General features: G+C 69.4%; 53 protein-coding genes and 3 tRNA genes (1 of these 56 running past the window's edge). 16 read left to right on the plus strand and 40 right to left on the minus strand.

From position 1 onward, the window contains the following. The 6 genes from M1L60_RS44050 to M1L60_RS44075 all read right to left on the minus strand — a co-directional run. A partial coding sequence (locus tag M1L60_RS44050) for a serine/threonine-protein kinase (protein WP_253243586.1) occupies positions 1–871 on the minus strand: 871 nt, incomplete at its 3' end. Positions 872–875: 4 nt separating this feature from the next. Further along, positions 876–2,372 (minus strand): penicillin-binding transpeptidase domain-containing protein, encoded by a 1,497-nt coding sequence (locus tag M1L60_RS44055; RefSeq protein WP_253243587.1) that lies wholly within the window; start codon positions 2,370–2,372, stop codon positions 876–878. After that, positions 2,369–3,826: an FtsW/RodA/SpoVE family cell cycle protein gene (locus M1L60_RS44060; RefSeq protein WP_253243630.1), complete on the minus strand. Its 1,458-nt coding sequence runs from the start codon at positions 3,824–3,826 to the stop codon at positions 2,369–2,371. Before M1L60_RS44060 ends, M1L60_RS44055 begins: the two co-directional genes overlap by 4 nt. Positions 3,827–3,905: 79 nt before the next feature. Continuing rightward, positions 3,906–5,342: a protein phosphatase 2C domain-containing protein gene (locus M1L60_RS44065; protein WP_253243588.1), complete on the minus strand. Its 1,437-nt coding sequence runs from the start codon at positions 5,340–5,342 to the stop codon at positions 3,906–3,908. Then, positions 5,339–5,821 carry an FHA domain-containing protein FhaB/FipA gene (locus M1L60_RS44070; RefSeq protein WP_253243589.1) on the minus strand — a complete coding sequence of 161 codons (483 nt, stop codon included), beginning with the start codon at positions 5,819–5,821 and terminating at the stop codon, positions 5,339–5,341. Before M1L60_RS44070 ends, M1L60_RS44065 begins: the two co-directional genes overlap by 4 nt. A gap of 5 nt (positions 5,822–5,826) precedes the next feature. Then, a complete protein-coding gene (locus tag M1L60_RS44075) occupies positions 5,827–6,600 on the minus strand; it encodes an FHA domain-containing protein (protein WP_253243631.1) in 774 nt (257 codons plus the stop codon). Here M1L60_RS44075 and M1L60_RS48155 point away from each other — a divergent pair. The 4 genes from M1L60_RS48155 (at position 6,523) to M1L60_RS44095 (ending at position 8,831) form a co-directional block, all read left to right on the plus strand. Next, positions 6,523–6,690, plus strand: coding sequence for a hypothetical protein (locus M1L60_RS48155; protein ID WP_253243640.1), 168 nt, complete (start codon positions 6,523–6,525; stop codon positions 6,688–6,690). The two genes, M1L60_RS44075 and M1L60_RS48155, sit on opposite strands and share 78 nt — an antisense overlap. Before the next feature lie 141 nt (positions 6,691–6,831). After that, positions 6,832–6,914: transfer RNA gene (locus M1L60_RS44085), tRNA-Leu, on the plus strand. A 390-nt stretch (positions 6,915–7,304) separates the two neighbouring features. Continuing rightward, positions 7,305–8,126, plus strand: a complete 822-nt coding sequence (locus M1L60_RS44090) for a WecB/TagA/CpsF family glycosyltransferase (RefSeq protein WP_253243632.1) — start codon at positions 7,305–7,307, stop codon at positions 8,124–8,126. Positions 8,127–8,231: 105 nt separating this feature from the next. Beyond that, on the plus strand, positions 8,232–8,831 hold the full coding sequence (locus tag M1L60_RS44095; RefSeq protein WP_253243590.1) for a hypothetical protein: 600 nt from the start codon (positions 8,232–8,234) through the stop codon (positions 8,829–8,831). A 2-nt stretch (positions 8,832–8,833) separates the two neighbouring features. Here M1L60_RS44095 and M1L60_RS44100 read toward each other — a convergent pair whose 3' ends face one another. The 3 genes from M1L60_RS44100 to M1L60_RS44110 form a co-directional block, all read right to left on the minus strand. Continuing rightward, on the minus strand, positions 8,834–9,283 hold the full coding sequence (locus tag M1L60_RS44100) for a hypothetical protein (RefSeq protein ID WP_253243591.1): 450 nt from the start codon (positions 9,281–9,283) through the stop codon (positions 8,834–8,836). A gap of 154 nt (positions 9,284–9,437) precedes the next feature. Next, the gene (locus M1L60_RS44105) at positions 9,438–9,656 is read right to left on the minus strand and encodes a DUF397 domain-containing protein (protein ID WP_438862219.1); all 219 of its coding nucleotides are present in this window, start codon (positions 9,654–9,656) and stop codon (positions 9,438–9,440) included. After that, positions 9,626–10,507: a helix-turn-helix domain-containing protein gene (locus M1L60_RS44110; protein WP_253243633.1), complete on the minus strand. Its 882-nt coding sequence runs from the start codon at positions 10,505–10,507 to the stop codon at positions 9,626–9,628. The genes M1L60_RS44105 and M1L60_RS44110 overlap by 31 nt, the downstream gene beginning before the upstream one ends. Positions 10,508–10,896: 389 nt before the next feature. On the opposite strand from M1L60_RS44110, the gene M1L60_RS44115 reads away from it, so the two are divergent. Next, positions 10,897–11,196: a hypothetical protein gene (locus tag M1L60_RS44115; RefSeq protein ID WP_253243593.1), complete on the plus strand. Its 300-nt coding sequence runs from the start codon at positions 10,897–10,899 to the stop codon at positions 11,194–11,196. 4 nt (positions 11,197–11,200) lie between these two features. Here M1L60_RS44115 and M1L60_RS44120 read toward each other — a convergent pair whose 3' ends face one another. Beyond that, the gene (locus tag M1L60_RS44120) at positions 11,201–12,235 is read right to left on the minus strand and encodes a PASTA domain-containing protein (protein ID WP_253243594.1); all 1,035 of its coding nucleotides are present in this window, start codon (positions 12,233–12,235) and stop codon (positions 11,201–11,203) included. 166 nt (positions 12,236–12,401) lie between these two features. On the opposite strand from M1L60_RS44120, the gene M1L60_RS44125 reads away from it, so the two are divergent. Continuing rightward, positions 12,402–13,928 (plus strand): Hansenula MRAKII killer toxin-resistant protein 1, encoded by a 1,527-nt coding sequence (locus M1L60_RS44125; RefSeq protein WP_253243595.1) that lies wholly within the window; start codon positions 12,402–12,404, stop codon positions 13,926–13,928. 245 nt (positions 13,929–14,173) lie between these two features. Here the strand turns inward: M1L60_RS44125 and M1L60_RS44130 are convergent, their stop codons facing one another. Together M1L60_RS44130 and M1L60_RS44135 are read right to left on the minus strand one after the other, a co-directional pair. Continuing rightward, a complete protein-coding gene (locus tag M1L60_RS44130; RefSeq protein ID WP_253243596.1) occupies positions 14,174–15,640 on the minus strand; it encodes a glutamate-cysteine ligase family protein in 1,467 nt (488 codons plus the stop codon). Between the two features lie 134 nt (positions 15,641–15,774). Then, positions 15,775–16,353, minus strand: coding sequence for a YceI family protein (locus M1L60_RS44135; RefSeq protein ID WP_253243597.1), 579 nt, complete (start codon positions 16,351–16,353; stop codon positions 15,775–15,777). 95 nt (positions 16,354–16,448) lie between these two features. Between M1L60_RS44135 and M1L60_RS44140 the strand changes: the two genes are divergently transcribed. Continuing rightward, positions 16,449–16,937 carry a MarR family winged helix-turn-helix transcriptional regulator gene (locus M1L60_RS44140; protein WP_253243598.1) on the plus strand — a complete coding sequence of 163 codons (489 nt, stop codon included), beginning with the start codon at positions 16,449–16,451 and terminating at the stop codon, positions 16,935–16,937. 301 nt (positions 16,938–17,238) lie between these two features. Here M1L60_RS44140 and M1L60_RS44145 read toward each other — a convergent pair whose 3' ends face one another. From M1L60_RS44145 to M1L60_RS44200, 12 genes are all read right to left on the minus strand, one after another. Continuing rightward, positions 17,239–19,680, minus strand: coding sequence for an ATP-binding protein (locus tag M1L60_RS44145; RefSeq protein ID WP_253243599.1), 2,442 nt, complete (start codon positions 19,678–19,680; stop codon positions 17,239–17,241). Positions 19,681–19,779: 99 nt separating this feature from the next. Then, positions 19,780–20,937, minus strand: coding sequence for an acyl-CoA dehydrogenase family protein (locus M1L60_RS44150; RefSeq protein ID WP_253243600.1), 1,158 nt, complete (start codon positions 20,935–20,937; stop codon positions 19,780–19,782). An 18-nt stretch (positions 20,938–20,955) separates the two neighbouring features. Next, the gene (locus M1L60_RS44155; protein ID WP_253243634.1) at positions 20,956–22,443 is read right to left on the minus strand and encodes an acyl-CoA carboxylase subunit beta; all 1,488 of its coding nucleotides are present in this window, start codon (positions 22,441–22,443) and stop codon (positions 20,956–20,958) included. A gap of 270 nt (positions 22,444–22,713) precedes the next feature. Then, on the minus strand, positions 22,714–24,048 hold the full coding sequence (locus tag M1L60_RS44160) for a chaplin family protein (protein WP_253243601.1): 1,335 nt from the start codon (positions 24,046–24,048) through the stop codon (positions 22,714–22,716). A gap of 287 nt (positions 24,049–24,335) precedes the next feature. Then, on the minus strand, positions 24,336–25,349 hold the full coding sequence (locus M1L60_RS44165; protein WP_253243602.1) for a hypothetical protein: 1,014 nt from the start codon (positions 25,347–25,349) through the stop codon (positions 24,336–24,338). A gap of 148 nt (positions 25,350–25,497) precedes the next feature. Continuing rightward, entirely contained in the window at positions 25,498–26,376 is an 879-nt protein-coding gene (locus M1L60_RS44170) for a hydroxymethylglutaryl-CoA lyase (protein WP_253243603.1), read from the minus strand. A gap of 7 nt (positions 26,377–26,383) precedes the next feature. Continuing rightward, complete coding sequence (locus tag M1L60_RS44175; RefSeq protein WP_253243604.1) at positions 26,384–27,712, minus strand: acetyl-CoA carboxylase biotin carboxylase subunit; 1,329 nt, start codon at positions 27,710–27,712, stop codon at positions 26,384–26,386. Between the two features lie 406 nt (positions 27,713–28,118). Then, positions 28,119–28,724 (minus strand): TetR/AcrR family transcriptional regulator, encoded by a 606-nt coding sequence (locus tag M1L60_RS44180; RefSeq protein WP_253243605.1) that lies wholly within the window; start codon positions 28,722–28,724, stop codon positions 28,119–28,121. 44 nt (positions 28,725–28,768) lie between these two features. Next, positions 28,769–31,549: a tetratricopeptide repeat protein gene (locus M1L60_RS44185; protein WP_253243606.1), complete on the minus strand. Its 2,781-nt coding sequence runs from the start codon at positions 31,547–31,549 to the stop codon at positions 28,769–28,771. Then, positions 31,546–33,273 carry an HSP90 family protein gene (locus M1L60_RS44190; protein ID WP_253243607.1) on the minus strand — a complete coding sequence of 576 codons (1,728 nt, stop codon included), beginning with the start codon at positions 33,271–33,273 and terminating at the stop codon, positions 31,546–31,548. Before M1L60_RS44190 ends, M1L60_RS44185 begins: the two co-directional genes overlap by 4 nt. 88 nt (positions 33,274–33,361) lie before the next feature. Continuing rightward, on the minus strand, positions 33,362–34,261 hold the full coding sequence (locus M1L60_RS44195) for a sulfurtransferase (protein ID WP_253243608.1): 900 nt from the start codon (positions 34,259–34,261) through the stop codon (positions 33,362–33,364). A gap of 18 nt (positions 34,262–34,279) precedes the next feature. After that, a complete protein-coding gene (locus M1L60_RS44200; protein WP_253243609.1) occupies positions 34,280–35,047 on the minus strand; it encodes an SGNH/GDSL hydrolase family protein in 768 nt (255 codons plus the stop codon). A gap of 213 nt (positions 35,048–35,260) precedes the next feature. On the opposite strand from M1L60_RS44200, the gene M1L60_RS44205 reads away from it, so the two are divergent. The 3 genes from M1L60_RS44205 to M1L60_RS44215 are packed head-to-tail and all read left to right on the plus strand — an operon-like array spanning position 35,261 to position 36,749. Next, a complete protein-coding gene (locus M1L60_RS44205) occupies positions 35,261–35,653 on the plus strand; it encodes a CBS domain-containing protein (protein ID WP_253243610.1) in 393 nt (130 codons plus the stop codon). Between the two features lie 23 nt (positions 35,654–35,676). After that, positions 35,677–36,105 carry a SufE family protein gene (locus M1L60_RS44210; protein ID WP_253243611.1) on the plus strand — a complete coding sequence of 143 codons (429 nt, stop codon included), beginning with the start codon at positions 35,677–35,679 and terminating at the stop codon, positions 36,103–36,105. A gap of 2 nt (positions 36,106–36,107) precedes the next feature. Beyond that, positions 36,108–36,749, plus strand: coding sequence for a DsbA family oxidoreductase (locus M1L60_RS44215; RefSeq protein ID WP_253243612.1), 642 nt, complete (start codon positions 36,108–36,110; stop codon positions 36,747–36,749). A 16-nt stretch (positions 36,750–36,765) separates the two neighbouring features. Here M1L60_RS44215 and M1L60_RS44220 read toward each other — a convergent pair whose 3' ends face one another. Continuing rightward, a complete protein-coding gene (locus tag M1L60_RS44220) occupies positions 36,766–37,317 on the minus strand; it encodes a YbaK/EbsC family protein (protein ID WP_253243635.1) in 552 nt (183 codons plus the stop codon). Between the two features lie 67 nt (positions 37,318–37,384). On the opposite strand from M1L60_RS44220, the gene M1L60_RS44225 reads away from it, so the two are divergent. Then, positions 37,385–37,858 carry a hypothetical protein gene (locus M1L60_RS44225; protein ID WP_253243613.1) on the plus strand — a complete coding sequence of 158 codons (474 nt, stop codon included), beginning with the start codon at positions 37,385–37,387 and terminating at the stop codon, positions 37,856–37,858. Here M1L60_RS44225 and M1L60_RS44230 read toward each other — a convergent pair. From M1L60_RS44230 to gyrB, 10 genes are all read right to left on the minus strand, one after another. Continuing rightward, a complete protein-coding gene (locus M1L60_RS44230; protein ID WP_308208632.1) occupies positions 37,836–38,234 on the minus strand; it encodes an NUDIX domain-containing protein in 399 nt (132 codons plus the stop codon). The two genes, M1L60_RS44225 and M1L60_RS44230, sit on opposite strands and share 23 nt — an antisense overlap. Positions 38,235–38,363: 129 nt before the next feature. Next, positions 38,364–39,656, minus strand: coding sequence for a class I SAM-dependent methyltransferase (locus tag M1L60_RS44235; RefSeq protein WP_253243614.1), 1,293 nt, complete (start codon positions 39,654–39,656; stop codon positions 38,364–38,366). A 109-nt stretch (positions 39,657–39,765) separates the two neighbouring features. Next, entirely contained in the window at positions 39,766–40,299 is a 534-nt protein-coding gene (locus M1L60_RS44240) for a helix-turn-helix domain-containing protein (RefSeq protein WP_253243615.1), read from the minus strand. Positions 40,300–40,357: 58 nt separating this feature from the next. Further along, positions 40,358–41,083 carry a DUF6461 domain-containing protein gene (locus tag M1L60_RS44245; protein WP_308208633.1) on the minus strand — a complete coding sequence of 242 codons (726 nt, stop codon included), beginning with the start codon at positions 41,081–41,083 and terminating at the stop codon, positions 40,358–40,360. An 89-nt stretch (positions 41,084–41,172) separates the two neighbouring features. Continuing rightward, positions 41,173–41,245 (minus strand) — tRNA-Ala (locus tag M1L60_RS44250). A gap of 15 nt (positions 41,246–41,260) precedes the next feature. After that, positions 41,261–41,389, minus strand: coding sequence for a DLW-39 family protein (locus M1L60_RS44255; RefSeq protein WP_253243616.1), 129 nt, complete (start codon positions 41,387–41,389; stop codon positions 41,261–41,263). 158 nt (positions 41,390–41,547) lie between these two features. Beyond that, a tRNA-Ile gene (locus M1L60_RS44260) sits at positions 41,548–41,621 on the minus strand. An 80-nt stretch (positions 41,622–41,701) separates the two neighbouring features. Continuing rightward, on the minus strand, positions 41,702–42,559 hold the full coding sequence (locus M1L60_RS44265; protein ID WP_253243617.1) for a DUF3566 domain-containing protein: 858 nt from the start codon (positions 42,557–42,559) through the stop codon (positions 41,702–41,704). Between the two features lie 3 nt (positions 42,560–42,562). Then, positions 42,563–45,070, minus strand: a complete 2,508-nt coding sequence (gene gyrA, locus M1L60_RS44270) for a DNA gyrase subunit A (RefSeq protein ID WP_253243618.1) — start codon at positions 45,068–45,070, stop codon at positions 42,563–42,565. A gap of 116 nt (positions 45,071–45,186) precedes the next feature. Further along, on the minus strand, positions 45,187–47,139 hold the full coding sequence (gene gyrB / locus M1L60_RS44275) for a DNA topoisomerase (ATP-hydrolyzing) subunit B (RefSeq protein ID WP_253243619.1): 1,953 nt from the start codon (positions 47,137–47,139) through the stop codon (positions 45,187–45,189). Between the two features lie 552 nt (positions 47,140–47,691). Here gyrB and M1L60_RS44280 point away from each other — a divergent pair. Further along, positions 47,692–48,255, plus strand: coding sequence for a hypothetical protein (locus M1L60_RS44280; protein WP_253243620.1), 564 nt, complete (start codon positions 47,692–47,694; stop codon positions 48,253–48,255). A gap of 150 nt (positions 48,256–48,405) precedes the next feature. Here M1L60_RS44280 and M1L60_RS44285 read toward each other — a convergent pair whose 3' ends face one another. The 5 genes from M1L60_RS44285 to dnaA form a co-directional block, all read right to left on the minus strand. After that, positions 48,406–48,882: a DciA family protein gene (locus tag M1L60_RS44285; protein ID WP_253243638.1), complete on the minus strand. Its 477-nt coding sequence runs from the start codon at positions 48,880–48,882 to the stop codon at positions 48,406–48,408. 541 nt (positions 48,883–49,423) lie between these two features. Continuing rightward, entirely contained in the window at positions 49,424–50,554 is a 1,131-nt protein-coding gene (gene recF, locus M1L60_RS44290) for a DNA replication/repair protein RecF (RefSeq protein ID WP_253243621.1), read from the minus strand. A gap of 7 nt (positions 50,555–50,561) precedes the next feature. Next, the gene (gene gnd, locus M1L60_RS44295; protein WP_253243622.1) at positions 50,562–51,434 is read right to left on the minus strand and encodes a phosphogluconate dehydrogenase (NAD(+)-dependent, decarboxylating); all 873 of its coding nucleotides are present in this window, start codon (positions 51,432–51,434) and stop codon (positions 50,562–50,564) included. A 39-nt stretch (positions 51,435–51,473) separates the two neighbouring features. Further along, entirely contained in the window at positions 51,474–52,607 is a 1,134-nt protein-coding gene (gene dnaN, locus M1L60_RS44300; protein ID WP_253243623.1) for a DNA polymerase III subunit beta, read from the minus strand. A gap of 1,498 nt (positions 52,608–54,105) precedes the next feature. Then, positions 54,106–55,845 (minus strand): chromosomal replication initiator protein DnaA, encoded by a 1,740-nt coding sequence (gene dnaA, locus M1L60_RS44305; RefSeq protein WP_253243624.1) that lies wholly within the window; start codon positions 55,843–55,845, stop codon positions 54,106–54,108. 593 nt (positions 55,846–56,438) lie between these two features. Here dnaA and rpmH point away from each other — a divergent pair. The 4 genes in view from rpmH to yidC are tightly spaced (at most 35 nt apart) and all read left to right on the plus strand, a layout consistent with a single transcriptional unit that may run on beyond the window. Further along, on the plus strand, positions 56,439–56,576 hold the full coding sequence (gene rpmH, locus M1L60_RS44310; protein WP_221380940.1) for a 50S ribosomal protein L34: 138 nt from the start codon (positions 56,439–56,441) through the stop codon (positions 56,574–56,576). Between the two features lie 35 nt (positions 56,577–56,611). After that, on the plus strand, positions 56,612–56,968 hold the full coding sequence (gene rnpA / locus M1L60_RS44315) for a ribonuclease P protein component (protein WP_253243625.1): 357 nt from the start codon (positions 56,612–56,614) through the stop codon (positions 56,966–56,968). After that, positions 56,965–57,222, plus strand: a complete 258-nt coding sequence (yidD, locus tag M1L60_RS44320) for a membrane protein insertion efficiency factor YidD (RefSeq protein ID WP_215795203.1) — start codon at positions 56,965–56,967, stop codon at positions 57,220–57,222. The genes rnpA and yidD overlap by 4 nt, the downstream gene beginning before the upstream one ends. 1 nt (position 57,223) lies before the next feature. Then, positions 57,224–57,671, plus strand: the 5' portion of a protein-coding gene (gene yidC / locus M1L60_RS44325) for a membrane protein insertase YidC (RefSeq protein ID WP_253243626.1). The gene runs 587 nt beyond the window's last position; only the first 448 of its 1,035 coding nucleotides appear in the window; the start codon lies at positions 57,224–57,226; its stop codon lies off the right edge, out of view.

The raw sequence follows: 57,671 nt of genomic DNA on the forward strand, positions 1-57,671 counted from the left end.
TGACCGGGCCGGCCCCGCGCGCCGGCTGGGCCGCCGGCTGCGCTGCCGGTGCGGCCAGCGAGGCGGCGGCCTGGCGGGCCACCGCGGCCAGGGCCGAGGCCGAGGGCCAGCGGGCGTTGGGGTCCTTGGCCAGGGCGCGGTCGACGATCACGCGCACCTGGGGCGGGATGTCGCCGGGCAGCGCGCGCGGGGTCTCCCGCACGTGCTTCATGGCGATTTCCATCGGGGTGGCGCCGTCGAACGGCCGGTGCCCGGAGAGGCACTGGTAGGCGACGACACCGAGGGCGTACACATCGGAAGCGGGCGTCGCGACCGCGCCCGAGGCCTGCTCGGGCGAGATGTACGACGCCGTGCCGAGCACCGAGCCGGCCACGGTGAGCTGCCCCACCAGGGCCGAGCGGGCGATGCCGAAGTCGGTCAGCACCAGCGTGCCGTTGGGGCGGACGAGCAGGTTGCCCGGCTTCACGTCGCGGTGCACGATGCCATTGGCGTGGGCCGCCTGCAGGGCGTCGGCGGCCTGGGCGATCAGGGCCATCGTGCGGGCCGGGGTCAGCCGGCCGACCCGGCTCAGCGTGCGGGACAGGGCGTCGCCCTCGACATACTCCATGACCAGGAACGCGAGCTGCTGGTCACTGCCGTAGTCGTAGACGTCGACCACCCCGGGGTGGTTGATCGTGGCCATGGTGCGGGCCTCGCCCCGGAACCGCTCGGCGAAGCCCGGCTCGTCGAGCAGCGCGGGCAGCAGGATCTTGACAGCGACCGTCCGGCCCAGCACCTCGTCGGTGCCGCGCCAGACATCACCCATCCCACCGCCGGCGATCCGCTCGTCGAGGCGGTACCGGCCGCCGAGAGTCACCCCAGGGCTGATCATGCTCTCAGTCCCCTCCCTGACCCGCCGCGGCCTTCATGATGAGCCCGGCGATCCGGGCTGCCTCGGCACTCGCGTGGCCACCGGGCACGTTCTCCAGCATGACGCACACGGCCGAGACCGCCTCGCCCTTGTCGTTGAAGGCGAAGCCGACGAACCAGCCGTGCGGGTCGGCGCCCTCGGCGTTCTGGGCGGTGCCGGTCTTGCCGCCGACCTCCATGCCGCTGATCCGGGCCCGCTTGCCGGTGCCGTTCTCGACGACGCTGACCATCATGTCCTTGAGGTCGCCGGCGACCTGGCTGTTGATCGGCGTCCGGAGCGTCTTCTCCTTAGCCGTGTAGATGGTCCGCAGATCCGGGCTGGTGAGCTTCTGCACCAGGTAGGGCCGCATCTGCTTGCCGTCGTTGGCGACCGTGGCCGCGATCAGAGCGCCCTGCAGCGGGGTCATCCGCACGTCGCGCTGGCCGAGCGACGACTGGGCCAGCGCGCCCTTGTCGACGCCGCCGTCCGGGTTGGCGATCTTGCCGGTGTCGCTCATCGCGACCGGCAGGCCGCCGCCCTCGAGGTTGCCGACGGTCAGCTTGTCGTCCTCGAAGCCGAACGCCTTGGCCGCGGCGAGCACCTTGTCGCGGCCCAGCGTCACGCCGAGCCGGGCGAAGCCGGTGTTGCAGCTCGTGGTCAGCGCGGCCTTCAGATCAATCTGGCTACCAGGGCAAACTTCGTCCTCGGAGTTTCGGATGACCGCGCCGCTCTCGCGGTATTCGCGCCCGGCCTGGATCTCGGTCTCAGTTGTGTAACCGTTTTGCAGGGCGGCCGCCGAGATGATCACCTTGAAGACCGAGCCGGGCGGCTTGGTCTCGGCCGTCGACCGGTTCAGCAGCGGCTGATCGGGGTCCTTGTTGAGCTTGCTGTACGCCGCCGACGCCGCCTTCTCATCATGCGTGACCAGCGTGTTCGGGTCGAAGCTGGGCATCGACACCATGGCCTGGACGGCACCGGTACGCGGGTCGATCGCGACCGCCGCGCCCTTGTCGACCCCGCGCTCGTTGTCGACGAGCTCTTTCCAGGCCTTCTCCTGCGCCTTGGTGTTGATCGTCAACAGCACGTTGCCGCCACCGGTGTTGTTGCCGGTGAACATGTCCTTGACCCGGTCGGCGAAGAGCTTGTCGCTCTCACCCGAGAGGAAATCGTTCTCGGCGTTCTCGATACCGGTCGCGGCCAGGCCGACGGGGCGGTAACCGAGGACCGGCGCGTAGACCTCTTTGCGCGGGTAGACGCGCAGGTACTTGAGGGCGTCGTCGGTGACCTTGTTGGTCGCCACCCCGGTGCCACCGGCCTCGATGATGCCGCGGGGCCGTTCGTACTGGGCGACCACCACCCGGCGGTTGTAGTCGTTCGTGCGGTAGTCGTCGGCCTTGTAGGCCTGAACCCAGTTGAGGTTCGCGAAGAGCAGGCCGAACAGGACGAGGATGACCACGCCGGCCCGTCGAAGGGGTGCGTTCACGGCTTGATCACCTCCGTCATGGCGCCGTGCAGTTGGGTTGGTGCCTTCTTCGGCCCGCCCGAGCGGTCCGTGCCGCCACCACTGGCGGCCGGCCCGCGCGCCGCGTTCGAGATGCGCAGCAACATGGCGATCAGCAGCCAGTTGGCCATCAACGACGAACCGCCGGACGACAGGAACGGTGTCGTCTGGCCGGTCAGCGGGATCAGGCCGGTGATGCCACCCAGGATGACGAAGATCTGCAAACCCAGGGTGAACGACAGGCCACCGGCCACCAGCTTGCCGAACGAGTCGCGGACGGCCAGCGCCGAACGCAGGCCGCGCTCGACGACGAGCAGATAGAGCACCAGGAGGGCGGAGAGACCGAAGAGACCGATCTCTTCACCCATGCCGGCGAAGATGAAGTCGTTCTGCACCTCGGGCACGAACCGCGGCGAGCCCGCGCCCGGACCGCTGCCGAACAACCCGCCCGTGCCCAGCGAGAGCAGACCCTGAACCAGCTGATAGCTGCCGCCCAGCCGTTCGTAGTTCTCGTTGTCGAACGGGTTGAGCCAGACCTGGGCACGGTCGTAGAAGTTGGCGAACGGGCCGCCGACCGAGGCGCCGAGCAGGTAGGCGACGTAGACGCCGCCGAAGAACAGGAGCAGACCGATGATCAGCCAACTGGCCCGTTCGGTCGCGACGTACAGCGTCACGATGAACAGACCGAAGTACAGCAGCGCGGTGCCCAGGTCTCGCTCGAACACCAGCACCAGCAGGCTGAGCAGCCAGACGGTGACGACCGGCCCGAGGTCGCGCCCGCGCGGGAAGTCGATGCCGAGGAACCGTCGGCTGGCCAGCGACAACACTTCGCGTTTGCGGACCAGGTAGTACGCGAAAAACGAGACCAGTGCGATCTTGGCGAACTCACCGGGCTGGATCGAGAACGACCCGAGCCGGATCCACAGCTTCGCGCCGTTGACCTCGGAGATGCTGGCCGGCAGCACGGCCGGGATCATGACCAGCACGATGCCGGTCAGGCCGAGCGTGTACGCGTACCGGGAAACGATCTTGTGGTCGCGGACCACCAGCAGCAGCACGGCCGCCAGGATCAGCGAGATCAGCGTCCACGCCAGCTGGCGGCCGCCGATACCGGCGAAGATGCCGGGCACGGGCAGCTTCTCGCTGAGCGCGTCACCGATGTCGAGGCGGCGCAGGAAGCCCACGCCCAGCCCGTTGATCAGTGCGACGGCCGGAATGATCACCGGATCCGCGTACGGGGCGGTGTAGCGCACCACCACGTGCAGACCGAGGAACAGGATGCTCAGCAGCGCGGCCGGCACCCAGAACGTCGGAGTGATCTCGCCGATGCGGCTCGCCTCGACGGTGGCGCCGTACGCCGCCACCAGCACCATGGCGAACGCGAGTAGACCCAGCTCGGCATTGCGCTGGGTCTTCATTCCCGGGATACGCGCCATCTCGCCCGTGGAAGCGGGCGAGGAGGCGGGCACGGCGGGCGCGGTCAAGAAGAATCCCCAGACATGGTCGAGCCGAAGGTCAGTTGACGGTCCGGCACCCGGCCGGATCGGCAGCGGGCGCGGTCTCTGACACCTGAGCGGACGGCGTACTGGTGGCGGGCGCGGACGACGGCGGGGCCGTGACCGAGCTGCCGTTGACGGGGGCACCTGTCGCGTTGCCGGGACGGGCGCTCCCGCCGGTCGAAGGCGTGACCGGCGGAGCCGACGTGACCGCCGGCTCGGTGGTGGGCACGATGCAGAGCGGCTTGAGGTTCGGGTTGGTCGGAACGTCGTCGGTGAGCTCGGCGATCATGCGCTGGGCGTCCGGCCGGTCGTTCGCGTGGATGCCCTCCTTGACCCGCTCCTGAGCGACCACGGTGAGGTCGTCGAGGCGGGACGGGCTGGTCTCGTTGACGCTCGACAGGTCGAGGCCGGCGATCTCGCCCGGCACCCCGCGGAAGATCGCGAGCTGGCCGGCTTCGGTCGCGCCGACGTAGTACTGCTTCTGGGTGTATTGGTAACCCAGCCACAGACCGCCACCCAGTACGCCGAGCAGCACCAGCACGAGCAGCGTGGCCCGCACCGGGTGGCCCTTGGGCTCCGGCTCGGAGTAATTGACGTTCTCGGGCTGCGGCTGGGCCGGGCGCGGCGCCTGCAGCGCGGCGGCCCGGGCGGCCGAGGTGGAACTGTCGGCAACCGTGTTGTTGCCCCGGTCGAGCGAGGCCGCGCCGCCCACGATCGGGGCCTGCTCGACGATGTCGCCGTCGGTCGCGTCGGCGATGATCACCGTGATGTTGTCGGGGCCGCCGCCGCGCAGCGCCAGCTGCACCAGCCGCTCGACACAGGCCTGCAGGTCGACGATCTCGCGCATCGTCTGCCCGATGGTCTCGGCGCTGACCACGCCCGAGAGGCCGTCGCTGCAGATCAGGTAGCGGTCGCCCTTGAGCACCTGGCGGACCGAGTATTCCGGGTCGATGTCGCGGCCGTCGAGCGCGCGCGTCAGCAACGACCGTTGCGGATGACTGCTCGCCTCCTCCGGGCTGACCCGGCCCTCGTCGACCAGCATCTGGACGTACGTGTCGTCCTTGGTGATCTGGGCGAACTCGCCGTTGCGGAGTAGGTAGGCCCGGCTGTCACCGATGTGCACCATGCCGAACTTGCTGCCCGAGAAGAGCACCGCGGTCAGCGTGGTGCCCATGCCCTCGAGCTGCGGATTCGCATCCACGGTGTCACGAAGGTGCTGGTTGGCCGTGCCCACCGCGTGACGCAGCGCGTCGACCATGGCGTCCCCGGGGACGTCCTCGTCGAGCGGCGCCATCGCGGCGATGACGATGTTGGACGCGACGTCACCAGCGGCCATACCGCCCATGCCGTCGGCGACGGCAAGAAGCCGCGGCCCGGCATACACGGAGTCCTGGTTGAGGTCTCGGATCAGACCGCGGTCGCTCTGAGCGGCATAGCGCAGGGTCAGGGTCATGGCCGTAACTCAAGTGAGGTGCGTCCGATGCGGATCGGCACGCCAAGGGGGACGGGAGTGGGTCCGGAGACCTTACCGCGGTCGAGGTACGTGCCGTTCGTCGAGCCGACATCCTCGACGAACCACTGGCCCTCACGCGGAACGAGCCGTGCGTGCCGCGCCGAGGCGAAGTCGTCGGTGATGACGAGAGTCGAATCCTCGGCCCGACCAATGGTGATCGGAGCTTCACCCAACGTGATCCGGGTGCCGGCCAGGTTGCCGGCGGTGACCACTAGTTGCCGGGCCGCCTTACCGCGTTTCGCCTTCGCCGGCCGGCCCTCGGGAACCGCGCCACCCACCCCCCGAGGGCTGGCGACGATGCTCTTGGACCGGACCCCGGCGAAGAGATCCCGGCGGATCACCCCGACGACCGTGAACACGAAAATCCACAGCAGGATGAGAAAGCCGAACCGGGCGACGGTGAGGACGAATTCGGGCAAGGTGCCTAGCCGTCCACTCGGAACGTCAACGTGGTGGTGCCCAGCTGGATCATGTCGCCCGGGTTGAGCGCCACGGCCGAGACGCGCTGGCCGTTCACCATCGTGCCGTTGGTCGAACCCAGGTCGGTCAGCACGACCTGGTTGCCGTCGTAGTCGAGCCGGGCGTGCCGGCGCGAGATGCCGACGTCGGGCAGCCGCAGGTTGGCCTGGTCACCACGGCCGATCACGGTCGAGCCCATCTGCAACGGGTAGGTGCGACCGTCGCCCGAGATGAGGCCCACGCCGCCGCGCCCGTTCGGAGCACCGCCGCCGCCGTGCGGCGGGTAGCCGCCGTGCTGCTGCTGTTGCTGCTCGTAGGGCGGGTACTGCGGGCCGGCGTCGTACGCCGGCTGCTGCACCGGGGCGACCTCGCCACCGGTGTAGACCTCGGCGGTGACCCGGAACATGCCCGTGTCGAGCCCGTCGCCCCGCTCGATCTCGACGATCACGTCGCCGTAGACCGTCCAGGCCTGCTCGCCGATGAACTCGGCCTGTGACTGGGCGAGCTCCTGGGCCAGCGCGGCGGCGTAGGGCGCCAGCCGGCTGTGGTCGTAGGGCGAAAGGTCGATCACGTAGCGATTCGGCACCAGCGTGCGGCCACCGGCGAGGATGGCCTTGTGCGCCTCCGCCTCCCGCTGCATGGCATTCAGAATCTCCACCGGGTGCACGACACCCTTGAACACCTTCGCGAAGGCCCCTTCGACAAGGCCTTCCAATCGCTTCTCAAAGCGCTGCAGCACGCTCACCGGCTCCTCCTCGGCTTCCGAGGACATGATGGTATCCGGCCGCCGCTTGCGCACCTGTTGCGCAAGGTCGACCGGCACTTCTGACCCTCGTATGACACCCGTAGACGCCGTGCTAGTCTTCCCTGGCGTCAAGGGCGATATCAACTCGCTTGGTGACGTGCGACAGCGTAGTCTGTCGCAGCCAGTAACAAAAAGTCAGGTGTTCGGCCTGACTCATAAAGCCACGGGGATGTGGCGGAATGGCAGACGCGCACGGTTCAGGTCCGTGTGTCCGAAAGGACGTGGGGGTTCAACTCCCCCCATCCCCACGAGTCGCAGGCGCCCTGTGTTCGCTGAGAAGCGCGAACCAGGGCGCCTCGTCATATCTGCTCAGGGGGCCGAGCCCCCTGAAACCCCACGGTGCGGTTGATGGCTGAGCGGGATATCTCACTCTGGTTGTTCGGGGCCGGCTTCGCCGGGGATTGGTCGGCTTGAAAGCGGACTTTCCTCACATTTGGGGTCTTCGTTGTTGCTCTGCGTGGTTGGTCACGTTCTGGTTCCAACCTGGGGTGGGCGTGTCCAGAGGTAGCCAGAGGTAGCCAGAGGTAGCTGTTGGGTCGCGGGATCGTGCCGGGGTTTGTGCCCTGATGGGTGAAGAGGGTTCTGGTCGCTATGCTCGGCGGCGGAAAATCGCCGTACTTCCACCTACGTCAGGGGTGCTGACCGTGACTGCCGCTACCGCTACGGGCAAGCGCAGTGTGCTTGGTGTGCTGGTTGATGTCACCGACTACGCGGATGCGACTGAGCGGATCATGGAGGCTGCGCGGGAGCGGCGGGGGTATGCGGTCACCGCGCTGGCTGTGCACGGGGTCATGACGGGGGTTCAGGACAGGGCTCACAACGCTCGGCTGAACTCGTTTGATCTTGTTACGCCGGATGGGCAGCCGGTGCGGTGGGCTTTGAACTCTGTGCACAAGGCAGGGCTGGCTGATCGGGTCTACGGTCCGACGCTGACGTTGAAGGTTGTGGAGCGGGCGGCGGCTGAGGGGCTTCCTGTTTATCTGTACGGGTCTACGCAGCCGACGCTGGATCGGCTCGTGCCGGCGCTGGAGGGGATGTTCCCGGCGCTGAAGATCGCGGGAGTGGAGGCGTCGAAGTTCCGGACGTCGCATCCCGGAGAGGCCGAGGAGATCGCCGAGCGGATCAAGGCGTCGGGGGCCCGCATCGTGCTGGTGGGGCTCGGGTGCCCGCGGCAAGAGATCTTCACGTACGCGTTGCGTCCGCTTCTCGACATGCCGCTGCTCGCCGTGGGGGCCGCGTTCGACTACCACGCCGGGCTGCTCAAGAACCCGCCCGCGTGGATGCAGAAGTACGCCCTCGAATGGCTGTGGCGCCTAGGCCTCGAGCCGAAGCGGCTGTGGAAGCGGTATGTGCTGCTCAACCCGGCCTACCTGGCCCGCCTGGCCGCTCAGCGCACCGGTCTGTGGAAGGCGACCCCGCCCCCGCCGACGACCGAGCCGGTCACCAGCTTCGCCGTCTGAGCTCGGCCCCGCATCGTCTCGGGGTAATCAACGACACCTCCCCTACGGGACCGGTGGGGTGATAACCCGGTTTCGCGTCGGAGCGCATCGGTGAACGCTGTCGATGTGAACATCGTCGCGGACCTCATCCTCGCCGGCGCCCTCGTCGCCGTCTGGCTCACGGCCGGGCTGCTGGCCGACGCGCTGCCGTCGGCCCGTTCGGCGCTCCAGATGCGCCGCCGGGCCGTGCTGCTCACGGCGCTGGTCGCGGGTGGTGCGGCCGTGTTCGTCGCGATCCCGCTGGTCACCGCGCTGTTGCCGGGTGAATCGGCAGCGCCGGCGGCGGCTCTGCTGCCGGCCGTTCCCGCCTTGATCGTGCTCACCGCCGCCCTGCGCCGGGTGGCCCAGGTGCGCCGCGGTGCGGGCGCCTTCGCCACGGCCCCGCTGGCCCCGGTGCCACCGGCCCTGCGCGCGGCCGCCGCTCATCCGCTGATCCTGGTTCCGCTCCAGGTCACGGGTCTGGCCTCACTGATCAGCCTGCCCATCGCGGGCGGCCTGGTCGAGGTGCCGGGGGCCGACCTGGCCGGCCTCGCGATCACCGTGGTCGGGGTGGCCGTCCTGGCGATCGGGATCCGCGCCGGCCTGCGCCACAGCCGGCTCAGCGTGCAGGTCCTGGCCCCGATCGGCCGCAACCGGCTCCGGGCGCCGGTCGACTCGTCCCGCTGAACTCAGCCCTTGCGGGCTTCCTGCTGATAGAGCAGTTCGAGGATCGAGCGCGCCGCCTCGAACCAGCGGTCCAGCCAGTCCGAAGTGGGCAGTGTGCCGCGCGCCGGCAGCTCCAGGAGCAGGCCACGCAGCAGCGGGTGGTCGGCCATCGACTGCGAGGATCCGGAGTCGGGCCAGCCGCTCGACGGGAAGACCGGCTCGCTGAGTCCCTGCAGATCGAGCGACGGAAGGTGGGCGGACCGGTCGAGCGGGCCGGTCGCCTCGATGCTGTGCGACCGACCCGGCGACCGGGTCGGCAGGCCCGACGAGCTGCCGCGCGACAGAAGCTCGCCGTCCGACGGGTCCCCGGAGAGCGCCGAGTCACGCCGGTTCTGCCGGTACGCGCTGACTCCGCCGCTGAACCTGTCCTGTGCTGTCGCGGAGCCGCTGAGGTTTTCCGAACCAATCGTCATCTGTCTGCCCTGCCTCGTTCGGGGCCTTGACCCCGCCGGTGTGCGCGGTCCGGACCGCGCTTTTGGCGTTCAACGAGGCGAGCACAGAAATGACTACGGCCGGCTCCCCCGTACCGGACGGGAGGGCCGGCCGCACCGATGCGGATCTGACGGCTCAGAGGTCGAACTCGCCGTCCTTGGCTCCGCCGACGAACGCGTCCCACTCGGCGGCGGTGAAGATCAGCGCCGCGCCGTGCGGGTTCTTGGAGTCGCGGACCGCGATCGCCTCGTCCACGAATGCCACCTCGACACAGTTGTCGGAGTTCGGCCCGCTGCGCGTGCTCTTGAACCACTGTGCCCGGCTCAGATCGACCCGGAGACCCTTCGCTTCGATTTCCACAATGGCTCCTCTGCCAGCATTTGAATCATCCCGATGGACTCCTCCGGCGGGAGGGCCGTCGACCGGATGGTCTCGAAGATGGAGATGTACTTGCTGAGCTCCTCGGCCTTCTCGAGAAACAGGCCGCCGGTCGCGTTCTCGGTGAACACCACGTCGGCATCGCCTTCCTCCTCGAACTCGAGAATGGCGAACGTGCCGTCCATCCCGGCGTGCGCGCCCGCCGCGAAGGGCAAGATCTGCAACGTGACGTTCGGCAACCGGGCTGTCGTGATCAATCTGGCTAACTGATCACGCATGACCTCGTCGCCGCCGACCGGCCGGCTCACCACCGCCTCATCGAGCACCACCCAAAGATCGATCGGATCGTCCTGAATCAATAACGACTGGCGTTCCATCCGGACGCGCACGCGTTGCTGGATTTGCTGGTCAGTGTCCCCCGACTGGGCGCCCCGAATCACCGCAATTGCATACTCTTCGCTCTGCAACAAACCCGGGATGACCTGGGATTCGTACGTCCGGACCAGCCTCGCCGCGGCCTCCAGCCCGACATAGGCGCCCGTTAGAACCGGAGAAAACGGGTGCCACCATCCTTTTTGCCTCGCTTCTCGGGCAATTTGGACAAGCTCCGACTTGATTTCGTCGGTAACGGAGTAAATGTCCAACATTGCCGCGACATCGGCCGGGGTGGCGCTCGTGTGTCCCGTCTCGATTCGGGACACTTTGGACGTGGAACAACCGAGTCGCTCCGCCACCATGTCGATCGTGACCCGCGCGGCCTCCCGGTGCCGGCGCAGCTCGACCCCCAGCCGGCGGCGGCGAATGGTGGGACTGCGATGTTGATTCACAACAACCAGTCTCCTGTCGATCATTTAACGATTCAAGTTGACCGTTGCCTACTGATCGGTAATCACGAAGGGCTGACATGCAACTTGCATCGACCGCACTCGTGGTGCAATCTTTTCGGTATGGCCCACGTCACTTCGCTCGTCCGGGCGATGTGGCCAGGTCCCGCTCAACCCTCGGTTACGCCATCGTTTACGGGGTACCGATCTTAATGTCCGTCCGACGTGGACTGATCCACTTCCGGGCGTACGACGGATCGGTGACGGTGACGTTGTGCAACGCTTTTGATGATTGGCATCATCCAGGGCTTGCACTGCAGTTTTTGCCGGGCACACTTGGTGCTTTCGTGTCAAGGTTCGTCCCGCGACGAAGTTTCAGGGCAGGAGATGACGTGCTTCCTCGGTCCGGTGATGTTCTCCACGTGACGAAGGCGGCGAGCGTCCAATTCGCAGCGCCGATGCTGTTCCGTGTCATCCGGGTCCACGACTGGCCGACCTACGACGGCTGGATCTGGCTGGACGGATACGAGCTGAACGCAGCGGGGGACGCGGTGGAGCGGCGGTCGATCTTCGTTCAGGTCAGCGGTCTGCGGGCCGTCGGCAAGGCGCCCGACCCCCGGGCGCGCAACGGCCGCCAGCCCGGCCTGGTCAGCGGCACGGTCCAGGCCCGTACGGTCCGCACCAACCGCTGACCGGCTAGTTCTGACCCTCGCCCGGGATCGGCGTGGTCTCGGTCGGCGTCGCCGGCGTGTTCGTGGCCTCGGCCGCGACCACCAGCGTGACCGTCGTGTCCGGTGGCACCTCCTGCCCCTCCACCGGATCACTGTCGATCACCGTGCCCGGCGGCACGTCCGGCGCCTGGCGATAGATCAGCCGGTAGTTGAGCCCGGTCGACCGCAGAGCCGCCTGCGCCTCGCTCAACGCCAGCCCCCGCAGCGCCGGGATGACCACCTCGGCGCTGGTCGGATCCGTGGTCGACGGGTCCGCCGAGGGCGTCGTCGTGGTCGGCGTCGGCGTGGGTGTCGAAGTCTCGGCAGCAGTGGTATTGACCGTCGCGCCGGGTGTAGTAGCGGCCGCGCTGCTCGTGACCGGTGGCACCGGAGTCGGCTCGTTGTCGGAGTTCACCAGCAGATAGACCGCCCAGCCCAGCACCGCGAGCAGCACCAGCGCGACGATGCCGACGACGATCGGCATCCACCAGCGGTCCCGCTGCGGCGGGGGCGCGGACGCGGACCAGTCGACCTCGGGATAACCGCGGCCCGGCTGGGGCGCCCGCACCTCGGCCCGGCCCGACCAGGCGGGGTTGGCCCGGCTCGGCGCCCAGTCGTCGTCGTTCACCGGCGGCAGGATCGCGGTCGAGCCCGGGCGGTCGGCGACCACGGTCGGCTCGTCCCGGACCGTCGGCACGTGCCGCGCGTCGTCCAGGGTGTCGTCGTCGCGGCTGCCCTTGCCGGGCAGGGTGTCCTCGTCGTCGGGATCGGGCACGGCCGCCCGGCCGACGGTCGTCGCATCCACCGCCGGGCCGTCGACCTGGGTCGCATCCAGCTCGGCCGGGGTACCGCCGGCTTGGGTGGCGTCCAGGTCAGCGGGCTTGCCACCGGCTTGGGTGGCGTCGGGGTCGGCTGGTTTCGCGGGCGATTTGTCCGCCGAGGCCGGCTCCGGCGCGGGCTTTTCCGGCTCGTCGGCGTCGCCGGGCGAGAAACGTCGCGTCTCGTCGCTCTCGTCGGGCATCGCCTTCTCCTCGGCTCGTTCACCAGCAGGGGTCAACGTATCGAATCTTGCGGGACATGTCTGGCCTCCGCAGGACAAACACACCAGGTGGCTACGGTTGAAACGGATACAGGGTCAGCGCCGCACCGATTCGCAGGCATCGGTGGGTACCGCTACAGTGCGGCCCATGGCCGAGAAGGGCTGGACGGCACGCATAGCCACCGCGGCGGGCGCCGCGGCGGGAACAGGCGCCGCGCAATTGGGTCTGGGCTACGGCCTGGGTGTGGTGGTGTGGCCGGTGACGCCGACCCCCGACGACAGCGCCTGGCTGGGCAGTCTGGGCTGGGCGACGTGGATCACGGCGAGCGCCACGGTGTTCGGCGCCGTCCTAGGCAGTCGCTACCGAGGTGGGCCCGGCCCGCGCACCAGCGCTGCCTGGCGCTTCGCCCTGGCCGCCTGCGCCGCCGTCGGGGCCCTGGTGACGGTCGCGCTGATCGCGCTCCCGGCCCGCTCCGCCGTACGCTTCGACGCCTATTCGCCCCAGGTCATCGCCGGTGGCTACGCCGCCGTGGGCCTGGCTCTGGGCCTGGTCGTGGCGTTCTGGGCCGTGTCGTCGAGACCGGTCGCGGCCAACCTCATGGCCACCGGAGTGTGGTTGTGGGCGCTGGCCGTCGCCGCGATCGTGGTCGAGCTGACCACCAACCGTGACTCCGCCACCTATCTGACCAGCTGGCAGTTCGCCGAGGTGGCCAGCAGCGGCCGGTACGGCACCATCTATTGGCCGAGCGCCCTGCTCACCCTGGGTGCCGCCTTCCTGGTCGGCGCCCTGACCGCCACCCCCGCCGCCCGCCGCGGCGACCGGGGCGTCGGCGCCGCCACCTCGGGCGCGGCCGGCCCCCTGCTGGTGGCGATCGCCTTCTTGGCCCTGGCCCCGCGCCTGACCGGAGCCCTGGGCCCGATCGAGTCGGCCTACCTGATCGCCCCGTACGCCGTCCTGGCCGGCCTGGCCGGTTCCGCCCTGGCCGTGACCACCACCCGAGCCCTGGCCGAACGCCGCGCTCGCCGCGCCCAGTCCCAGGATCCCCAGTCCCCGAACCAGGGCCTCCAGTCCCGGGGCCTCCAGTCCTCGGACCAGGGCCTCCAGTCCTCGGCCGCCGCCACTGCTCCTAGCCCTCGCCCCGCCCTGGATCCGCCCCCCGCCCACCCGCAGTCGGCCACCACACCCACCGGCGTGGCCAAGGTCCAGGAAGCGCCGCCGGCCAAACCGAAGACCGGCCTCTTCGGTCGCATCAAGTCAGCCCCACCCAAGCCAAAACGCCCCGCCCAGGACATCCCGACCCAGCCCACCCCCGGCGCACCACCCGCCACCAACACAAAGCCCGTGCCTGATGCACGGCCCGTGCCCAACGCGAAGCCGGCGCCCACTGCGCAGCCCGCACCCACCGTGAAGCCGGGATCCGCTGTGAAGTCCGCACCCGCTGTGAAGTCCACGCCCGACAAAGCCGACAAACCGGCTCCGGCTCAGCCGACCAACGGCAGGCCCGCAGGCCCTGTCGTCGACGCCGAGATCGCTTCGGCCGCCCGGCCGCGCCCGCGGCCACGAAAAGCCGCCACGCCCTCCGAACCCCCCAAGGCGCCCAAGTCCACTGTGACTCCCCCGCCTTCGGCCCCCACCGTCGCGCAGATCAACCCCAAGCCGACGTCGAAGGACTGACCGCTTTCCACAATCGCGAGTTATCCACAGGCCCGCCCGCAAGATCCCCCAGTCTTTGCCAAAATGACCAGCGGGGGCTCCCCCTTGGGAGGGCGGGCTCGGTGGTGGCAGTCGATCTTGCGATGGGTGAACGACCTCGCGGTGAGCCGTCGACCTCGCAAACAGGCGACCAACCTTGCGGGAAGCCACCTCGCGGACAAGCGACCCACCCACGGGTTGGGCGATGACCTTGGGTGACAGCAACCTCAGGTGGTCGGCCAGGTGTGGACGGGCTCGTTGGTGCGGTGCAGGTCGGTGTAGCGCTGCAACATCTCGTGCAAAGCGGCGCTCCGCGACGACCCGCGCCGCTCGGCCAGGCGTACGGCCTCGGTCTGCCACGTCGCCCCGTTACGGCCGAGCCGGCAGCGGGTGTCGATGATGCCCAGCAACCGGTCGCGGGCGGCCGGCTCGACGCCGTAGCGGTCCAGACCTTCGTACGCCAGGGGAAGCAGGACCGATCGCACCAGCTCAGCCACCGGGATCTCGCCCCGGCCGGGCCAATAGGCCGTGGCCTCGATGCCTTTGACCGCGCCGGCGTGGAAGTTGTCCTGCGCGGCGGCGAACGGCAGCCGGGTCCAGATCGGGCGTTCGTCCTCGGCCAGCCGGCGCACCAGCCCGAAATAGAACGCGGCGTTGGCCAGCAGGTCGGCCACGGTCGGGCCGGACGGCAGCACGCGGTTTTCCACGCGCAGGTGCGGTCGCCCGTCCATCACGTCGTAGACCGGGCGGTTCCAGCGGTACACCGTGCCGTTGTGCAGGCGCAGCTCGCCGAGGTGGGGCACTCCGCCCGTACGCCGTACCTCGATCGGATCTTCCTCGTCGAGGATCGGGAGCAGGGGCGCGAAGAAGCGGACGTTCTCGTCGAAGAGGTCGGTCACGGAGGTGATCCAGCGTTCGCCGAACCACACCCGCGGGCGTACGCCCTGGGCCCTGAGCTCTTCCGGCCGGGTGTCGGTGGCCTGCTGGAACAGGGCGATCCGGGTTTCCGCCCAGAGCCGCCGGCCGTGCAGGAAGGGCGAGTTGGCCCCGACCGCGACCTGCACCCCGGCGACGGCCTGGGACGCGTTCCAGTAGCGGTCGAACTGATCGGGCGGCACCTGCAGGTGACACTGGACACTCGTGCACGCCGCCTCGGGCGCGATCGAGGCGCTGGCGCTGCGCAGCCGTTCGACGCCCTGGATGTCGAGGTCGAACTGTTCGCCGCGGGCCCCCGCCATCTCGTCGTTGAGCTGGCGGTACCGCTCGTTGGCACTGAGGTTTTCGAGCACCAGGTCGGCCGGTGACAGGGTCGGCAGCATGCCGATCATCACGATGCCGCAGTCGGCCCGGGTTGCGGCCCGGCGCAGGCCGTCGAGCAGGTCACGTTCGTAGTCGGCGAGGCCGCTCCCGGTGATGGATCGGGGCGGGGTGTTGAGTTCGAGGTTGAACCGGCCGAGTTCGGTCTGGAAGCGCGGGTCGTCGATCCGGGTCAGCACCTCGGCGTTGCGCATCGCGGGCCGGGCGTTCCGGTCGATCAGGTTGAGTTCGATCTCGAGCCCGGTCATGCCGTCGGAGTCGGCGAAGACGCCCTGGTGGAGCATCTGGGCAAAGACGTCGAGGCAGCGGCGGACTTTCTGGCGGTAGGTGACGCGAGCCTCGGGGGCGAAGACGAGGGTCGCGAGATCCTTCCCCACTTACCCTCCCGGGGCAGCACTCTGTGAGCGATTGATTGCGCTCGGTTCACCTTGCCACCTCGGGCCGGGGCGCGCCACACAACGACGAACCGCCGCCCGGATGTCCGGACGGCGGTTCGACTGTGGACTGTGGATCAGGCGCGGCGGATGGCCTCGCCCTCGATCTCAATCTTGATCTTCTTGCTGACCATGACGCCACCGCTCTCGAGGGCCATGTTCCAGGTCAGGCCCCACTCCTCGCGGTCGATCTCGGCGGTCGCGCTGAAACCGAACACGGCCTGGCCGTACGGGCTGGTGCCGGCGCCCTCGAACTCGACGAGCAGTTCGACCGGCTTGGTCACGTCCTTGATGGTGAGCTCGCCGTTCAGCACGAACTCGGCGCCCGCGTGGCTCTTGATGCCGGTGCTGCGGTAGGTCATCGCCGGGTACTTCTCGGACTCGAAGAAGTCGCCGCTGCGCAGGTGGTTGTCGCGGTCGACCTGGCCGGTCTCGATGCTGGCGGTGTTGATGGTGGCCTCGACCGCGGACGTCAGCGGGTCCTCGCCGATGGTGATCACGGCCGACGCGTCCGCGAACTGGCCGCGAACCTTGCTGACCATGAGGTGTCTCGCCACAAAGCCGACCCGCTTGTGCGCGGCGTCCAGGTCGTACGTGCCGGCGGCCGGGATCTGCAGACCCTCGTACGCGCGGGTGTTGGCGACGGACTCGGTCATGACTGGTTCCTTCTCTCGAAGAGCAGTGGTCGGTGCTTGTGTGACGGAGCAACAATATGCCAAGCAATATTCCCCGTGTCAAGGGTCGGTGTACGATGGCCTCTGTGAGTACGGACCTGAATGACCCCCGCTTCACCGCGTTCGGCCTGTTCGCCGAGGCGTTCACGGGGCTGACCAACCGCTTCGCCGCCCAGTTCGAGGAGCACCGCCTCTCGTCCGTCGAGTTCGAGGTGCTCATGCGTCTGGCCCGCTCCTCCGGCCGCCGCCTGCGGATGACCGACCTCGCCGGCCAGACCTCCCTGTCCACCAGCGGGGTGACCCGCGTCGTCGACCGCATGGACCGCGACGGGCTGGTTCGCCGCGAGGCCTGTCCGAGCGACCGGCGCAGCTCGTTCGCCGTGATCACCGACGCCGGCGTGAGCCGCCTCGACGAGGTCCTGCCCGGCCACCTCGAACTGCTGCAGCAGTGGTTCATCGGCCAGCTCGGCCCGGGCCAGCTCGACGACATGCTCGAGTCGCTGCGCACGATCCGCGACGCGGTCAACCCGTGCGCCACCGCGGGGACCACCGAAGCGGCTGCTTGATCAAGAACGACACCCGCCGGGGTCGTGACAAAACGGACCGTGACCACTTCGACGGAAGTTCTGCGGAAAACCGGCAGAAGTACCGGCAGAACCGGCGACTCGCTGGTCTAAACGGACAAATCTATCCGCTTCTGTGACGCCCGCGGCTACTGTGATGCGCGCAGGGGGATGCGGCGCGACCGAGGCGACGGCGGGGCTTTGACGGGGGAGCTTCGTTCTCGCCGCGTAACTGGCGGGCGTTGCGACGGTCGGCGCGTGGGGGGCACGCCATGCCGGCCGTCCACGCTCGGCCAGTCCCCTCTCAAGCTTTCAGCAGCAGGCTCACGGTCGGCGGGCCGAGCCGCTCGCGCTCCCGCGCCAGCAGCGTGATCCCGCCCGAGCGGCACATCTTGCCCAGCCGGCTGACGGCCGCGGCCCGCTGATCCGGGTCGGGCGTGCTGACGATCAACCCGACCAGGGCCTCGACCACGTCGCGGGGATCATGAGTCCCGTCGTACGCCTCGGCCGCGCGCGCGAAATTCTCGGCCGCCCGCTTCGGCTCCCCCCGGCGCAGCGCGATCGCCGCCTCCACCATCGCCACCGGGCCGTCCTGCGCGTCCTCGTCCCCGGCCGGACCCAGCTGCTCGAGCACCGAGGTCGCCTCGCCGACCCGGCCCGCGTCGGCCAGGGCCAGCCCGATGGTCACGAGCAGCCGGCGCCGATGACCGGGGTCGCCCAGGTCGGCCAGCCCTTTCATCGCGCTGCGGCCGAGCCGGTCCGCTTCCTCGAGTTGTCCGTCCAGGCGCGCCACCTCGGCCAGGTTGGCCTGGGCCAGAACCCGCAGCCGTCGTTCGCCGCTGCGCCCGGCCAGCCGGTCGACGGCGGCCAGGCGGGCCCGGGCGGCGGCCAGGTCACCGCGGCGGATCTCGTGCCAGACCAGGTTGTTCTCGGCCACGGCCCGGTCGCGGTCGCTCCCGCCGAGCTGGGCCAGTTCGAGGGCGGCCTCGGCGTGTCCCCGGGCCTCGTCGTAGGCGCCGGTGCTCATCCACAGTGCGGCCAGCTGGGCGTGCGCGGTGAGCTGGCCCGGGACAGCCTCCAGTCGTTCGAACTCGGCCAGCGCCTCGCTCGCCGACTCGATCTCTTCCGCGCCGGCGCCGTGCTCGCGGGCCAGCTGGGCCAGGCCGATGCGGGCCCAGGCGCGCAGGGCCGGGTCGGCGTCGGCGGTGCGCGGATCGTCGATCAGCCGCCGCAGCCACTGACGGCCGGTCACGTCGCGCCCGCGGAACCGCCACCAGCGAGGCAGCGCCGCGGCCAGACGCAGGGCCGTGTGCGGGTCGTCGCCGGCCGCGTGGGACAGCGCGGTGCCGAAGTCGCCGGCCACGTCGTCGAGCCGGGCCGCCGCCTCGGACAACCGGGTGCCGGTGAGGTCGGGCCAGATCTGCTCGGCCAGGTCGGCCAGCACCCGGGCGTGCCGCCGGCGGCCCTCGGCCAGCTCACCCTCGGCCGCGGCGCGCTCGGCGGCGTAGTCGCGCACCACGTCGAGCAGCCGGAACCGGAACGTACGGCTGCCGCGCACACTGAGCAGGCCGAGTTCGAGCAGGCGGTCGAGCAGGTGCACGACATCGGTACGAGGCTCGTCGACCAACTGCTCGGCCAGGCCGATCGACCAGCGGTAGCGGAACATCGCGAGCCGCCGCAACGCGCGCTGCTCCTGCGGGTTGAGCAGCCGGTAGCTCGTCGCCACGGCCTCCCGCAGCGACACCGAGCCGGGCCGGTCGAGGTCGAGCACCCGGTCGCCGTAGCGGTCGAGGATCTCGGGCACGGTCAGCACCCGGCCCCGGGCCGCGGCCAGCTCGATGGCCAGCGGCAACCCACCGAGCCGGCGGACCAGCGCCGCGACCGCCACGATCTCGTCGGGCTCGGGATCGGCCCGGCGCACCTGGGCCAGGCGTTCCAGAAACAGGGCCACCGCCGGGTACGCCACCAAGTCGTCCATATTGCTGTCGGCCTCGGGCGGCGGGGCCGTCAGCGGGGCCAGTGGCCACACGCGTTCTGCGCTCAACCCGACCGGGTGCCGGCCGGCGGCCAGGAAACGCAGCGTCGGCAACCGTTCGAGCAGGTGGGCCAGCATCTCGGCGGTCGCGTCGGGCGACCGTTCGACGGCATCCACGAAGACCAGGGCGGCCCGGCCCCCGAACCGCGCGGGCAGGTCGTCGGGGCGCCCGACCCCGAACTCGGCGGCGACGCTGCCGAGCATCTCGCCCGCCGTGCAGCCGTCGGTGACCACGATGCCGGCCACCCCGCCCGGATAGGCCGCGGCCACCCGGTGGGCGGCCGCGAAGGCGAGGCTGGTCTTGCCGACCCCGGCCAGGCCGACCAGGGTGATGCCGCGGGGGCCGTCGGGCCCGGCCAGCTGGGTGATGATCTCGGTCATCTCGTCGTCGCGGCCGATCAGATCGCCCGGCGGCGGCACCCGCTGGAAGCCCGTGGGTGGCAGCGGTTCCTCGGCGGCGACCTGACCGCGGGCCGCGGCCAGAAAGGACTCGCGCTCGCCGTCGTCCAGGCCGAGCGCGTCGGCGAGCAGGCCGACCGTGGTCCGCTGCGGCCGGGACGAGCGGCCCCGTTCCAGGTCGCGGACCGTGCGGACCCCGATGCCGGCCCGCACGGCCAGCTCGTCCTGGGTCAGCTTGGCCCGCAGACGTTCGCGGCGCAGCACGGCGTCGAACCCGGATCCGCCCTGGTCCGGTGCGGTGTCTGCCCCCATGACACCGAACTTAGGGTGGGTTAAGCGGCACGGCGAGCAGAGATCCGCTCATGTCGGATTGCGGACGGAAGGTTAAGCTTTCAAAAGCCGCGAACGACTCTAAAGGCCCAGGCCGCGGGCGATCAACATGCGCTGCACTTCGGACGTGCCCTCGCCGACCTCGAGGATCTTGGCGTCGCGGTAGAAGCGGCCCACGGCGGACTCGTTCATGAAGCCGTACCCGCCGTGCACCTGCGTCGCCCACCGGCTGTTCTCCATCGCGGCGTTGCTGGCGTTGAGCTTGGCCACCGCCGCGTACTGCTTGAAGTCGTCGCCGGCCAGCATGCGCGACGCGGCGTCGTAGTAGCCGACCCGCGCGATGTGCGCCCGCATCTCCATGTCGGCGATCATGAACTGCATCGCCTGGTAGTTGCCGATCGGCCGGCCGAACGCCTCGCGCTGCTGGGCGTAGCGGACCGACTCGTCGACGCAGCCCTGGGCCAGACCCACCGAGAGCGCCGCGATCGCGATGCGACCCTCGTCGAGGATGCGCAGGAACTGGGCGAAGCCGCGGCCGCGGGCGCCGAGCAGGTTGGCCGCGGGCACCCGGACGTCGTCGAACGAAAGCTCATGGGTGTCCGAGGCGCACCAGCCGACCTTGGAGTAGCCCGGCGCCACGGTGAACCCGGGTGTTCCCGAGGGCACGATGATCGTCGACAGCTCCTTGGATCCGTCCGGGTTCACGCCGGTGACCGCCATGACCGTGACCAGGCAGGTGATGTCGGTGCCGGAGTTGGTGATGAAGGCCTTGGTCCCGTTGATCACCCACTCGTCGGTGGCGTCGTCGTAGACCGCACGGGTCGTCGTGCCGCCGGCATCGGAGCCCGTGCCGGGCTCGGTGAGGCCGAAGCCGGCCAGCGCCTCGCCCGTGGTGAGCCGGGGCAGCCAGCGCTCCTTCTGCTCGGCGGTGCCGAACCGGTAGATCGGCATGGCGCCGAGCGAGACCGCGGCCTCGAGCGTCACCGCCACCGAACTGTCCACTCGGGCCAGTTCCTCGAGCGCGAGGCACAGCGTGAAGTAGTCGCCACCCATGCCGCCGAACTCCTCGGGGAACGGCAGGCCGAACAGGCCCATCTTCCCCATCTGGCGAACCACCTCGTACGGGAAGGTCTTGTGCTCGTAGTGCTCGGCGATCACCGGCGCCACCTGCTCGCGCGCGAAGTCGCGGACGGTGACGCGCAGCGCCTCCTGCTCGTCGTCGAGCCGGAAGTCGACCATGGCTGTGCTCCTGTCGGATCAGACGGGCGTGACGCCGTGGCGGCGCCGGGCGAAACCGCGATCCTTGCCGTGGGCGGCGCGGTAGCGGCGGATGAGTTCGTCGCGCAGGTCGCCCGGCTCGACGACGGTGTCGACGACCAGCTCGCTGGCCAGTCGCATGATGTCGATGTCCTGCTCGTACTCGGCGCGGCGCTCAGCGACGAAAGCGGCGCGTTCCTCGTCGGTGGCCAGGGCGGCGATCTTGTTGGCGTAGACCGCGTTCACCGCCGCCTCGGCCCCCATCACCGCGATCTTGGCGGTGGGCAGGGCGATCGTGGCATCGGGCTCGAAGCCGGGCCCGGCCATGGCGTAGAGACCGGCGCCGTACGCCTTGCGCACGACCACACAGATCTTGGGCACCGTGGCCTCGGAGATCGCGGTGATCATCTTGGCCCCGTGCCGGATGATGCCCTGTTTCTCGACCGCCGAGCCGACCATGAAGCCGGGCACGTCGCACAGGAACAGCAGGGGCACGTTGAAGGCGTCGCAGAGCTGGACGAAGCGCGACGCCTTGTCGGCCGAGTCGGGGAAGAGCACGCCGCCCTTGAACATCGAGTTGTTGCCGACGATGCCGATCACCTCGCCGTTCAGGCGGGCGAAGCCGATCGTCAGCTCCTTGGCCCACAGGGCCTGGATCTCGAAGAACGACCCCTCGTCGACCAGGCCCTTGACGTAGCGCCGCATGTCGAAGGCCTGGCGCTCGCTGGCCGGGACCAGCGCGGCGAGGTCGGCCCCGGTCGAGGCCCTGGCCTCGGTAACCGGCGGGCGGGCCTCCCAATTGGACGGAAGGTACGAAAGGTACGACCGGACGGTGTCGAGCGCGTCCTGCTCGGTCTTGCACAGGAAGTGGCCGACGCCGGACTCGGCGCAGTGCACCCGCGCGCCGCCCATGGCCTCGAGCGTCGTCTTCTCGCCGGTGACCATCTCGACCATGCGGTCGGAGCCCAGGTACATGCTGGCGTTGCCCTCGACCATGGCGACGATGTCGCAGAAGGCCGGGATGTACGCGCCACCGGCGGCCGAGGGCCCGAACAGTGCGCAGGCCTGCGGGATGGCGCCGGACGCCTTGACCTGGGTGTGGAAGATCTTGCCGGCGCCGCGGCGGCCCGGGAAGAGGTCGACCTGGTCGGTGATGCGGGCGCCGGCCGAGTCGACCAGATAGATCATCGGTACGCCGTACTGCACGGCCCGCTCGATGATGCGGATGATCTTTTCGACGGTGCGGGCGCCCCAGGACCCGGCCTTGACCGTGGAGTCGTTGGCCATCAGACAGACCTGGCGGCCGTCGATCTCGGCGATTCCGGTGATCACGCCGTCGGCCGGCAGTCCGTCGGCCAGGCTGTTGGCATAGAGCCCGTCTTCGACGAAGGTGCCCTCGTCGACCAGCAGGGTGATGCGCTCGCGGGCAAACAGCTTGCCCTTGGCGGCGTTGGCGGCGTGGTAGCGCTCGGCCCCGCCGGCCAGCATCCGCTTGCGTACCTGTGCGAGCTCGTCGTCGCCCACGCCGACCCTCCTGAACGGTCGTTAAAGCTTAACGAGCGTTAGGGTAGCCGATCCGACCTTGTGCGGCAACGACGGACGGGAGCCTCCGCCGGTTGCGGAGACTCCCGTCCGTTTCATTGCCACCGGTGCCGTGGAGGGGCACCGGCTGTTACCCGACGCCTCCTGGCGTCGTTCGGGTCGTGCCCGGGACCGGCACAACCCGGTCTTCCGCTATCCCCCGTGGGAGAGCGAGCTTCAGCGCAGGGTGTTGAGCAGGCCCAGGCCACCGACGGTGTCGGTCACGGTCGAGAGCGAAGCCGACTCGCGGCCACCGGTCGACTTGGTCTTCGAACCGGTGGCGGCCGGGCTCACGTAGCCGTCGTCGTTGGCCGCCGGCTCCTCGTCCGTGTCGTCCGCGAGGTCGTCCGCGGGCTCCTCGGCAACGTCGTCGCTGTAGTCCTTCTGGTCGCCACGGACGCCGCCGTCACCCTTGTACTTGTCGTCGTCCACGTCGCCGTGGTCGCCGTCGTTGTCGTCCCAGTCCTTGTCACCGTGGTGGTGACCCGGGCGGCCGTGACCGTGGTCGCCGTCGAAGTCGTCGTCGCCGAAGCCACGGAAGCTACGACCGCCACGGTCGTTCACGCAGGCCGCGGAGGACTGCGCGGCACCGAGGACGCCGAGCGCGTTGCCGCAGGCGTTGATCGGAACGCTGATCGGCACGGCGATCTGGGTGCCGTTCAGGATGCCGAAGTTCGACCCGGTGGCCTGGGTGATGTCGTCACCGCGGTCGCGGGCCGACTCGTTGACGGCGACCGCGCGGCTGCTGGACGAGCCGAGCAGGGCGGCCGAGTTGCCGGCCAGGTTCAGCGGCAGGCTGATCGGGGCGAGCAGCTGGGTGCCGTTCGCGATGCCGAAGTTCGAACCGGTGACCTGGGTCCCGCCGTGGCCGCCGCGCCCGCTCTCGTTACGGCCGAAGCCCCGGTGACCCCGGTGACCCGAGGTGTCGTTCGCGCAGACCGCGCTGGACTGGGCGAAGCCGAGGATCGCCAGCGAGTTGCCGCAGACGTTGATCGGGACGTCGACCGGCGCGTAGATCTGGGTGCCGTTGCCGACGCCGAAGTTCGACCCGGTGAACTGGTTCGGGCTGTCCCAGCGACGGTCGTCCCGGTGGTTGGTGCTCTCGGTGCGGTTGACGCCGGCGCCCTGGGCGCTGGCGAAACCGCCGATCGCGGCGGCGTTGCCGACCACGTTGACCGGGACGGTGACCGGCAGGTAGGCCTGGGTGCCGTTCAGCAGGCCGAAGTTGCTGCCGGTGGCCTGGACAGCGCGCGGGCCACGGTCGCCCCGGCGGCCGTGCTCGAGGTTGTTGACGCCGGCGCCACGGGCGTCGGCCACACCGAGGATGCCCAGCGAGTTGCCGACGACGTTGATCGGAACCTGCACCGGAACGGCGATCTGGGTGCCGTTGAGAGCGCCGACGTTGCTGCCGGTCACCTGACGGGAGTCGGCGTGCGCGGCGCCCGGGGCGAACAGCAGGGCGCCGGCGGCCAGGACGCCCACGCTCAGAGTCTTACGAACCCAAGTCTTCATGAGAAAAGAAATGCCTTTCAAGAATGTTTCGGCAGATGGTGCTGCGTATTCAATTGGGGAATCTTCGAACTGCATTCGGGCGCAGCGGTGCCCTGGCGCATTTCTTATTGCCCTGACCCCGCCGTCGACGAGCGCCCGGGGGCGCGTCGATGCGGTGCGGGTGATTCAGGCGTCGGATGATTCGCCGCTTGTTCGCAAGCGGTTGGGGAATCGAGCCGGAACGCGGACACCGAAGCGGCGGTCCGGCTGGTTCACCGGCGGTCGGGCGGACCGCCGGACGCCATCACTCAGTCAGGTGAGACGGTCGGTGCCTCGGCGTCGTACCGCCGGGCCTCGACATCGGGTGCGATTGCCGGCACGTGGCGAGCCACCGTGCTGTTCGCGATCGCCGCCGGCAGGAAGGCCGCGGAGCCGCCTTCCGTCGGAGTCCCCGACCCGCTGGCGGGGGTGCCACTGACTTCCCCGAGGTGCAGCCGCAGCGGAGCGGCCGGTGTGTCACCGCCGGGTGTGTCGTCCCCCGGCTCCGTCGCCGGCCTCGCCGACACCGCGTGAGCGGTGTGGTGATGATGCCGGTGGGCGGACGGTGCGGAGGACGTCTTGCTGTGCTTGCCCGGCACCACGGCCCGAACACCGGAGACCGGGGCAGGCTGGGCGCGGCTCGTTTCGGCCGTGTGCTCCGCCTCCTGGGGGACAGGAGCCGGCTGAGGTTCTTCCTGGTCAGCCGGGAGCACGACCTCGGTGACCGGCTCGGTCACCGGGGTGAGCCGCTGGTCGGGCGCCGCTTCGCCGCCGGTGGGGCGGAGTGGTGCGGCGACCTCGTCCGCGACCTCGTCGACGTCGGGGACGACGTCCACAATGGTCGCGAACGGTTCGTGGTCGATGTCGTCGTCCGTGTCCGGGCGGGTCAGGACCTGCTGCGGAACGTCCAGGATGTCGGCCACGAGATGCTGTTCGTGGTGTGCCGGTTCGATGCTCTCCAGCGGCTGGACGGCCGCCTGCAGGAGGCCGGAGACCGGCGAGGTGGCGTCGGCGCCCACGAGGGAGCCGAGCAACGAGCCGTCAGGCCCGTCGGCCCGGTCCGCGGCCTGGGCGGCGGAGCCGGTGAGCAGCCAGGCCGCACCGGCCAGGCCGCCGACGGCGAGTACGCGCAGACCCCACCGGACTCCGGTGCGTCGCGCGCGGCCCTCCGAGCGCCGCTCCGCCCCCTGGATGGGAGGCGGCAAGGGCGTGGAGGAACCGATGGGCGGCACCGGCGACGGGTCTGCCGTGCGCAGACTGCGCTCGACCCCCGATACCGTCATGATCCGCCCCTCGTCGTGTCGGCTGAACCGGTGACAGATCCGCCTTTTCTCTTCCGGCGATATCGGCCACTCGATATTGGTAACGACACGACCGGAGACCGGTCACGCAGACAAATGGGAAAAATGATCGCGGGTTCGACCGCTTAAATCACACCAATCTGGTGCGCGGTCCGGCTCGAAGAACACCCGACGGGAGCGTACGTCCGAGCAGCTTCTCGGCCGTCTCGGCCGTGCTGATCAGGCGGTCGAGGTCGATCCCGGTGTCGAGGCCCATGTCGTGCAGCATGTGGACGACTTCTTCGGTGGCCACGTTGCCCGAGGCGCCCGGGGCGTACGGACAGCCGCCGATCCCGCCGACACTCGCGTCGAACTCGGTGATCCCGAGCTCGAGCGCGGTCAGGATGTTGGCCAGTCCCGTGCCCCTCGTGTTGTGGAAATGCAGAAGATCGGGGCGTACGGCGGAAAGAAGGTCTTTGACCCGGCGGGGCGTCGCCATGCCGGTCGTGTCACCGAAGGCGATGCGGTCGGCCCCGTCGGCGCGGACCCGGGCCACGACCCCCGCCACCCGGTCGGGGTCGATGTCACCCTCGAACGGGCAGCCGAAGCTGGTCGCCACGATCACCTCGACCGTCGCGCCGGCCTCGTGGATCAGCGGGACGAGCGACGCGATGTCGTCGAGTGACTCGTCGGTCGACCGGTTCAGATTGCGCCGGTTGTGAGTGTCCGAAGCGGACACCACCACCTCGATCTCGCGGAAACCGGCGGCCAGGGCCCGCTGCGCGCCCCGGGTGTTGGGGATCAGAGCGGAGTAGCGGATCTCCGGACGGCGGTCGACCCGGGCCCACACCTCGTCGGCGTCGGCCATCTGCGGGATCGCCCTCGGATGGACGAACGAGACCGCCTCGATGCGCCGGACGCCGGTGTCGCTCAACGCGTCGATCAGGCGGACCTTGGCCTCGGTGGGGATCGGGTCCTCGTTCTGCAGGCCGTCGCGGGGGGCCACCTCGCGGATGCTCACGCTGGTCATCGGCCGGTCACCTCATCCGGGAGACAATGGCGGTGTCGTAGTCGCCGGAGAGGAACTCGTCGTTCTCGAGCAGCTCGGCGAAGAACGGCAGGTTGTTCTTGGGGCCGGCGATCGCGAACCCGGCCACGGCGTCGCGGGCCCGGGCGATCGCCTCGTCGCGGTCGGCGCCGGTGACGATCAGCTTGGCCATCAGGGAGTCGTAGGACATGCCGACCGTGGTGCCCTCGGCGTAGCCCGAATCAACGCGCACACCTTCGCCGGTGGGCTCGACCCAGATCGTGACCTGGCCGGGGCCGGGGAGGAAGCGTTTCGGATCCTCGGCGTTGATCCGCAGTTCGATCGCATGGCCGGTGGTCGTCCCGCTGATCTCCACCGGCAGGCCCGACGCGATCCGGAGCTGCTGCTCGACCAGGTCGGTGCCGTGGATCAGCTCGGTGATCGGGTGCTCGACCTGCAGGCGGGTGTTCATCTCGAGGAAGAAGAAGTCACCGGTGGCCGGGTCGAGCAGGCACTCCACCGTGCCCGCGTTGCGGTAGCCGACGGCCTCGCCGGCCTTGACCGCGGCCGCCAACAGGCGCTCGCGCAGCTTCGGGCCGACGGCCGGGCTGGGCGCCTCTTCCACCAGCTTCTGGTTGCGGCGCTGGACCGAGCACTCCCGCTCGGACAGGGCAACCACACGGCCGTCAGCCAGGCCCAAAATCTGAACTTCGACATGGCGTACGCGAGGAAAGTAGCGCTCGAGCAGGACGTCACCGCTGCCGAACATCCGTTCCGCGAACGCGCCCACCTTGGCGAATTCGATACGCAGGGCGGCCTCGTCGTTCGCCACGGCCATGCCCATGCCGCCACCGCCGGCCGCGGCCTTGACCATCACCGGGTAGCCGATGGTCTTGGCGGCCGCGATCGCTTCGTCGGCTGATGCGACAGGGTTTTGTGTGCCGGGGGCGACCGGGACTCCGGCCGCGGCCATCAGGTTGCGCGCCTTGATCTTGTCCCCCATGGCGGCGATCGCGTCGGCGCTCGGGCCGACCCAGATCAGGCCGTTGGCCTCGACCAGCCGCGCGAAGTCAGCGTTCTCGCTGAGGAAGCCGTAGCCGGGGTGAATGGCCTGGGCCCCGGTCGACTTGGCAGCGGCCAGGATGGCCTCGGCGTTGCGATAGCTCTCGGCCGGATTCGCCGGGCCGATGCAAACCGCCACGTCGGCCTCACGCACGAACGGCATGTTCTCGTCGACGTCGGAGTGGACGGCGATCGTCCGTATGCCGAGCCGCTTCGCGGTCCGGATGATCCGGCGGGCGATCTCGCCCCGATTGGCGATGAGTAGCGAGTCGATCACCGTTGACCTTCTCTTCTTCCGTCGCCCGGTAGGGCGAGTCCTGAAATGTCAGCCCGGATAGGGCGTTTTGTCACCGTGCCCGGGGTGAGGGCAGGTAGTGCGCCGCCGGAAAGGGCGGGTGATACGGCCCTCAGCAGTGGGCGGATATTGCGCCGCCCGCGGCCGGTGGGTGCTGCGCCGCCCGGGACCGGGCGGATTGTGCGATGCCCGGGACCGGGCGGGTGGTGCGCGGCCCTTCGCGGAGGGCGGGTGGTGCGACGCCCTGGATCGGGCGGTGGTGCGGCTCCTCGCGGAGGGGCGGGTGGTGCGACGTGGCCGGGGCGGGCCAGTGGCCGGCGTCTGATCGCAACGACAGTGGCCGGGCCGGCGATGGCTTCCGCTCAGCGACGGGCTGCTGGCCCGGAGGTCAGCGGCCGGTCAGGGCGTGCATGGTGGCCTCGCGCAGCAGGGCGGCACGGCGGCGGCGGTCGACCTCGCCGCCGAGGAACGGGGTGGAGTTCATCAGGCCGAACGCCGAGTGGGCGAGCACCCGCGCCTCGGGGGCGTCGAGCTCGGGGCGCAGCGTGGCCAGCACGCCCACCCACTCCTCGACGTACAGGCGCTGCAGGCGGCGGATCTGGCGGCGCGGCTCTTCCGGCAGGCGGTCGAGCTCGTGCAGGTGCAGGGCGATAACGGCCGGGTTGGCCAGCGCGAACTCGACATGGAAGTCGATCAGGTCGGCCAGCGCGGCGCTCGCGTCCTCAGGGTGCTGGCCGACGCGGGTCTTGCCGCCGTGCAGCAGGCTCTCGCTGACCGGGATCAGCGCGGCCACCAGCATCGCCTCTTTGCCGGCGAAGTGGTGATAGAGCGCGGGGCCGGTCACGCCCGCGGCCGAGCCGATGTCGTCCATCGACACGCCGTGATAGCCGCGGGCCGCGAACAGGCCCACGGCGATCTCGAGGATCTCGTCACGACGCGACCGCCGCCGGGGCGCGGGCGGGCCCGGACGGTGCTGCTGATCAACCGTTGTCACGACGTCACTCTAACCCGATGTCAAGCCTCGGCCTTAACGGGCGTTCAGGATGTGGAACGGCCCTCCAGCGCGGCCCGCGCCTCGTCGTGGACGCGGGCGGCGATGTCGCGGCTCGGCCCATCGGCGGGCATGCGCTCGAGCAGCGCCCGCAGCAATGCCTCGGCCTCGACCTCGTGACCGGCCCGGAACAACGCCTCGCCCAGCATGCCCTCGATGCGGTCGGCCTGGTCGGTGGCGCCGATCGCCTGTAACCGCTCGGGGATGCCGCGCAGATGGGGCAGCGCCTCGACGTAACGGCCGCGGGACATCAACAGGTTACCGGCCTCGAACGCGGTCATCGAACGCTGGAAGATGGCATTGGGCTCGACCGCCAACTCGGCCGGCAACGTGTCGAACTTCTCATAGATCAGTCGCAGGGTCTCTTCGCCCTGTTCGGGCTGGTCGCTGAAGTGCAGCGCGGCCACGCCCCGGCGCAGGGCCCGCAGCTCCCCGATCAGATCACCGGCCTCGTGCAGGGCCGAGGCCGCGGCCCGGAACGTCTCGGCCGCCTCGGCGTCCCGATCGAGGTCGAAGAGCAGACCGGCCGCCTCTTCGGCGATCTGGCCCCGGCCGGCCGGGTTGTCGGCCAGCCGCTCGATCAGGGTGCGATAGAGCGGCAGGGCGCCGACCTTGTCGCCGATCGCCTGGTAGAGACCGGCCAGCAGGTAGCGGGTGTTGTCGGCCCCCTCGTCGTCGCCGGCCTTCTCGAAGAGGGTCAGGGCCTCTTCGGCCACCTCGGCCCCCTCGACCGGGCGCTCGGCCAAGCGATAGGCGTTGGCCAGGTCGCTGCGCGCGTAGGCGCCGCCGATCTCGTTGCCCGCCTCGGCACAGAGCGCCACCGCCTCGGCCAGGTCGGTGATCGCCTCGACCGGGCGGCCCAGGTGCAGCAGCGCGTTGCCGCGACCGACCCGGGCCGGCAGCGCTTTCTCCGGGTCGCCGGAGGCCAGCACGGCGCCGAACGCCTCGACCTGCTCGGCCGGCTCGTCGACGGTGTGGCCGAAGATGACGCCGGCCTCGGCCCGACGCCGGACCGGGCCGTGCTCGCGGTAGAACTGCCAGGCCGCGCGAGCGGCGGCCACGGATTCGTCGTGGCGGTGCGCGGCCATGCGGCTGCGGGCGCGCAGCATCGCGTGCAGGGCGACCAGACGGTCGTCGCCCGTCCGCAGGGCGCACTCGTCGCCGCGGTCACCGGCCTCGTTCGCCTCGTCGGGGCGGTCGTTCATCAGGTGCAGGATCGACAGCCGGGCCCAGGCGTAGGCCTGCTCGCGCGGGCCGCCGTGCTGCTGCTGGTAGGTGAGGTCGGCGCGGATCGGCGCTTCGTCAACCTCGCCACCGGCGTAGCCCACGGCCATGGCCAGGCGGGCCCGCAGGGCACTGGCCTCACCGGTGGCGCCGGCCTCGGTGAACAGCTCGAGCGCCCGCGACCAGTGGTGGTCGTCCTCACGGCCGGACGAGCGCAGCCGGTTGCCGAGCAGCAGCTCGCGCTGGGCGGCGAGAAGCGGCTCGTCGAGCTGCGGGAACCGCGCGTCGAGGGCCGCGAGCACAGCGTCGGTCGCGGCGTCGCGGTCGGCCTGGTCGTGCTGCCGGGCCAGGTCGAGCAGTTCGGCCGCGGTGGCCTCGGCCGGCACTTCGGGTGCCGGCTCGGCCACGACCGGGGGCGGCGGGACGCTGACGGGCGCCGGGCGGGCCGTCGGCGACAGCGTCAGCACTGTCTCGTACGGCTCGGCGGTGAGACCGGCCGCGATCGACCGGCTCTGGTGATCGTTGCCGTTGCGCGCGTCGAACCGCTCGGCCAGCGCGGTGGCCCGGGCCGACAGCTCGGTGGCGAGATCGGCCGCGGAGATGTCGCCGTGCTCGCGGCGGCGAACGACCGCCTCGCCGTGACCGAGCTCGGTGAGCCGGCGCAGCAGCATGGCCGCGTCGGACGAGAAATGCATGTCGGCGGCCGGCGAGGGCGCCTTGTCAAGCCAGTCGATGTGCCGCTGCAGGATCTCGAGCCCACGGTGCTCGTTGCCGGTGCGCGCGCAGAACGCCAGGTGGGTGCCGAGATTCCACAGATCGGCCAGGTTGCCCCGCTCGAGGCGGTAGGACCGGCGATGCGCGTCGGCCGCCTCGTCGGGCCGGCCGGTGCGCAGGTAGGCCACCATCAGCTCGCGCAGGATGCCCTGCGGTTGCTCACTGCAGCTCAGCTCGCCGGCCAGCACCGGCTCGGCGGTGGCGACGACCTCGGACGGCCGGCCGCGCTCGTTGTAATAGGCGGCGACCGACGACGGGTCACAGCCGATGCAGTCGGACAGGTCGTCGCGCGGCGCGGCCTGCCAGCGGGCGAACCACTCGTCGGCGTCGGCGGTGTCACCGAGGTGTTCGGCCACCAGATAGCGGTGTTTGTAGACGGCCTGCAGGCTGTGGCCGTCTTCGCGGTAGCGGCGTTCCATGTCGTCGAGCACGGCCCGGGTGCGCATCAGCGGGATCTCGGGGAAGTTGAGCATCGCGTTGACCATGGCCTTGAAGTGCCACAGCAGGGTGTGCTTGCCGTGCTCGTGGTGCCGGCCCGGATTGCGGTCGAAGTCGTTGAGGGTCCAGGCGAAGGTGACGAACGCCTTGGCCGGCTCGCCGCCGTAGATGTACGCGTTCGTCGCCAGCAGGCGCACGGTGAACGCGAGGTGCGGGTCGTTGACCGTGTCGGCGTGCCGCAGCAGCTCTTCGACCAGGGCGATCTGGGCCGCGCCGTGCGGCAGCGTGCGGGCCTGCTCGTAGAGTTCCCACAGCTCGTTGACGGTCTTCATTTGTCCTCCCCCGGGACGGCCCGGTCGAGCAGGCCCATGAACGAACTGGTGAGCAGCGCGGCGTCGGCCGGGCGGATCGGATGCCCGCCGAGCATGAGGGCCTGGCCGTAGAGCGACTCGACGGCCAGCCCGGCCAGGCCGGGGTCGGCGATCGCGGTGACCCGGCGGACCAGGGCGTTGCGGTGGTTGAGCACCAGCTGCGGCCGGTCGGTCGGCATCGTGCGGGACAGGGCGTCGAGCACACCGCCCCACAGGTCGTCGGCGGCGTCGCGGCTGGCCGTGAACTGCTCGTTGAAGGCGGCGGCCCGGCTCACCAGATAGAGCGCCGGCACCGTGGCCGGGTCGAAGCCGCGCACCACGACCTCGCAGCCGAGCTTGTCGAGGCGGCGCTGGGCCACGGTGAGGAAGGGGCGCAGCCGCAGCTCGGCCTCGGCGTCGACGGCCGAGAACCGGGCGGCCACATCGGCCGGCTCGAGCCGCTCGGCCCGCACCTCGGCGTCCACTGTGGCCAGCCGCTCGATGATGTCGGTGTTGTAGACGATGCCGCCGTTGATCACGCCGAGATCCTGCGCGGCGGCAACGGAGGCGAGCTGGCGGAACTCGTCGTCGCCGGCGGCGTAGCGCAGCACGCCCTGGCGCTCGCGGAACTCGGCCAGGGTGAGGTGGCCGAGGTTGGTCTCCACCGGCACCCACTGCTCGACCAGGCGCAGCATCTCGTCGTCGTGCAGGGCCAGCGCCTTGACGCCGAGGTGGTGGATCGAGAGGAACTCGCCCAGCCGGCGCGGGTCGGTCGAGGCCAGCCGGACCAGCCAGCCCCGCAACTGGTCGGCGATCGCCTCGCGGGTGTCGGCCAGCAGGCCGTCGTCGTAGAGCGCCTCGCGGCTCGCGGTCGGGCGCAGCTCGGTGCTGTCGACCACGCAGCGGGCGAAGAACGCCCACTCGGGCAGCAGGCCCTCGATGCTCTCGGCCAGCAGCATCCTTTTGAGATAGACGCGGTGGCCGCCGCGGGCGGCCGGGTTGACCGGCGTCGGCAGCACGAACGCGACCCCGGTGAGGCCCGCCTCGGGCACGTCGAGCGGCACCACGTCGAGTGGGCGGAACCCGAAGACCTCTTGCGCGTACGCCATGAGGTCGCCCCCCGGCCACGGCAGCGAACCCGTGGTGACGGCGACGTTGTCGACCTCGACCCGCACCGGGAGCAGCGAACCGTATAGCTCGGCCAGCTCGCGCACCGTGGAACCGGACAGCAGATGTTCGGCACCGCGGCGGGGCACCAGGGTGACCGTGGTGCCGGGCTCGCGCTCGTCGCCCGGGCTCACCGAGTAGCGGCCGTCGGAGTAGCCCTGCCAGAGCACCGGCTCGGCCCCGGCCCGGCGGGTGTGGACCCGGATCTCGTCGGCCACCAGGAAGCACGAGAGCAGCCCGATGCCGAACTGGCCGAGGAACTCGTGGCGGGCGAAGCCCAGCTCGTCGCGTTTGGAGCTGCGCCCGATCGTGGCCAGCAGCTCGTGCACCTGGGCCTCGGTCAGGCCGATGCCGTTGTCGGTGACGCGCAGCTGGTCGGGGCCGGTGGTGATCGAGACCAGCCCGGGCACCTCGGCCGCGGTGATCGCGTCGACCGCATTCTGCAGCAGCTCGCGGACATAGACCCGCGGGCTCGCGTAGAGGTGGTGGCTCAGGAGATCGACGATGCCCCGGAGATCGACCTGGAACGTGTTGCTCACGGCGGAGAAGGTACCGCGAACGACCGACAAAAACGGGGCCGGTCTTGATCTTCACCGGATCAGACCCGCCCCGCCTCGTTGAACTCGGTCAGCTCAGTCCGCCGGGCTCCGGTCCCCGGGCGATCGGGGCGCGGACCAGGTTGCCCCACTCCGTCCACGAGCCGTCGTAGTTGCGGACCTGGGGATATCCCATGAGGTGATGCAGCACGAACCAGGTGTGACTCGACCGCTCACCGATCCGGCAGTAGGCGATGATGTCGTCGGCCGACTCCAGGCCCAGTTCGTCGCGATAGATCTTGACGAGTTCGTCGGCCGGCTTGAACGTGCCGTCCTCGTTGGCCGCCGACTTCCACGGCTTGCTGACCGCGCCCGGGATGTGCCCGCCGCGCAGCGCGCCCTCCTGCGGGTACGCCTCCATGTGAGTGAGCTCACCCGTGTACTCCTGCGGCGAGCGCACGTCGACCAACGGGCGGCCGCTGCTGATGTGCCCCATGACCTGATCGCGGAAGGCCCGGATCTGGGCGTCATTGCGTACGGGAACCGGGTATTTCGCTGTTGGCCGCTCGGTGCGCTCACGGGTCAGCGGGCGCCCCTCGGCCGCCCATTTCTGCCGCCCGCCGTCGAGCAGGCGCACGTCGCGATGGCCGAAAAGGCTGAAGACCCAGAGGGCGTACGAGGCCCACCAGTTGAAGTTGTCGCCGTAGAACACGATCGTGTCGTCCCGGCCGATGCCCTTGGCCTCGCACAACGCGGCGAACGCGGTCGGATCGAGATAGTCGCGGGTTACCTGGTCGTTGAGCTCGAGGTGCCAGTCGACCTTGACCGCGCCGGGAATGTGCCCGGTGTCGTAGAGAAGCACGTCCTCGTCCGACTCGACGACGACCAGGCCCGGCGTGTCGAGGTGGGCGGCCAGCCACTCGGTGGTGACGAGCTTGTCGGGATGGGCGTACGCCTGCAGGGCGGGCGCCGGATCATTCTCAACAGACATGGTCACCACGCTAGTCCTCTATTCGGCGGTTCCGATGGGCATGAGCTCGGGCCGCTTCGGCGTCACCATCTCGCCCGACGAGTGGCCCAGCAGGTGCCGGCCGACCCAGGGCGCCAGGTGCTCGCGGGCCCAGCGCAGGTCGGCGCCGCGGGCCAGCAGCCAGGGCGTGGGCTCAGGCGAGGGCGGGACCAGCATCCAGTCCTCGTCGACGCCGACCCCGAGCACGTTCAGCACCTGGCCGGCGACCCGGCGGTGGCCGGCGGGCGACAGGTGCAGCCGGTCCGCCGACCACATGTGCGGGTGGCGGAAGGCGTCGTCGGCGAAGAGATCGACCAGGTGGCCGCCGTAGCGCCGGGCGATCATGCGGGCGCCGTCGTTGAGCACGGCCGCCCGCCGGCCCAGGATGGCCGGCAGGTTGACGGTCACGTCGGCGAACCGGAACAGGATCACGTCGGCGCCGGTGTCGTGCAGCCGCCGCACCACGGCTTCGAGATCGCGGACGAGGGCGTGCGGATCGACCCGTACGCGCAGGGCGTCGTTCCCCCCGGCGGCGATGCTGACCAGGTCGGGCCGCATGGCCAGCGTCGGGATCAGCTGCTCGTCGACGATCTGATGCATCACCTTGCCCCGGACGGCCAGATTGGCGTACCCGAAATCCGGCCCCGAGTCGACGGCCAGCCGGGTCGCGACCAGATCGGCCCAGCCGCGGAACCGGCCGTCCGGGTACGCGTCGTTCAGGCCCTCGGTGAAGCTGTCCCCCATAGCAACGAAGCTGCGCCAAGCCATCGCCGCCCCCTTAACGTGCGCTCAACTCTGCTCGTGGAGAACACATAAGCACTGAATGGAAGTCACCGGTAGCGTGATGATGGCGACACCCCGTTAAATGGACTGCTTCGGCGCTCTCTGTGGACACTCCGGTGGCAGCATGCTTGTCTCGGACATACCAGGTGTAATCACTTCTGTCCTCGGGTAACTCCAACACCAACGGGAGGTGGGTCCATGTCCAGGTCAGCGGTCGCTGAAGTGATGACCCGGCAGGTGGTCTACCTGCCGGAGGCGACGATGCTGGACGAGGCCGCCCAGGTGATGCGCGACCGCGGCATCGGCGATGTCGTGGTGACCCGGGGCCCGACGATGATCGGCGTGATCACCGACCGCGACATCGTGGTGCGGGCCATCGCCGAGAACCTGCCGCCGACGTCGACCAGCCTGGGCGAGATCACCTCGCCGGAACTGATCATGGTGGAGCAGTCGGCCACGATCGACGAGGCGGTGCGGGCCATGCGCGAGCGGGGCGTCCGCCGGCTGCTGGTGTGTGACGCCGACCGCAAGGTGGTCGGCATCCTGAGCCTCAGCGACGTGGCGCTCCGGCCGACGTCCACAGCGGCCTGACATCGCGCGTTAGGGTCGGTGCCGTGACCGACATGCCTCCGAAGCTCGCCGAGATCGTCGATGAGTTCGCCTCGGCCCCGCGCGAGGTGGTGCTCGAGATGCTGCTCGAGTTCGCCGACTCCATGCCCCCGCTGCCGGCCGAGCTGGCCGCGCACGACGGCATGGAGCAGGTGCCGGAATGCCAGACCCAGTTCTTCCTGAAAGCTACGGTGCGGCCGGACGACACGGTCGAGACGTTCTTCGACTGCCCGCCCGAGGCGCCGACGACGCGCGCCTTCGCCGGCATCCTGGCCGAGGGCCTCGAGGGCGCCACCACGGCCGAGATCCTGGCCGTGCCGGACGACCTCTACGCCAAGATGGGCCTGGCCCAGGCGATCAGCCCGCTGCGCATCCGGGGCGGCTCGGCGATCCTGGCCCGGCTGAAGCGCCAGGTCGCCGCCCAGAAGGCGTGACGATGGACATCCAGGTGTGGTCGGACGTCGTCTGCCCGTGGTGCTACCTGGGCCGGCGCCGGCTCGACGTGGCCCTCGCCCAGTTCCCCGGCGAGGTCACCGTGACGTTCCGGGCCTACCAACTCGACTCGTCCCCGGTGCCGCCCGGCCTGCCGATCAAACAGGCGATGGCGGCCAAGTTCGGCGATCGGGCCCGCACCGACCAGATGCTCGCCCACGTCACCGCGCTGGCCGCGGCCGAGGGCCTGCATCTCGACTACGACCGGGCGATCGCCGCCAACACGTTCGACAGCCATCGCCTGATCGCCTGGGCCGCCGGGCAGGGGCGTCAGGCCGAGATGGTCGAGGCGCTGCAACGGGCCCACTTCACCGAAGGCCTCGACCTCGGGTCACCGGCCGTGCTGGCGGCGGCGGCCGGGTCGATCGGCCTGACCGAGGCGGCCGCGGCCGCCTACCTGCGGTCCGAGGCGGGCACGATCGCGGTCGAGGCCGATCTGGCCCAGGCCCGTGAGCTCGACATCTCCAGCGTTCCGTTCTTCCTGGTCGACGGGAAATACGCGCTTCAGGGCGCCCAGGAGCCGGCCACGCTGATCGAGGCGTTCGAAGAGATCGCCCGCCGGGAGGCCGTCGACGCCGGTCTATGACGTTTCACGTGAAACGTCAGACGACCAGCTTGGCCAGGTCCTCGATCACCTCGGCGCCCGGCAGCGCGCCCAGGGCCGGGCCGGCAATCGCGATCTTGCTGGCCCGCAGGCCGGAGCCGACGATCACATGCGGCGTGGCCGCGACCCGGGCATCGACGAGGATCGGCCAGTCGGCGGGCAGACCGATCGGGGTGATGCCGCCGTACTCCATGCCGGTCAGGCGGACCGCCTCGTCCATCGGCGCGAAGCTGCACTTGCGCACGTCGAGGCGCTTGCGGACCACGCCGTTCACGTCGGCCCGGGTGGTGGCCAGGATGATGCAGGCCGCGTAGCGAACCGTCTCGCCCCGCTTACCGGCAATGATCACGCAGTTGGCCGAGACGTCCAGACCCACGTCGTACGCCTCGCAGAAGGCCGCCGTGTCGGCCAGGCTCGCGTCGATCGGGGCCACCAGCACCTGGTCGGCGTCGATCGGCGCGTCCTCGGGCCAGACCGCGAGGGCCTTGGCCACCGGGTCGGCCAGCAGGTCGGGGCGGGACTGGGCGGGCTCGAGCTTCAGGCTTCCCATCACGCCCGCCATCCTGTCACGTCGGCTTTCCTCAGAATCGGGGCGCGGCTGCCGACCTTCTGAGGGTGTGAGGGAGAGACGCGAAGGACGGATCGGGACCGTCAGTGGGCTGGCCCTTCTGGCCGGCGGCACCGCCATGGCCGCATCGGTCGGCGGCGATCACCAATCGCTGTCGGCGACCCTGTTGCTGGGTACCCTCGCCCTGGTTCTCGGCCACTCCCTGATCGATGAGATCAAGCGTCAGGCCCGCCGCGTCTCGGGCGGCTGGACCCGCACCGACACGATCAACTCGGTCCTGCTCGGGCTCTGGACCGAACTCGCGCTGGTGTCGAGCATCCTGGTGCTCGACACGGTCGCGACCCGCGCGGTCGGGCTGGCCCTGGCCGCCTCGTACGCCGCCGCCTGCGGCTACTTCGTCACCGAACGCCGCCGGGCGATCGCCGCGCCCGCGCCCGCCCCCGCCTCGGATCTGCCGCAGCACCGCCACCCCGGCCACACCGCGACGGCCCCGGAAGAGATCAGCTCGGCAGAACCACGATGATCGGGGGCACCGGGACGCCGCCGTTGGTCTCGGTGGGCAGTTCCGGCGCCGGCAGCCAGTCGAGCCCCAGCGCCTCGGGCCCGGATCCGTCGTCCGAACCGAGACGCGGCTCGCCGTCGGCCACGGTCACCGAGAACACCGAGGTCATGCCGGACGGGTACGGCATCTCGAGCACGTAGCGGGCGTCGCTGACCACCAGGCCCGTCTCTTCGAACACCTCCCGCCGCACGGCCTGCTCGGCGGTCTCCCCGGGTTCCAGACCACCACCCGGCAAGGTCCACCACTCACCGCCACCGGATCGGCGACTGCGCTCGTGCACCATCAGTACGCGCCCGTCCCGCACGATCACGGCGGCGGCCCGTTTTCGTTCGCTCACGTGACGCAGGCTAACCGGCTCCGCGCCCGTTCCGCATGCCACCTTCCAGCGCTGTGGTTAACGTCCACTTTCGTTCCCTCGCAAGGGATCGCGGACCGACCATTGAGGACAAATTGCTGACCGAACCGATCAGACCGCGTAGTCACTGCGCGTGGGTGGCATGTCCGCCGCTCCGTCACGGTGATCCTTCACGGCGAGCACCTGATTGACCCCGATGCGGGCCTGCTCGAAGGCGAGGGCCGAGGCCGCCATGTAGAGCCGCCACACCCGCGCCCGGCCCGGGCTGGTCAGGTTCACCGCGGCCGACCAGTTCGCTTCCAGGTTGGCGACCCAGGCCCGCAGGGTGCGGCCGTAGTGCTCGCGCAGCATGTGCACGTCCCGCACCTCGAAGCCGGCCTGCTCGAGCAGGGTCACCGTGGTGCCGGCCGGGGCCAGCTCACCGTCCGGGAAGACGTACGCGTCGATGAAACCGCGCGCCTGGTGCGGCTGCTTCGGCGGCAGGTGCAGCCGGGAGATCTGATGGTTGAGCAGCCGGCCACCCGGCTTGAGCTGGGCATAGAGGATCGAGGCGTATTCCGCGTACGGCTCCGTGCCGACGTGCTCGGCCATGCCGACGCTCGAGATGGCGTCGTACGGCCCGTCCTCGAGGTCGCGGTAGTCCTCGACCCGGATCTCGACCTGACCGGTGAGCCCGGCCTCGGCGACCTGCTTGCGGGCGTACTCGGCCTGCTCGGTCGACAGGGTGATGCCGACGACCTGGACGCCGTACTCGCGGGCGGCGTGGATGGCCAGGCTGCCCCAGCCGCAGCCGACGTCGAGCAGCCGCTGACCGGGCCGCAGGCCGAGCTTGCGGCAGATCAGGTCGAGCTTGTCGCGCTGCGCGTCGGCCAGGCCGTAGCCAGGCTCGTCCGACATCCAGTACGCGCACGAATAGACCATGCTCGGGCCGAGGACGAGCCGGTAGAAGTCGTTGCCGACATCGTAATGATGACTGATCGCCTGCCGGTCACGGCGCTTGCTGTGCCGAGCGCCGGTCACGACCATCTCTTCCGGCGGAGGCTTGGGCTGGGTGCCGAGCACGCCGAGGCGTACGAGATCACCCGCCACGTGCCGCATCGGCACGTCCTTGACGTCGGGTGCCCGCCAGAGCAGCGCGGACAGGCGATGGAGGGCGTCGTAGAAGTCGCCCTCGACGTCGAGCTCGCCCGCGACGTACGCGCGGGCCAGGCCCAGCTCGTTGGGCTGCCACATCAGCCGGCGCAGCGCGCGGCGATGCCGGATGACCAGCACCGGGGCGTCGACCGGGCCGGCGGTCGAGCCGTCCCAGGCCCGGATGCGTACGGGTAAGGGGGTCTGCAGAAGCGCCTCGAGAACGCTCTGCAGCTTCGAAGCGGTCGTGGTGTGGGGGATGGTGGTCGGCATCGGAACCTCCCGGGCGCAGCTTCGCGCAACCGAATCATGGAAACCGATTCACTATCCGCCCGACGCGGGCAGTTACATAAGACCCTTTTATAGTTTTGTGATCGAGGACTCACACTGCGCGCATGACCCGCTCCAGGCTGGTCACCCGCAAGGGCCGGGCCTGGTCACGGCGGCTCTCGGCGAAAGCGTCGAGCACGGCCCGACGCTCCCTTTCGGACAGTACGCCGGCGAACGGCGAAGCCGAACGCAGTCGCACCGCATACTGGGCGGGCGACGTCAACGCCTCGACCACCGGCTCCGGCGCCCCGGCCAGCAGGACGTCCCAGCGCTCCCACTCGGGCCCGTCCGGCTGGAGGCGGCGCAACCGGCGCAGATTGATCTCGGCGATGGCCAGCACCGCCGACGGCTGGGCGGTGAACCGGGCCGCGATCGCCTGATGCAGCCACAGCTGCTCGAGCTCGGCCCGGGTCAGCACGGGGTGGATCAGCGCCTCGACATCGGCCCGCCGCACCCGCCGGTTCGACCCGAGGCTGACGTACGGCAGCAGCCCGCGCGCACAGAGGTCGAGCACTCGGCGCCGCGAGAATCGGAGCAGGATCGCGGCCTCACCGATGCTCAGCAGATCAGTCGTACGGATCGTCACACGTGGATGTTGGCCCGCCCTGAACCCCCGTGCAACAACCGAACGGCCATTGACTCTTTCACTGACCGGTCGGCCCCCGACTGAACCGATAGGTCGACTCCTCGAGCACCGACAACTCCACCGGCACCCCCGTCAACCGCTCAGCCAGCGCGAACCCCGCCTCGACCCCGCTGCCACCAACCGCTTTGATCACAGGCGCCAGCTCACCCGCCCGCACACCTGTCGGTGCCACTTTCGCCCGAGGATCGAACTCGAGCTGCGTGATTTCGTCTTCCAACACCAGGAACCGCTGACGCCCGTCCAGCGCCCGATACAGGCAGACCACGGTCGAGCCCACAGACAGCGCCTTCAGCAACTCGTCGGCTTCCCCCAACCGCCCGTTGTCCTCGACAACCAACGACCAGTCCGCATCAAGCCGCGTAACCCCGAAGTACAACGGCCCGCCGCTCACGCGTTCCCCGTCCCCCGCCCCCACCATCTGCTGCCAAAGAATCCGCTCGAGCTCCTTAGCACCCATGCGCTCGATCACCAGCGCCGGCCAAGCCTTGGAAACCCAAACAAAACAGAACCCCTTATCAAGGTCCCGAACCCCCCGAAACCACTGATAGTCCCCCGCCACAGCCAGCCGCCCACCCGCAACCAACGAAGACGAAGACTCAAGCGACGCAGACACAGCCCCAGACCCCGAAGGCGAAGCCGAGACACCCCCAGAAGCCGAGCCCCCAGGCTTCTCCCCCGCTCGCGAACACCCAGCGAGCAGCCCACCCACCATCAGCCCAAACATCACCCGACGCCGCACGGCCGCCAGTAGATCAAACCCCGTTCCCAGAACACAAAAAATCCCCCCGGCTAACCCGGAGGGATCAACATCTGTGGAGCCCAGGGGACTTGAACCCCTAACCCCCGCCTTGCAAAGGCGGTGCTCTGCCAGTTGAGCTAGGGCCCCCAACGCAACCCGAACCTACCGAAGGTCAGGCGCCGTAGTCGCCTCATGCCAAAGCGCCCGCTCATCGCTGGAAGCCCGGACCTTCTTGAACACCAGAGTAGCCGCCCCAACCACAGCAGCCACAACAAGAAGCTTCTTAAACACGCCTACCAACCCCTCACGCGTAGGTCCCGGCCCCCCACCGCAACCAAAGCACCTGCGTGCCCACCGCACCGTGGGGTTTCAGGGGGCTCGGCCCCCTGAGAAGGCATTACGGGGAACCCAGGTCCGCGCTTTTGGCGGACAGGGTTCCCCGTTTCCCGTGGGGCTAGCTGGAATCGAACCAGCGACCTCAGAGTTATCAGCTCTGCGCTCTAACCGACTGAGCTATAGCCCCTCAAGTGCGACACCGAAGGTTACCGCACCGGGTCGGGAGCCACCAAAACGGGGTGGCCCCCTTCCGTCCCTGCTTCTTGCTCAGTCCCGCTCGGCCAGGGTCAGCTCGACCCCGCCCACCAGGTCGGCGCAAACGTTGTAGATGAACGCGCCCAGCGTGGCCAGTGCGGTGAACAGCACGACGTTGACCGCACCGATCAGCATCGACGTGCCGATGACGCCCCAAGCGGTGATCTGGAACCCGCCGCTGGAGCCCGTGCTCTCGTTGCCGGTGGCGGTCACGAGCTCTTTGAGGCTGGTGTTGACCTCGCCCCACACGCCCATGGCGTCGAGGGCCAGGTAGAGCACCGACGTGGCCACGACGACGACGATGAACAGCACCACGGACACGGCGAACGAGAACTTCATCACGGACCAGGGATCGATCCGCTTGAGGTTGAGCCGGGCCCGCCGGGGGCCGCGGGCGGCGGCCGACGACACCGTGGAGCGCGCCGACCGGACGACCTCGGTGACCCGGGCCGCGCCGACGGCGGCCGAGCCGCTGGCCGCGGCCGCACCCTTGGCGTTGCCGCCGGCGGGGGCGCCGCCGGGCCGTTGCTGCGGGCCGGTGCCGGGCTTGCCGGCCGGCGGCACGCTGACCCGGCCCGAGCTGCTGCCGGGGGCCGCGCCCTTGCCCTTGGTGACGGTCGGCACGCTGGCCGACCCCTTCACCGCGGGCCCGGGCCGCTTGTCGGAGCCGTCGTGGTCGGCGGCCGGTTCACCGGGGGGCGGGGCCATGCCCGGGGCCCGGGTGAACTTGGGCGCGGACGGGGATTCGGCGGAGGCGGCGCCCCGGGCCGCTGCGTCGCGTCCGTTCGGGGCGGCGCCGTCTTTCTTGCCCGCCTCGTTCGGAGTCGACGAGCTCCCCGTGGCCCCCGACTTCGCCTGTGTCTCCGGCATCAACTAGTCCTGTTCGTCAGGCTCGTCGGCATTGCGAGCAAGCGCCACGATGGTTACACCTTCTGGGAGGTCCATCAGCTTGACCCCCATTGTGTTCCGATCCCGCGTGCGCCGTACAGGCTTCACGGGAGTCCGGATGACACCACCATTGCTGGTGATGGCAAATAGTTCATCCTCCGGGTCGATCACGAGAGCCCCCACCAGTCCACCACGACGTTCCGTGATCTTCGCGGTGAGGACGCCCTTGCCGCCCCGGCCCTGCACGGGATACTCCTCGATCGGTGTCCGCTTCGCATACCCGCCGTTGGTGGCGACCAACACATCCATACCCTCCCGAACCACTTCCATGGCCAGGAGCTCGTCGTCGCCGCTGAAGCGCATACCGATGACACCCGAGGTGGCCCTACCCATAGGACGCAGCGCATCGTCGGTTGCGTTGAATCGGATCGCCTGGGCGTGCTTGGAGACCATCAGCAGATCGTTCTCCGGAGCCACCAGCGCAGCGCCCACCAACTCGTCGTCCTCCCGCAGGTTGATGGCGATGATGCCACCGCTGCGGTTGGAGTCAAATTCCTCGAGCCGGGTCTTCTTCACGAGGCCATTCTTGGTGGCGAGCACAAGGTAGGGCTCTACCTGGTAATTCGGGATCTGGATGACCTGGGCGATGTGCTCGTCGGGCTGGAACGCGAGCAGGTTCGCGACGTGCTGTCCCTTGGCCACGCGGGCCGCCTCGGGCAGCTCGTAGGCCTTGGCCCGGTAGACCCGGCCCTTGTTGGTGAAGAACAGCATCCAGTCGTGCGTGGAGATCACGAAGAAGTGCGACACGATGTCGTCCTGCCGCAGCGTGGCGCCGCTGACACCCTTGCCGCCGCGCCGCTGCGACCGGTAAAGGTCGACCTTCGTGCGCTTGGCATAACCAGTTCGTGTGATCGTCACCACAACGTCCTCGCGCGTGATGAGGTCCTCCATGGAGACCTCGCCATCGAACGGGATGATTTGGGTGCGCCGGTCGTCGCCGTACTTCTGGACGATCTCGCCGAGTTCCTCGGAGACGATGGCCCGCTGCCGCTCTGGCTTGGCCAAAATGTCCTTGAGGTCGGCGATCTCGATCTCGATCTTGGCCAGCTCGTCGATGATCCGCTGCCGCTCGAGGGCGGCCAGCCGGCGCAGCTGCATGTCGAGGATCGCGGTGGCCTGCACCTCGTCCACGTCGAGCAGCTGCATCAGGCCCTGACGGGAGTCCTCGACGGTGGGCGAGCGCCGGATCAGGGCGATGACCTCGTCGAGCATGTCGAGCGCCTTGACCAGACCGCGCAGGATGTGCGCGCGCTCCTCGGCCTTGCGCAGGCGGTACGCGGTGCGCCGGCGGATGACCTCGATCTGGTGCTCGACGTAGTAGAGGATGAACTGCGCCAGGTTGAGCGTGCGCGGCACACCGTCGACCAGCGCCAGCATGTTGGCGCCGAACGTCTCTTGCAGCTGGGTGTGCTTGTAGAGGTTGTTCAGCACGACCTTGGCCACCGCGTCCCGCTTGAGGACGAGGATCAACCGCATTCCCGTACGACCGGAGGACTCGTCGCGGATGTCGGCGATCCCGGTGAGCTTGCCCTCCTTGACCAGCTCGGCCACGCGCTCGGCGAGGTTGTCCGGGTTGACCTGGTACGGCAGCTCGGTGACGACGAGGCAGGGGCGCCCTCGCGCATCCTCCTCGACCTCGACCACGGCCCGCATGCGGATCGAGCCGCGGCCCGTGCGGTACGCGTCCTGGATCGCCTGCTGTCCGACGATCAGGCCGTAGGTCGGGAAGTCGGGGCCCTTGACGATCTCGAGCAACGCCTCGAGCACGGTCGGCTCGTCGGCCTCGGGGTGGTCGAGCACCCACTGCACGGCGGCCGCGATCTCGCGCAGGTTGTGCGGCGGGATCTTGGTGGCCATGCCGACGGCGATGCCCTCGGAGCCGTTGACCAGCAGGTTCGGGAACCGGGCAGGCAGGATCGTCGGCTCTTGCGTACGGCCGTCGTAGTTGTCCTGCATGTCGACGGTGTCCTCGTCGATGTCCCGCAGCATCTCCATGGCGAGCGGCGAGAGCTTCGACTCGGTGTACCGCATGGCGGCCGGCGGGTCGTTACCCGGCGAGCCGAAGTTGCCGTTGCCGTCGATCAGCCGGTAGCGCAGCGACCACGGCTGGCCCATGCGGACCAGGGCGTCGTAGATCGACGAGTCGCCGTGCGGGTGGTAGTTGCCCATCACGTCGCCGACGACGCGCGCGCACTTGACGTAGCCGCGGTCCGGGCGGAAGCCGGAGTCGTACATCGCGTACAGGATCTTGCGGTGTACGGGCTTGAGGCCGTCGCGGACGTCGGGCAGCGCGCGGCCCACGATCACGCTCATCGCGTAGTCGAGGTAGGAGCGCTGCATCTCGACCTCGAGGCCGACGGGTTCGACCCGCTGGGCCACGCTGCCGGTGTCCGGGGCCTCGTCGCCGTCGGGCGTCTCGGGAGTGTCAGTCACTGTTAACCCTTACTCAAGGTGAAACCAGACATGTACGACGAAACTACGCATCCTGCTGTGGATAACGTTGTGGAAAGCCCGGGGACGCTGTGGATACAGCTCCCCCGGGCGGCCATCTAGATGTCGAGGAACCGCACGTCCTTGGCGTTGCGCTGGATGAACGAGCGCCTCGCTTCCACGTCCTCACCCATCAGCACGCTGAAGAGCTCGTCGGCCACCGCGGCGTCGTCGAGCGTCACCTGGCGTAGCGTCCGGGTGGCCGGGTCCATCGTCGTGTCCCACAGCTCCTGGAAGTTCATCTCGCCGAGACCCTTGAACCGCTGGATGTCGTCGGGCTTTGCGTTCGCCTTCTTCTGCTGACGCAGCGCGATCAGACCGTCGCGCTCGCGGTCGGAGTAGGCGTACTGCGCGTCGTCGCCCCGCTTGTTCCACTTGATCTTGTAGAGCGGCGGCGCGGCCAGGTAGACGTGACCCATCTCGACCAGCGGCCGCATGAAGCGGAAGAGCAGGGTCAGCAGCAGCGTCTGGATGTGCTGGCCGTCGACGTCGGCGTCGGCCATCAGCACGATCTTGTGATAACGCAGCTTGGCCGCGTCGAAGTCCTCGTGGATGCCGGTGCCGAGCGCGGTGATCAGCGCCTGGACCTCGTTGTTCTTGAGCACCCGGTCGATGCGGGCCTTCTCGACGTTCAGGATCTTGCCGCGAATCGGCAGGATGGCCTGGATGCGGCTGTTGCGGCCCTGCTTGGCCGAGCCGCCGGCCGAGTCGCCCTCGACGATGAACAGCTCGGACTCACGCGGGTCGGTCGACTGGCAGTCGGCCAGCTTGCCCGGCATCGAACCCGACTCGAGCAGCGACTTGCGCCGGGCCAGCTTGCGCGCCTGCTGCGCGGCGATGCGGGCGCGGGCGGCCTGGTCGGCCTTGGTGATGATCTGCTTGGCCTCGGCCGGGTTGCGGTCGAACCAGTCGGCCAGCTGCTCGTTGGCCACGCGCTGCACGAAGCTCTTCATGTCGGTGTTGCCGAGCTTCGTCTTGGTCTGGCCCTCGAACTGCGGGTTGGCCAGGGTCACCGAGATGATCGCGGCCAGGCCCTCGCGGATGTCCTCGCCGGAGAGGTTCTGGTCGCCCTTGAGCAGCTTCTTGTCCTTGCCGTACCGGTTGACGACACCGGTCAGCGCGGCGCGGAAGCCCTCTTCGTGGGTGCCGCCCTCGTGGGTGTTGATGCGGTTGGCGAACGTGTAGACCGACTCGCCGTACGACTCGTTCCACTGCATGGCGATCTCGACCGCCATGCGGGCCTCGTTGTCCTCGGCCTGGAACTCGACGACGGTCTTGTGGATCGCGTTCTTGGTCGCGTTGAGGTGGCGCACGAAGTCGGCGATGCCGTTCTCGTACATGAAGACGACCTTGCGGGGCTCGCCGTTCTCGTCGGCCGACTCGGCCCGCTGGTCGGTGAGCTTGATCGTCAGGCCCCGGTTGAGGAAGGCCATCTCCTGCAAGCGGCGGTAGATCGTCTGCCAGTCGAACTCGACGGTCTCGAAGACGGTCGGGTCGGGCCAGAACTGCACCATGGAGCCGGTCTTGTCGGTGGTCTCGCCCTTCTCGAGCGGACCCGGCAGGGACGCCGTGTAGTGCTGGCGCCACACGTTCCCGGACTTGTTGATCTCGACGAACATCTTGGTCGAGAGCGCGTTCACGACCGACACGCCGACGCCGTGCAGACCCCCGGAGACCGCGTACGCCTTGTTGTCGAATTTGCCGCCGGCGTGCAGCACGGTGAGCGCCACCTCGACGCCCGGCTTCTTGAGCTTGGGGTGCAGGTCGACCGGGAAACCACGGCCGTTGTCAGTGACCGACACGCCGCCGTCGGCGAGCAGCACCACGTCGATGGTGTCGCAGTAGCCGGCCAGGGCCTCGTCGACCGCGTTGTCGACGACCTCCCAGACCAGGTGGTGCAGACCCCGCTCGCCGGTGGAGCCGATGTACATGCCCGGGCGCTTGCGGACAGCCTCGAGCCCCTCCAGCACGGTGATCGACTCGGCGCCGTATTCCTGCTTGTTCTCTGCCACCCTCGGCCACTTTCTCGCACCAGGCCTGGTGAGGCCCCGCACGGGGACGGCGGGCACACCGGCGGACGGAGGGCAGGGTGAGCCACAGATGACAACCCGCGGGGAGGAGCGGACCACCGGTGGAACCGTGCTCGCCGGTCGCCGCGGAGGCCCGCGGATCGTGATCGGCTGGAAAAACCGCGTAGCGTGACGACAGCAGTCCGATTCGTCCATGAGGACGCCAAACCGCAACCGTTGCGCAGAGGTTTTCCCGGTCTCCGTCGATTCTACTCCGCTGAGGCGAGTTGGCGAGGGTCCGGCACCCCTTCCGGGTGCCTCAGATTGCCGTAGCCGGATCGGGGGCCGCTCCCAAGTCTCCCCCTACACGGAGCGGGGGCCCCGCGCAACGGCAAGTGATCCGGCGGCCGCACCCCGCCGCGCGCCTTCCACCGGTCGCCGCCACGCACTGCGACACTGCCTCCCGGCGACAGGGGTTCGTGTCGTAACCTCTGCCCGCGCGGGCCGGTGAGGGCCGGACGGCCGCGCCGCAGGTCGAGGAGGGGTGGCCCCCACATGGCTCATGACAAGGGGCTGGACAACGTCGCGGTGCACTGGCCGCGTACGAACCAGTACTACGATCCGGTGGCTCCCGCCGAGTTCGTCGACTTCGGGGCGATCGCCGACGCGCCCGAGATCGCCGCGCCCACCGGGGCCTTGGCGCTGCACATCGCCAAGACCGGGTCGGTGCGCGCCACGGCGTACACCGAGCTCGTGGATCTTCTGCTGGGGCTCGAGGGCGTGCTCTACGCCACCGACGCCGCGGCCGAGGACGAGGACCCGGTGATCGACCCCGACGGCTGCGCGTGGATCGCCGGCGGCCTCGAACGCTTCGTCGAAGGCCACGAGGGCGGCGATCTGGTCACTTTCGACTCGGTGGCGCAGGTGATGCGGAACGCGATCGCCGCGGGACGGCTCGCTGAACAACAGCTACGTTGGCTCGACCAGCGGCTGGCCGCCCTGCGCGACGAGGCGGGGAACGCGCCGCACTGGAGTTTCGCCCGGTCCGAGCTCGCCGTCCTGGCCGGCTTCTACCGCCGCTGCGCCGAGCGCGGTTATGCGGTCTTCGCCGATTATTAGGGGCAAAAGCCGGATTTCGTAGCGGGGTGGTGGGTGACCGACCGCTGCTCCCGCCGAGGGGCCTGGGCGGGCTGAGCTGGCCGCTGGCGCGTCCAGGGCGCTCACCCCACCCAGGCCGGCGTGCGTGAGTGGTTGCGCCCTCTCAGACCCTCAGCCGTAGGTGTCGCGCGGGCCGCGGCCCTGCACCCGGCGCGGGCCCTTGTTCCAGGACGGGGCGGCCGGGCCGTGGATGTTCATCTTGGTGACGACGTTGTGGCCGACCTCGCCGGCGATGTTGCGCAGCAACTTGGCGTTGAGCAGGCGTAGCTGGGTGGCCCAGGCGGTGGACTCGGCCTCGACCGTCAGGACGCCGGCGTCGAGCTTCACCGGGCGGCAGTGCTTGGCGATCTCGGGGCCGACGACCTTTTCCCAGGCGCCGAAGACCGTGGCCTCGGCCTTGGGGCGTTCCCAGCCTCGGGCTTTCATCAAGCGTTGCAGCATGTCGCCGAAGAGCTGGGGATCGCGCGGGTCCGGGCCCGGGCCCGAGTAGCCCCGCAGTCGGCGGCCGCTGCCCTCGCCCGAGCCGCCGGGGCGGCGCCGGGGGTTGCGGGCCGCCGCGTCCCGGCGCTTGGCCAGCGCGGCGTCCAGGACCGCCCGGGCGAGTTCCGGTCCGGACGCACCATCACCCGCGTCGGCCGCGCCCGGCGCGTCGAGTTTCGGCTCGGCCGTGCCCGGCGCATCCGGCTTCGGCTCGGCAGCGTCCCGCGCTTTCGACCCGTCGGTGTTCGGCCGGACGCCACCGAGATCGCCCTCAGCGCCCCCCTGCGGCCGCGGAACGCTGCCACCCGACACCCGGCCACGGTTCGGCCGCGACGAGGCGTCAGAGGCGATCTCGTCGCGAACTCGAAGGTGCGTGTATTCGGCCGGGCCGGGGTCGTCGTAGGCGGGGGGCTCGGACGTGTACCAGCCGTCGTCGATGTCGCCCAGTTCCTCGCGGACCAGGCCCTGGGGATCGGCCTGTGGATAAAAGCGCTCGGCTGTGGACGGCGGGCGGTGCTCGCGCACGAGGTCGTCGCGTTCGCCGCGGGACAGGTCGGCACGGCGCTCGCGGGCCAGGCCCTCGTGGCGCTCGCGGACGAGTTCGTCGTGCAGCTCGCGGCGGTCGCGCGCGGGGCGGGGCTCCTGCTCGTCAGACGGCACGATCCACCGTACCTGTGGAAACGTCGTATCGAGCCCCGCGCAGGGCGGCCGGCACATCCTCGGGGACGGCGCACGTGACCAGCAGCTGGGCCGCGTCCGAGACGAGCGCGGCCAGCCTCTCCCGGCGACCGGCATCGAGTTCGGCGAAGACGTCGTCGAGCACCAGCACCGGCTCGATCCCGTCCGAGCGCAGCAGGTCGTAGCCGGCCAGCCGCAGGGCGAGGGCGAACGACCAGGACTCGCCGTGACTCGCGTAGCCCTTCACCGGCAGGTCGCCCAGAGCCAGCGTCAAATCGTCGCGATGGGGGCCGACCAGGGTGGTGCCCCGCTCGATCTCGGCCGGGCGCCGCTCCTCCAACGAGGCCAGCAGCGCCTGCTCGAGCGCCGAGCGGTCCGGCACGAGGCCGTCGCCGAGCTTGGCCGCGTACGCGATGGAGGCCGAGGCCTTGCCGGCCGCCACCGCGTCGTAGGCCTTGGTCAGGTGCGGCCCGAGGGACGCGGTGAGCTCGAGCCGGCCGGCCAGCAGTTCGGCGCCGTGATGGGCGAGGTGCTGGTCCCAGACGGCGAGCGTGGAGAGATCCTGCCCGCGGTTGCCGCCGACCTTGCGGGTCAGATAGGCCGTGCGCAGCAGGGCGTTGCGCTGCTTGACCACACGGTCGTAATCGGACCGCACCCCGGCGAAGCGGGGCTGGCGGGCGACGAGCAGATCGTCGAGGTAGCGGCGGCGTTCGGACGGGTCGCCGCGGACGAGTTCGAGATCCTCGGGGGCGAACAGCACCATGCGCAGAGCGCCCAGCACCTCGCGCGGGCGGCGCACCGGCGACCGGTTGAGCCGCGCGCGGTTGGCCCGGCCGGGAACGATCTCGAGTTCGACCAGCAGCTCGCGTCCTTCGTGGACGATCGCGCAGCGGATCACGGCCGAGGCCGCGCCGGCCCGGACCAGCGGAGCGTCAGTGGCCACCCGGTGACTGTCCAGAGTGGCCACATAGCCCAGTGCTTCGATCAGGTTGGTCTTGCCCATGCCGTTCTGGCCGACCAGCACGGACACGCCGGGTTCGAGATCAACCGCCACTCGTTCGTAGGAACGGAAGTCGGTCAGCTCGACCCGGCGTACATACACGTGAGCCTCAGCGCTTGACGGCGTGGCCGCCGAACTGCTGGCGCAGCGCCGCCACCGCCTTCATGGCCGGCGAGTCGTCCTGACGGGACTCGAAGCGGTTGAAGATCGAGGCGGCCAGCACGTGGGCGGGCACGGCCAGACGGATGGCCTCGTCGACGGTCCAGCGACCCTCGCCGGTGTCGTCGACGTAGCCCTTGAGGCCGGACAGCGTCGGGTCCTCGTCGAGAGCCCGGTCGAACAGGTCGAGCAGCCACGACTTGACGACGCTGCCCTCGCGCCAGCTCTTGATGACAGCGGGCACGTTGTGGACGAGCTCGGAGGCGATGAGGATCTCGTAGCCCTCGCCGTAGGCCTGCATCATGCCGTACTCGATGCCGTTGTGGATCATCTTGGCGTAGTGGCCGGCGCCGTGCGTGCCGGCATGCGCGAAGCCGAACTCGCCGGCCGGCTTGAGGGCGTCGAAGATCGGCTGGACCTTGGCCACGTCCTCGGCGTCGCCACCGACCATCAGGGCGTACCCGTTGTCCTTGCCCCAGATGCCACCGGAGACGCCGACGTCGAGGTACTTGATGCCCTTGGGCTTGAGACGCTCGGCCCGCGGGCCGTCGTCGGTGAACTTGGAGTTGCCGCCGTCAATGATGATGTCGCCCGGCTCGAGCAGCCCGGCGAGCTCGTTGATGGCGTCCTCGGTGATCTGGCCGGCCGGGACCATGGTCCAGACGACTCGCGGAGCGGCGAGCTTCGAGACCAATTCGGCCAGGTTGGCGACGTCGCTGTTCTCCGGGTGGTGGTCGTAGCCGACGACTTCATGCCCTGCCGCGCGGATGCGGTCGCGCATGTTGCCACCCATTCGGCCGAGACCGATGAGGCCGAGCTGCATGGTGTTCCCCCTAGATGAGCAATTCTCTCAAGCCCAGTATCAGCGGGTTACCCGGATCGGCATGATCAGATAGCGGTATCCGGGCACGATTTCGCCGTTTTCGGATGCGGGGGAGATCACAGCGGGCTTGAATGCGTCGACGAACGAGAAGATCGCGTTCGGAGCGCCGAGGTTCTGTAGACCGTCGATGAGGTACTGCGGGTTGAAGCCGATCGTCAGCGGCTCGCCGGTGAACGAAGCCTCCATCGCCTCGCTGGCCCGAGCCTCTTCCGTCCCGCCCGCCTCGACGACCAGACCGTCCTCACTGAAGCTCAGCAGCACCGGGGTGGTGCGCTCGGCGACCAGGGCGACACGGCGGACGACCTCGACGAGGGCCGACACGACGATCTGGGCCTGGGCATTGCTGCTGGCCGGGAAGAGCGACCGCACCGGCGGGTAGTTGGCCCCGTCGAGCAGGCGGCTCGTCGTGCGGCGGGTGCCACCGGCGAAACCGATCATGCCCTCGCCCGCGTTGCCCTGGGCCAGCGCCAGCACCACCGAGCCGCCGAGCGGGCCCATGGTCTTGGCCGTGTCGTTCAGCGTCTTGGCCGGCACCAGCGCGTTGAGGCTGATCTCGGGGTCGTCCGGGTTCCACTCCATCTCGCGCATGGCGAGGCGGTAGCGGTCGGTGGCCAGCATGGCCATGCTCGTGCCGTTCAGCTCGATACGCACGCCGGTCATCATCGGCAGCGTCTCGTCACGACCGGCCGCGATAGCCACCTGGGCCACGGCGGCAGCGAACGAGGCCGCGTCGACCGTGCCGGCGCTCGACGGCATCTCGGGCAGGCTCGGGTAGTCCTCGACCGGCATCGTCGGCAGGGTGAACCGGGCGCTGCCGCAGACCAGCTCGAGGTGCGCACCGACGGCGGCGATGTCGACCGGCTTGGCCGGCAGGGCCTTGGTGATCTCGGCGAGCAGGCGGCCGGAGACGAGGGCGGCGCCGTCGGCGTCGGCCTGTACCTCGACGGTGACCTGGCTCGAGACCTCGTAGTCGAACCCTGAGACCTGCAGCTGGTTGTCGGTGACGCGCAGCATGACGCCGGCGAGAACCGGAACCGACGGCCGGCTGGGCAGGCTCTTCGCCGTCCAGGCCACGGCGTCGGCGAGTGCGTCTCGCTCCACCCGGAACTTCATGCTGTCCTCCGCGTCGCTTTCTCGTGTCGGGGCGTCGTCGACCCCTACGAACCTTATTCGTCGGGCCGAGAGTGGCCTAATCAGTGTGGTCCACCATCGTGACCGCTGACGAGCCGCCCTCGCTGCCCCTCGGTGTGCCGACTCCGGTGGTCCGGTCCTACGCGTGCCTGCCGTGCTCCGGCGATCCTGCTGGTTCCACTGCAACTTCTCAACGACGTCCTGCGGTCCGGGCTCCTGATGTCAGCCCCGGCTCTTGATCTCGGTGCGCTCTTCAGGAGCGGGACCGCTGACGAGCCGTCAGCGAACGATCCACAACTTCCACAACGCCGTTGATTGCTTTTTGTTTTCTATAGAGAGATAACTAGTCGTCTTCATCGGTCCTGTGCACACTGTGGAGAACTTACGTTCTTGCAGGTCAGAGAGTTATCCACCGGTGATTCACATGTGGGAAACCAGGGTACAAACCCCGGTCTGTGTCCACAGTCAGCGAGCCGACCGAGGGTTGTCCACCGCTATCCACCGGCTATCCACCGCTTATCCACCGGGTTTGTCCCCCGGTCTGTGGACAGCGAAGGGACGCTCCCGGCCCGTCGTCCCCAGAGTCTTCAACAGGAAATCCACACGCTTCCACAGGCGGTGGAAATCTGAGTGACTCTCCGTGTCTGTCCACATCGATTTCCCCAGGGTTCGTCCACATCTGTGGATCCAGCGGTCGGCGGTTGTCCACCGCTGGGGACAACGCCTGTGAATTCCTGTGGATTAGTGTGGACAACGTTGGCACGAAACGGTTTCGTCCCGGCGTTGACAAACCCTGGGTGGGGATGGGTGGCGTTGGCGGCCACGATCGGGTCGTGTGGTGAGTCATTCGTGTCGCTGGGCTGTGGATAACTCGGGGGTCTGAGCGGGCGGCTCTGTGCACAACCTGTGGACAAATGCGGAGGAATGCTGGAAATTACCCCAGTTGAGGGACGCCGGACCGTGTGGATTGAGATCGGGTTCGGTATCTGGCGGTGGCGCTGCATCGTCGGCCCGGGTCGCCTGGCCGCTGTCGGAGGCGGGCTGTGGGGATCGGTAGGAGTGGCTTGCCGGGGGCTGACCGGGCCTGTGGACAAACCGGGGATCGGGCCGTCTAGCTGGGTGAACAGGCTGTGGAGAAGCTGGCCGGTGGAGTTTGTCCACAGGGCTGGGGCGGCCTTGGGGCGGGCGCTCGTCCACATCCGCGTTGGCCTTGTCTGACCGTTGACTTGTGAGGGAGCTGTGTCGGGCCCGCCGGGCGCCGGCCTGTGCACAATCACGTCGCCGGTCGCCGGTCGCCGGTCGCCGGTCGCCGGTCGCCGGTCGCCGGTCGCCGGTCGCCGGTCGCCGGTCGCCGGGGACTGTGGGCCCGGCTTGGCGCGTAGGCGTTTGGAGAGGCGTTGACGGGCTGGGCGGAACCCGGCCGGACCTAATACCTCACACCCGCGTACTTGATATGAGGTCTGGTCTTCCGTTTGATGCGTCAGGTGTTCTGTTTGATGCGGTTGGTCAGCTCGGCGATCTGGTTGTAGAGCGACCGGCGCTCGGCCATGTGCTGGCGGATCTTGCGGTCGGCGTGCATGACCGTGGTGTGGTCGCGGCCGCCGAAGGCCTGGCCGATGCGGGGAAGAGAGAGTTCGGTCAGCTCGCGGCACAGATACATGGCGACCTGGCGGGCGTTGACCAGCACACGGGAGCGGGAATGACCACGCAGGTCCTCGAGCGAGACACCGAAGTAATCGGCCGTCGAGACCATGATCTGGTCAGCCGTGATCTCGGGGCCGGCGCCGTCGGGCATGAAGTCGCGCAGCACCTCTTCGGCCAGCGAGAGCTGCACCGGCGAGCGGGTCAGGCTGGCAAAGGCGGTGACCCGGATGAGGGCGCCCTCGAGTTCGCGGATCGAGTTGGAGACGCGCGACGCGATGAATTCGAGCACGTCGGCCGGCGCGTACATTCTTTCCTGGGCGGCCTTCTTCTGCAGGATCGCGATGCGCGTTTCCAGGTCGGGCGGCTGGATGTCGGCCAGCAGGCCCCACTCGAAACGCGTGCGCATGCGGTCTTCGAGCGTGGCCAGCTGGCGTGGCGAACGGTCGGAGCTGATGACGATCTGCTTGTTCGCGTTGTGCAGGGTATTGAAGGTGTGGAAGAACTCCTCCTGCGTGCGCTCGCGGTTCTCCAGGAACTGGATGTCGTCGATCAGCAGAATGTCGACGTCGCGGTAGCGCCGCTGGAAGGCCTGCGTCTTGTCGTCACGCAGGCTGTTGATGAAGTCGTTGGTGAATTCCTCGGTGGAGACGTAGCGGACGCTGCGCGCGTGGCCGAGGGTGGTGGCGTAGTGACCGATCGCGTGCAGCAGGTGGGTCTTGCCCAGACCGGAACTGCCGTAGATGAAAAGCGGGTTGTACGCCTTGGCCGGTGATTCGGCGACGGCGACGGCGGCCGCGTGCGCGAAACGGTTGGACGAGCCGATGACGAACGTCTCGAACATGTACTTCGGGTTGAGACGGTTGCCGTCGTTGGTGCCGCGCGGGTTGCTGCTCGGGCGGATGTCGACCGGCGAGCGGCCGGGGCCGTTGTCGCCGCGCATCTGCAAGGTGTCGTCACGCGGGTCGCTGCCGCCGTGCATCGGCGGGCGGTCGTCCAGCCGGCGCTGGTTGTCCCGGCGCTGAGAGTCGTCCATGCCATTGTCAGTGACGTGTGTCACTGGGTTGCCCATCCGCGCTACCGGAGCCGGCTGTGCGGGCATCGGGTCGCCGAAGAGCGCCTCCTGGCCGCCGCGGGCGGTGGGGACGCCCCGGGGATAAGTGGGCTGCTGGGCCGAACCGGTCGGATAGCCGTCGTAGGCCGGCGCCTCGGGCTGCCGGGGTGGATCGGCGTAATGCCGGGGCTGAGGTTCGCCGGCCTGGTCGGCTTCCGGCTCGACCGGAGTGCCGTAGACAGTGCCGGGCAGACCGGACCCGTCCTCCGGCGGCTTGACCGTCACCGCGACCTGGATCGGGCGGTTCAGCCGGCGGCTCAGCGCCTCGGTGATCGCGGGGCGCAGGCGGGACTCGATGACGTCGCGGGTGAAGGCGTCGGGCACGGCGAGCAGAGCCGTGTCCTCGACTATGGCGCGTAACTGAGTCAGCTGCAGATAGGCACGCTGCTGACGCGACGAGATCTCGTCGGCCAGTTCATCCAGCGTCGCCTTCCACACACCGCTCAGGTCGACCTGATCGGCCACCGCCGCGCCACCCCCATCGCCACCGACCCCCGGTGGACCTCAGTCCGGCTACCGCCTTGCCCGCCGACGCCGCTGACGGCGCTCGGCGGTTCCCCCCAACCCAGCACCACATTTAACGTGCTTGAGACGTTCGGCGCCACCGGCTATCCACAGGTTATCCACAACCTGTGCACGCCCGGCGGACGCTCCCCGGCCGGATGGTCGGCAGACTTCCGGAGCCTGGTACGGCGCGGTTCGACAGGCTCATCGTGGCGAACGATTCACCTGCTCGTCTGGTTCTGGCCGACCCCTCGTGGTATGCGGACAGCGTTGCGGCTGACCAGCAAACGGGCACGCTAACAGCGATCTCGGCGAACCATCAACTCCGCCCGGGGGCGGCAAGGGCCCGTCCGCAGGAAAAGATTCACTACCTGTGTAGAAAGACCAAGCCGGTCACCGTGTGGGTGACAGGGCATCGGCGTGCCGGAACAGGCTATGGTTGACCGGCGTGGCCGCCCTGCGTAGGGTCGAGCGGTTGCTCCGCCGCGCTCTGCTAAAGTGGCGTCTTGCAGCTTTGATGCCCCCTGGATGTCGTACGAAGACGGAGTTTTGACGTGAGCAAGCGCACTTACCAGCCGAACAACCGCCGGCGTGCCAAGACCCACGGCTTCCGGCTGCGCATGCGCACCCGGGCCGGGCGCGCCATCCTCGCCTCGCGCCGTACCAAGGGCCGCGACAAGCTGTCGGCCTGAGCCGACGGCTGTCGGGCCGGAATGCCCAGGTAGTCGTGCTGGCCACGGCGCAGCGACTGCGACGTAGCGCCGACTTCGCCGCAGCGATTCGCGGTGGTCGTCGGGCCGGCCGGGGCACGGTTGTCGTTCATCTGCTTCTCGAGGAGCCGGCGCAAGCCCCAGCGGCGCGCGCCGGCTTCGTCGTATCCAAAGCCGTCGGCAATGCGGTGATCCGGAACAAGGTCCGGCGCCGTCTGCGGCACCTGGTGCGTCCCCTGCTCGGCGAGCTGCCCACGGGGTCGACGCTGGTGGTGCGCGCATTGCCGGCCGCGGCCGAGGCGTCGTCGGCGACTCTCGGCACCGACCTCAGCGCCGCCCTCGCGTCGGCGCGCAAACCTAGGCGACCGCGATGAGCCTGCTTGCCCGAGTGCTGACGGCGATGGTGGTCGCGTACCGTCGTTATGTGAGTCCGGTGCTACCGGCCCGCTGTCGGTTCTATCCCTCGTGCAGCGCGTACGCCCAGGAAGCGCTGGCGCGTCACGGTGCTGTGAAAGGGACGGGTCTGGCGGTCTGGCGGCTCCTGCGCTGCCACCCCTTCCACCCCGGCGGGTACGACCCGGTACCTGACCCGATCCGTCACCGTCCTGCCGATGTGACTGGAGCCTGAATTGAGTCTCGACTGGATCTACTTCGCCATTTCGTGGATCCTTCTGCGCTGGCATTCCCTCTGGGACTTCATCGGGGTTCCTGACGGCCGGTTCCTCGGTTCGAACTGGTCGTGGGTGCTGGCGATCGTGTTCCTGGTGGTGACCGTCCGGGTCATCCTCTTCCCCGTCTTCGTCAAGCAGATCAAGAGCCAGCGGGCCATGCAGGCGCTGCAGCCCAAGGTCAAAGAGCTGCAGGAGAAGCACAAGGGTGACCGGGAGACGCTCCAGAAGGAAATGATGGAGCTCTACAAGACCGAGAAGGCGAACCCGCTCATGGGCTGCCTTCCGATGTTCTTGCAGATCCCCGTCTTCCTCGGTCTCTTCCACGTCCTTCGTCGGCTCAACCCCGACAACCAGGGCAAGACCCTGTACGGCTGGACGGTCGAGCAGTTCGAGAGCGCGACCCACG

The sequence above is a fragment of the Paractinoplanes aksuensis genome, assembly GCF_024137025.1.
Taxonomy (GTDB): domain Bacteria; phylum Actinomycetota; class Actinomycetes; order Mycobacteriales; family Micromonosporaceae; genus Actinoplanes; species Actinoplanes aksuensis.

Excerpts from the sequence above, each read along its gene's own strand:
- M1L60_RS44060 (WP_253243630.1), bottom strand. The coding sequence starts at position 3,826 with ATGGCGCGTATCCCGGGAATGAAGACCCAGCGCAATGCCGAGCTGGGT.
- M1L60_RS44065 (WP_253243588.1), bottom strand. The coding sequence starts at position 5,342 with ATGACCCTGACCCTGCGCTATGCCGCTCAGAGCGACCGCGGTCTGATC.
- M1L60_RS44100 (WP_253243591.1), bottom strand. The coding sequence starts at position 9,283 with ATGACGATTGGTTCGGAAAACCTCAGCGGCTCCGCGACAGCACAGGAC.
- M1L60_RS44120 (WP_253243594.1), bottom strand. The coding sequence starts at position 12,235 with ATGCCCGACGAGAGCGACGAGACGCGACGTTTCTCGCCCGGCGACGCC.
- M1L60_RS44125 (WP_253243595.1), top strand. The coding sequence starts at position 12,402 with ATGGCCGAGAAGGGCTGGACGGCACGCATAGCCACCGCGGCGGGCGCC.
- M1L60_RS44135 (WP_253243597.1), bottom strand. The coding sequence starts at position 16,353 with ATGACCGAGTCCGTCGCCAACACCCGCGCGTACGAGGGTCTGCAGATC.
- M1L60_RS44140 (WP_253243598.1), top strand. The coding sequence starts at position 16,449 with ATGGCCTCTGTGAGTACGGACCTGAATGACCCCCGCTTCACCGCGTTC.
- M1L60_RS44145 (WP_253243599.1), bottom strand. The coding sequence starts at position 19,680 with ATGGGGGCAGACACCGCACCGGACCAGGGCGGATCCGGGTTCGACGCC.
- M1L60_RS44150 (WP_253243600.1), bottom strand. The coding sequence starts at position 20,937 with ATGGTCGACTTCCGGCTCGACGACGAGCAGGAGGCGCTGCGCGTCACC.
- M1L60_RS44155 (WP_253243634.1), bottom strand. The coding sequence starts at position 22,443 with ATGCTGGCCGGCGGGGCCGAGCGCTACCACGCCGCCAACGCCGCCAAG.
- M1L60_RS44160 (WP_253243601.1), bottom strand. The coding sequence starts at position 24,048 with ATGAAGACTTGGGTTCGTAAGACTCTGAGCGTGGGCGTCCTGGCCGCC.
- M1L60_RS44165 (WP_253243602.1), bottom strand. The coding sequence starts at position 25,349 with ATGACGGTATCGGGGGTCGAGCGCAGTCTGCGCACGGCAGACCCGTCG.
- M1L60_RS44170 (WP_253243603.1), bottom strand. The coding sequence starts at position 26,376 with ATGACCAGCGTGAGCATCCGCGAGGTGGCCCCCCGCGACGGCCTGCAG.
- M1L60_RS44185 (WP_253243606.1), bottom strand. The coding sequence starts at position 31,549 with ATGAAGACCGTCAACGAGCTGTGGGAACTCTACGAGCAGGCCCGCACG.
- M1L60_RS44195 (WP_253243608.1), bottom strand. The coding sequence starts at position 34,261 with ATGTCTGTTGAGAATGATCCGGCGCCCGCCCTGCAGGCGTACGCCCAT.
- M1L60_RS44200 (WP_253243609.1), bottom strand. The coding sequence starts at position 35,047 with ATGGCTTGGCGCAGCTTCGTTGCTATGGGGGACAGCTTCACCGAGGGC.
- M1L60_RS44205 (WP_253243610.1), top strand. The coding sequence starts at position 35,261 with ATGTCCAGGTCAGCGGTCGCTGAAGTGATGACCCGGCAGGTGGTCTAC.
- M1L60_RS44215 (WP_253243612.1), top strand. The coding sequence starts at position 36,108 with ATGGACATCCAGGTGTGGTCGGACGTCGTCTGCCCGTGGTGCTACCTG.
- M1L60_RS44220 (WP_253243635.1), bottom strand. The coding sequence starts at position 37,317 with ATGGGAAGCCTGAAGCTCGAGCCCGCCCAGTCCCGCCCCGACCTGCTG.
- M1L60_RS44235 (WP_253243614.1), bottom strand. The coding sequence starts at position 39,656 with ATGCCGACCACCATCCCCCACACCACGACCGCTTCGAAGCTGCAGAGC.
- M1L60_RS44245 (WP_308208633.1), bottom strand. The coding sequence starts at position 41,083 with ATGTTTGGGCTGATGGTGGGTGGGCTGCTCGCTGGGTGTTCGCGAGCG.
- M1L60_RS44265 (WP_253243617.1), bottom strand. The coding sequence starts at position 42,559 with ATGCCGGAGACACAGGCGAAGTCGGGGGCCACGGGGAGCTCGTCGACT.
- M1L60_RS44280 (WP_253243620.1), top strand. The coding sequence starts at position 47,692 with ATGGCTCATGACAAGGGGCTGGACAACGTCGCGGTGCACTGGCCGCGT.
- gnd (WP_253243622.1), bottom strand. The coding sequence starts at position 51,434 with ATGCAGCTCGGCCTCATCGGTCTCGGCCGAATGGGTGGCAACATGCGC.
- dnaN (WP_253243623.1), bottom strand. The coding sequence starts at position 52,607 with ATGAAGTTCCGGGTGGAGCGAGACGCACTCGCCGACGCCGTGGCCTGG.
- yidD (WP_215795203.1), top strand. The coding sequence starts at position 56,965 with ATGAGCCTGCTTGCCCGAGTGCTGACGGCGATGGTGGTCGCGTACCGT.